Source organism: Ruegeria sp. CDSA021 (assembly GCF_059612325.1).
The window spans coordinates 1-54,064 of record NZ_JBXWQJ010000006.1 but is presented as its reverse complement, the minus strand read 5'-3'; the positions used below and the strand labels follow the sequence as shown (position 1 = coordinate 54,064).

Genomic DNA, 54,064 nt, shown 5'->3' with positions numbered 1-54,064 from the left:
GACCGACGTTTCTGGCCATACCGAGGGAGCAAATATGAAGCAGGAAGTTTTTCTGCCGGAAGATTACCGTCCGGCCGAAGATGAACCTTTCATGAATGATCGTCAGCTTGAGTATTTTCGCCGCAAGCTGCTGGATTGGAAGACAGAGCTATTGGCAGGCAGCCGCGACACGATCGAAGGGCTGCAGGACAACACTCGTAACATTCCGGACGTCGCAGACCGCGCCAGCGAAGAAACAGACCGCGCGCTTGAACTGCGTACCCGGGATCGTCAGCGCAAACTGGTCGCCAAGATCGACTCGGCCCTGCGCCGTATCGAAGAAGGCGAATACGGATACTGCGAAAAGACTGGTGACCCGATTTCGCTGAAACGTCTGGATGCGCGTCCGATTGCCACCATGACGCTTGAGGCACAGGAACGTCACGAGCGCCGGGAAAAGGTCCACCGCGACGATTGATCGCCGGGCTCAGGGTAAAAAACATAAGCGCCGGGGCCTGTGGTCCCGGCGTTTTTGCGTTAAGGCGGGGGCATGAATATCCAGGGTCTGAAATTCTGTGTCATTGGCGGCGGCATCGGTGGTCTGGCGGCCGCGCTTGCGTTGCGTGTCAGGGGCGCACAGGTCACAGTGCTCGAACAAGCCAGCGAACTGACCGAAGTCGGAGCGGGCCTGCAAATCAGCGCCAACGGCATGTCTGTGCTGCGGGCCCTTGGGGTTGCGGATGATAAACCTGCCTTTGGGCAGAAATCATTTGGTACTGTGCTGCGCGACTATCGCAAAGGACGGGTCATCAGTCGCGTACCCAGTCCCGCTGCAGGACCGACCTCTTACTACCATCGCGCCGACCTGCTTGACTTACTGCACAAAGCCGCGGTGCGCGCCGGGGTAGAGATATGCCTTGGGTCTCGCGTGACTGAAGTGCGGAAACACCCCGGAGAGGCCGAGATTGTTCTGGAAAGCGGCGAAAGGCTGCGCGCCGAATGTGCTATTGCAGCAGATGGCGGGCGCAGCGTGATCCGGCCGATCCTCAACGGGCCTGAAACTCCCGCCTTCACCCATCAAGTTGCATGGCGTGCCACGATCCCGTGGGGCCATCCCGACCAGACGCCGCGTGCCGCACTGACCATGGGGCCTGGGCGTCACGTGGTGACGTATCCTCTGCGCGATCAGAGCCTGATGAATGTCGTGGCGATCGAAGAACGGTCGGACTGGCGCGAGGAAGGATGGCGGCTGGAGGGACACCCAGAGGACTTGCGCACGCGCTTTGCCGATTTCGGTGGTGAGGTGGGTGATATTCTCGCGCAGGTCGAGCAGGTCAACATTTGGGCTTTGTTCCTGCGCCCGGTTGCCGAGAAATGGCAAAACGGCCGCCTCGCCCTGCTAGGGGATGCAGCACATCCTACGTTGCCGTTCATGGCGCAAGGGGCCTGTTTGGCGTTGGAGGATGCGTGGTGCCTTGCCCGCGCCTTCGAGGCGCAGTCGGGTGTCGTGAAGGCGTTGGCCGCTTATGAGAGCGTCCGGAAACCACGCGCGCAAAAAGTCGTCGCGACCGCAGGATCAAACGCGCGGAACTTTCACCTGAGCGGCCCAATGCGTCTGGCGGCTCAAGCTGCTTTGATGGCGCTTGGTCCAAGGTTGGCGCAGCGATACGATTGGATCTACAGCTACGATCCGACCGGGTAAGGAATTACAGGTCCAGATCAACCCAAACCGGCACATGGTCCGAGGGCTTTTCGTGCCCCCGAATCTCAAAATCGATCCGGCAATCACGCATCAAGTCCGCAGCCTGTGGTGTCAGCAGGAAATGGTCGATCCGAATGCCGTCATTCCGGTTCCATGCACCCGCCTGATAATCCCAGAATGAATAGTGCCCATGGCCTTGGGTTGTGGCCCGGAACGCTTCAGTAAACCCAAGGTTCAGAATCTTGCAAAACGCCGCGCGGCTTTCGGGCCGGAACAGGGCGTCCTCCCGCCAGGCTTCAGGACGTTTGGCATCTTCGGCCTGCGGAATGATATTGTAGTCGCCCGCCATCAGGGCCGGTTCTTCACTGTCCAGAAGATCACGCGCGCGCTGATACAGCCGTTCCATCCAGTCCAGTTTATAGTCGTATTTCGGGCCGGGTACCGGGTTGCCATTGGGCAGGTACAAACCGCAGATTCGAAGCGCCTTTTTGCCGATGACGGTCGCTTCGATCCAGCGCGCTTGTTCATCTTGATTATCCCCCGGCAGGCCGCGCGAGACGTCTTCCAAAGGCAGTTTCGACAGGATTGCTACGCCATTGAAACTCTTTTGCCCGTGGGTTTCCACGTTATACCCACGCTCTTCAAACATTTCGCGGGGGAAGTTCTCGTCGATGGATTTGATCTCTTGCAAGAGAACGACATCAGGTTGTGCGTCGTCTAGCCACCGCGGAAGGGCTTCGGCCCGCGCTTTGATTCCGTTGATATTGAACGTGGCGATTTTCATGCGCAATCCTCCGAAGCACTGTCGCACCTATCGCTCAGAACGAGCCCAACGGCAAGTCGGAGAGCGAGTATGCGAGGCTCTGCCTCGCGCTCCGGGATATTTTAAGCCAGATGAAGAAACGGATCTTTAACCAATTTTTCTCAAATTGAAGTGGCGGTACAGGCGGGGACTCCGATGGCCGCGCCAGGTGAAGCTCTCTGGTCGTTGGATCAGAGAGCGGATCCCTGCTTCATCTGGCTGAAAATATCCTGGGGGTGTGGGGGCAAGGCCCCCATCGCGCTCACATCGAAAAGGACGTGCCGCAACCGCAGGAAGAGGTGGCGTTGGGGTTGTCGATCACAAATCGCGCGCCAATCAGTTCTTGAGTGAAGTCGATAACTGCGTTTTCCAGAAAAGGCAGCGAGATCGCATCAACGATGACTTTCTGACCTTTGCCCTCAAGGACCAGGTCATCCTCTTTTGGGGCGTCCAGCGCGATTTCGTATTGAAAGCCTGAGCAACCGCCGCCTTCCACTGCAACACGCAGGGCTTGACCCTGGTCTGCGGCGCCGATCTCGGCCAGACGTTCAAAAGCGCGTTCAGTGACTGTCGGGGGCAGATTCATGCCGCTCTCCAAAGGTTTATTTCCTCAGCATCCTACAATATATGGAACCCAAGGACAGGCGACAAGGACTAGACCTTTGGTCAGAGCGAGTTTTGCCTCGGATCCGGCGCGCGCAAGAGGGCGGCTGGTACCTGAGGAGGAGAGCAGTTTCCGGTCATGTTTTCAGCGTGACCGGGACAGGATCATTCATGCCAGCGCCTTTCGGCGGCTCAAGCACAAGACGCAAGTGTTTGTCGAGCATGAAGGCGACAGCTATCGCACCCGTTTGACCCATTCCATAGAAGTGGCTCAGGTGGCGCGAACCATTGCCGGGGCGTTGGGCCTGAACCCGGAGTTGACGGAAGCCGTGGCGCTGGCTCATGACCTGGGACATACGCCTTTTGGCCACACCGGTGAGGACGCTTTGCATGCGTTGATGGAGCCCTTTGGCGGTTTTGATCACAACGCACAGGCCATTCGGATCGTCACAAAGTTAGAGCGCCACTACGCGGAATTTGATGGTTGTAACCTGACCTGGGAATGTCTGGAGGGTATCGCAAAGCACAATGGTCCGGTCAAAGGTGATCTGCCCTGGGCGCTGGCCGAGTGCAATCAGGGTTTCGATCTGGAATTGCACACCCATGCCAGCGCGGAAGCGCAGGTTGCAGCGCTGTCTGACGATATTGCCTACAACAACCACGATCTTCTGGACGGTCTGCGCGCAGGGTTGTTCGCAGATGATGATTTGCGAGACCTGCCAATCGTTGGGGCTTGTTATGCTGAGGTAGATTCGAAATACCCAGCGCTGGATGACTATCGCAGGCGTCACGAGGCGTTACGGCGGGTGTTCGGTGTGATGGTGTCAGACGTCATCAACACGTCCCGTGACTTGATCGAGAGCTCGGGGGCGCAGTCGGTCGAGGACATCCGCCATCTGGGTCATCCTGTTATTCAGTTCTCTGATGGGGTTTGTGTGCAGCTTCGCGAAATCCGGGCGTTTCTGTTTACCCGGATGTATCGTGCGCCCAGCGTGATGAAAGTTCGGGCGGAGGTCGCAAAGATAGTGGAGGACCTATTTCCGATCTATCTCAACGACCCCAGGCAAATGCCGGCACGCTGGCACGATGACATTGAAGCAGCCAGAGACGAGACGGCATTGGCACGTATTGTATCGGACTATATCGCAGGTATGACCGACCGCTTTGCCCTGCAGGATCATGAGCGGCTGACCGGCTGATCACTCAACAGCGATATAGGCAATGGCCCAGACTTGCTGACCTGCCTGTTTTGCGGATTGGTCGGCATCATCGGTGGGCGGGAACACGATCATCGTGGGGCCGTACCCGCCGATCCCCAACGGGGCGTCATCGGCGTGCGTGGCAACGATTGGTTTGTTTGTTGCGATGCTGTCCCACTCGATTTCGGCCTGATATCCATCCAGTGCCATGGGCAGGGCCTTTTTCCCTTCGGCTCCGGCCATGATCATGACCTCGGACAGGAGAGGACCTGAGAACGCATAGTCTCGTTGATTGCCCGGGGCGCCGTAGGGAATTTTGATCTCAAATTGCTCCAGCGCATCCAGCATGGCCGCATCAAATCCGGCTGCGCCGTCATGTGTGACCTCCAGATAGCCCAGCAAACCGCCGTCGTTCTCGCCTCGCGCAGGCAAGTTGGTTTCGCTGACAGCGCCGCCAAGCGTCAGCAGCACGTGGCCCTGTGGTTGAGGCATTTCAGCCAGAGCGGGCAGGGCGATCGTCAAAAGCAGGGCAAGAGGCAAGGTGCAGCGCATGCGGGTCTCCGAGTGTTGAATTCAGGCTGAGATTAGCGTGCTACACCTCGAAACCAAGCTTAAACATTAGGCGTCCATTGACCTTGCCGTGTTGCGTGGTAAACCGCCGGGCAAGCAAAAGGACATCCGAAATGAACCTGTTTTCCGAGATCCGCGGCCTTGTATTGGACGCGCTGGCACAGATGCAGTCCGAGGGCGCTCTGCCGGAAGGGCTGAGCTTTGACAACGTGGCGGTCGAACCTCCGCGAGATTCAGCGCATGGTGACATGGCGACCAACGCCGCGATGGTTTTGGCGAAACCGGCCAAGTTGAAGCCGCGTGATATTGCCGATGTGCTGGCTGGGAAACTGGCAGCCGATGACCGGATCACCGGCGCCGAGGTTGCCGGGCCGGGCTTTCTGAACCTGCGTCTCGCGCCGTCCGTCTGGCAGGGCGTGCTGGCTGCGGTGCTGCATAAGGGCGCCAACTATGGACGATCGACCATGGGGCAGGGGCAAAAGGTCAACGTCGAATATGTTTCAGCCAACCCGACTGGTCCACTGCATGTGGGCCATACACGGGGCGCGGTGTTCGGGGACGCTTTGGCCAGTTTGCTGGCCTATTCGGGTCACGATGTGACCCGCGAATACTATATCAACGATGGCGGCGCGCAGGTGGATGTGTTGGCGCGCTCCGCGTATGAGCGGTATCGCGAGGCCAACGGGCTAAGCCCCGAGATTGCCGAGGGTCTGTACCCGGGCGACTATCTGATCCCGATCGGTGAGGCGCTGAAAGAAAAATATGGCGACAGCCTGATCGATAAGCCGGAAAGCGAATGGCTGGAAGAGCTGCGCGAGTTTTCGACCGAAGCGATGATGGATTTGATCCGCGCTGACCTGAAGGCGCTGGGTGTCGAGATGGATGTGTTTTTCTCAGAGAAATCACTGTATGGCACAGGTCGGATCGAGGCGGCGTTGAAATCGCTGACCGACAAGGGCCTGATCTATGAGGGCGTGCTGGAACCGCCCAAGGGCAAGAAGCCCGAGGATTGGGAGCCGCGCGAGCAAACCTTGTTCAAATCGACCGAGCATGGCGATGACGTGGACCGTCCGGTCAAGAAATCGGATGGCAGCTGGACCTATTTCGCCCCCGATATCGCGTATCACTATGATAAGGTAAGCCGTGGCTTTGACGCGTTGATCGACGTGTTTGGGGCGGATCATGGCGGTTACGTCAAGCGGATGAAAGCGGCTGTTTCGGCTCTGTCCGATGGCAAAGTGCCGCTGGATATCAAGCTGACCCAGCTGGTGAAACTGTGGAAGAATGGTGAGCCATTCAAGATGTCCAAGCGGGCAGGGAACTTTGTCACTCTGCGTGATGTGGTCGATCAGGTTGGTCCGGACGTGACCCGGTTTGTCATGCTGACCCGCAAGAACGACGCGCCGTTGGACTTCGATTTCGACAAGGTGCTGGAACAGAGTCGCGAGAACCCCGTATTCTATGTGCAATATGCCCATGCCCGCGTCATGAGCGTTCTGCGCCGCGCCGCTGAGGCTGGAATTGCGGCTGATGACGCAGCGCTTGCCGGGGCCGATTTACGCAAGAACGATCACGCTTCGGAACTGACCGTCGCCAAGAAACTGGCCGAATGGCCACGTCTGGTGGAAATCGCCGCGCGCACCAACGAGCCGCACCGTGTTGCCTTCTATCTGTATGAACTTGCAGGGGATTTCCACGCGCTGTGGAACAAGGGCAATGAAGAAACCCAGTTGCGTTTCATTCAGGATGGCGATGTTGCCACAAGCCAGTCAAAAATCGCACTGGCCCGGGCCGTTTCTGTTGTGATTTCAGCGGGCTTGGGTATTCTTGGCGTTACCCCGGCGCAGGAGATGCGGTAACAAATATCGCCCGAACCGCCGGTACGAGGTAGGCAAGAAATGACCCGCGCGCCTTAATTTCAGGCGCTAAACGGGCAGTGAGGCGGACATGGCGAGTTACGATTACTCGGGGCACCAAAGCCCCGAGCAGATTCATTACCCGAATCAGGCGCATCCTGAGGATGCGTATGAGTATCCCGAGGATATGCAAAACTATGACGCGCCGCGCGGCACGTTTGGACTGGGCCAGATGGTTAACGTTCTTGGGGCTGTTGCATCCTTGGCGTTGGTCGCTGGTGTCGGCTTTTGGGGGTATCAACTGGTCATGCGGGATGTAAGTGGCGTGCCCGTTGTGCGCGCAGCCGAAGGGCCGATGCGCGTGCAGCCGGAAAACCCGGGCGGCACTCCCGCAGATCACCAGGGGCTGGCCGTGAATGCCGTTGCGGCCGAAGGCACCGCCGCCGCCCCGGCGGATCGTCTGATCCTTGCGCCGCGCCCGGTATCGCTGACTGCAGAAGACTTGCCCGGTGGTGATCTGAAGCCAACCCCGGCGCTGCATGTGGTGGAACAGCCGATCTCAACCCAGGAAGCCGCGCGACTCCGCCAGAATGCAGTAGACGCGCTGGTGGCGGAACTGGCAGGTGAGGCGGCCAAAACCCAACAAGAGTTTGAAGAGGGTGTGCAGGTTGCATCGCTGTCCACGCCCGAGGAAGAACCGGCAATCGATCCTGCCGATTTTGCCGCGGCCTTGCCGGACCCGGCTATTGCCGAATTGCCGGGGGTCCGCAGGTCGTTGCGCCCGGCTAAACGCCCGGCACGCAGTCAAGTTTCGCCCAGCGAAGCGTCTGAGGGCGCCATCAACGCCGCCGTCAAGGCTGCGGTTGGCTTGGATGCCGATCCCGATACGCTGACCAAAGGCACACGCCTTGCGCAGCTTGGGGCCTATGACAGTACTCAGGTGGCCCAGGCCGAATGGGATCGTCTGAGTGGTCGGTTCGGTGAATATATGGATGGAAAGCAACGCGTTATTCAGAAAACTTCAAGCGGCGGCCGAACCTTCTATCGTCTGCGCGTTCTGGGTTTCGAAGACCTGAGTGACTCGCGCCAGTTCTGTGCTGCGCTGGTCGCTCAAGGGGCCGATTGCATCCCGGTAGCCGTGCGGTGAAATTTGGCGCCACGATCACCGACGCCGAAGGCCTGCGCCTGACGCAGGAGGAAAGAGACCTGTTTCGCCAGATGAACCCGTTTGGGTTCATCCTGTTTGCCCGCAACATCGAAAGCGCCGATCAGGTGCGTGCCTTGTGCGATGATTTCCGCGAGGCGGTTGGTCGTAATTGCCCCATCACCATTGATCAGGAAGGCGGGCGCGTGCAGCGCCTGCGCGCACCTCTGGCCCGCGAATGGCTGCCACCGTTGGATCACGTGACGCGTTCAGGCGATCAGGCCGAGCGGGCCATGTATCTACGCTATCGCCTGATTGCTGACGAACTGTTCAGCTTGGGTATCGACAGCAACTGCGCCCCCATGGTTGATGTGGCGCGGTCGGATACGCACGCTTTTCTGAAGAACCGCTGCTATGCTTCTGATCCTGATAAGATTTCCCAGATCGGTAAGGCCGTGGCAGAAGGGCACTTGGACGGGGGCGTTCTGCCAGTAATCAAACATTTGCCCGGTCATGGTCGTGCTACGCTGGACAGCCACTATGACCTGCCGCATGTTGATCTGCCGATGGACACGTTGGACATCAGCGATTTCGCACCCTTCCGCGCCCTGAACGATTTGCCGATGGGGATGACCGCGCATCTGGTATACGATCAGATCGACCCGCAACCAGCTACGATTTCTAAGACCATGATGGGTGTGATCCGTGAAAAGATCGGGTTCAACGGGCTGATCATGACCGACGATATCGGGATGAAAGCGCTGAGCGGTACGCCGGCCGATGTGTCACGTCAGGCCATTCAGGCAGGCTGCGACGTTGTTCTGCATTGCAACGGCAGTTTTACGGACCGTGCCGAAGTGATGGAATCCGCCGGAGAGATGACGGATCAGGCACAAGCCCGCGCAGAACAGGCGCTGGCGATGCGCAAACCTCCTCAGGAACTTGACATCCCTGCCGCCGAGGCTGAACTATCTGCCCTAATGGGCGGGCAGGTATATGAACGATAACCTTTTCAACGAAGACCCTGTCTCGGTCGCGGATCGTCTTGCGGCCGAAGCGCTGATTGTTGATGTCGACGGGTTCGAAGGTCCGCTGGATGTTCTGCTGACCCTGTCGCGTACGCAGAAGGTTGATCTGAGGAAAATCTCGGTTCTGGCACTTGCGCAGCAGTACTTGACCTTTGTCGAAAAGGCGCGGGCGCTGAGGATCGAACTGGCCGCCGACTATCTGGTCATGGCGGCCTGGCTGGCCTTCTTGAAATCTCGTTTGCTGCTGCCACCTGATCCCGATGACGAAGGGCCGTCGGGCGAGGAACTGGCAGCGCATCTTGCGTTTCAGTTGGAGCGCCTTCAGGCCATGCGCGACGCTGCCGCGCGTTTGATGGCGCGCGATCAGTTGGGTCGCGATTTCTTTAGGCGCGGGCAGGGCGAAGATATCACCCGCATCCGAACCGTAACCTATTCCGCCACGCTGCTGGATCTGATGCAGGGTTATGCCCGTATCCGCACCCGTGATGAGTTCCGCCCCTTTGTGATGGATCGCGATGCTGTATTCACAATGGAGCAGGCGCTGGAACGGATGCGTCCGTTGATCGGGTTTGCCGGGACGTGGACCGATATGGAGACCTATCTGCCTGACGGCTGGGATGCCGACCCAGTACGCCGCAGGTCAGCAACAGCGGCGACCTTTGCGGCCTCGTTGGAGCTGGTGAAAGAAGGACATATGGAGATGAAGCAGAGCGAGACATTTGCTCCGATCCATCTGCGCAAGAGGACCGAAACACGTGACTGACGCCCCTGAAGAAACCGGCACACTGTTCGAAGCACCTCCGCTGGCGGAACAAGAGCGTATGGTCGAGGCCGTGTTGTTCGCCAGCTCTGAGCCGGTGACAATCGCGGATCTGGAAGCCCGAATGCCCCATGGCAGCGATGCGGCGCAAGCAGTTGAATTGCTTCAAAAACGCTATGAAGGACGCGGCGTGCGTGTGGTGCGTGTCGGTGATGCCTGGGCCATCCGCACGGCCCCTGATTTGGGTTTTCTGATGCAGAAGGAAACGGTCGAGACCCGCAAGCTCAGCCGCGCCGCGATCGAAACGCTGGCCATCGTCGCTTATCATCAGCCCTGCACGCGGGCCGAGATCGAGGAAATCCGGGGCGTGTCGGTTTCACGCGGAACCATCGACCAGTTGCTCGAGATGGAGTGGATCAAACTGGGCCGCCGCCGCATGACCCCGGGCCGTCCAGTGACCTTTGTGGTTACGCCCGAATTCTTGGACCACTTTGGTCTGGAAAATGCGCGTGACTTGCCGGGGCTGAAAGAGTTAAGGGCCGCGGGGCTTCTGGAGAACCGGCCTCCACCGGGTGCTATTCCGTTGGGTGAAGGGCCCGAGGATGAGGTCGACGAAGACCAGACCGAGCTGTTCGAGGAAGAGTGATCGCGCAGCCCTTTTATTGCCGCACAAACCGCATATCTTTGAGCGAGAAGACACGGAGTTGAGCGATGAATGCAAACCGGATCATCGATATGATTGTGCGTCAGGTCATGCGCCGTTTGGTCAATAAGGGTGTGAACAAGGGCATCGACATGGCCAGCCGAAAGGGCGACAGATCGGGCACGTCGAAAGGGCCCAGGCAAGTCAGCGCGCCACGCCATGCGCAGAGCCTGAGGCAAGCACAGCGTGTGACCCGGCAAATGCGCCGGTTCATGAAGTTTTAAGGTTTAGCTTACAGCTTTGAAGTGCTTCGACAGTTTCAAACCCTGACCCTGATAGTTCGAGGCGATGCCTGCGCCGTATAGCTGCGTGGGCATTTCGGTCATTTTCTCGTAGACCAGACGCCCGACAACCTGCCCATGCTCCAGCACGAACGGTGCTTCGTGGCAGCGTACCTCAAGCACACCTCGGGATCCGGCCCCACCGGCAGCGGCATGGCCAAAACCGGGGTCAAAGAACCCGGCATAGTGCACTCGGAATTCACCAACCATCGCCAGATAGGGTGCCATTTCAGCGGCGTACATTGGTGGAATGTGCACCGCCTCACGGCTGACAAGGATATAGAACGCGCCGGGGTCCAGGATGATGCAGCCATCCTTGGTGCGCACTTCTTCCCAATAGTCCTGCGGGTCGTATTCGCCGATACGATCCAGATCGATCACGCCGGTGTGTGGCTTGGCACGGTAGCCAACCAGATCGGTATCGGGAAGTTGCAGATCAACGGAAAAGCCCAAACCGTCCTGAATGACGGCAGGACCATCCACCAGTGGCGACTCGACGTGCAAAGCCGTCAACTCGGCATCCGAGAGCACGGCCTGACCCTGACGGAAACGGATCTGGTTCAAGCGCATCCCGGGCCGCACCAAAACCGAGAAGGAACGCGGGCAGATTTCCGCATAGAGCGGTCCCGTATATCCCGCAGGCACCCGGTCAAATTCGGAGCCGCCATCGGTGATGGTCCGGGTCAAAAGGTCCAGCCGCCCGGTCGAGCTTTTGGCATTTGCCACGGCACTGACATCCTCGGGCAGGGCGAGCGATTCCATCAGGGGCACCAGATAGACGCAGCCTTTTTCCAGAACAGCACCAGCCGAAATATCGATGCGGTGCATCTCGAACTCGGTCAAACGATCGGCGACGGTTCGCCCTTCGCCTGCAAGAAACGAAGCACGGACTCGGTAAGCGACTGTTCCCAGACGTAAATCAAGGCTAGCGGGTTGAATCTGTGCAGACAGAACGTCCGGGCTGGCGGTGATTTCGCTGCGCGCGATCATCGCCTCAATCTGTTGGTTCGGGCAAACACCTGTCATCTCGATCCCCTCTGGTGCCAGAGCGGGATCTGGCCTGTGTGCCATAAACGTCGGTGTGATTTGGTCGGGCTAGCAGGACTCGAACCTGCGACCTTCCGTCCCCCAGACGGACGCGCTACCAGGCTGCGCCATAGCCCGACGTTGGGGTGTTCATAAAGATTTTCCCGGCAGGGGCAAGAGGAAAACACTGCCTTTTTTTCCTAACTCGCCGCCTGTGTTTCCACACGGTCCAGCCAGTAACGCAGGTCTTTTGCGATCGGCGCGATGCGGCGCAGCAGGTCGTCGTCAAACTCGGCCCGGTTCCACGCCAGGGATGCGATTCCCCCGATCAAAGGGGCGGTATCAAGTTCAGGTTCCGAATCTGGCTTCTGAATGGCAGATGGGGCTGAGTCGATCCGAGCTTCTTCTTTCACCGATGGTGCAGAGGGCTCACCCAAATCCATATGGATCTGTTCAGTGGCGGCCGCGGGTTTCGGTTCAAATGGCACCACGGTGTCTTCAACAGGTAATGCCGGGTCAGGGGAGTGTTCGTCCAAAGACGGGGACAGCGATACGACATGTGCCACGCCTTGCTCGCGCAGGATGCGCTGAACGCCTTTGATGGTGATTCCGTCTTCGTGGAGCAGTTTTTTGATCCCCCCCAAAAGCCGCATGTCATTGGGGCGATAATACCGGCGTCCACCCGCGCGTTTGACCGGTTTCACCTGCGTGAACCGGCTTTCCCAGAAACGCAGAACATGGGCTTGAACACCAAGCCAATCCGCAACTTCGCTGATAGTGCGAAACGCGTCGGGAGACTTGCTCATATCTGCGAGACCTCGGGGTTACTTGCGATTCCCGGCAGCGACGCGATCCTTCATCAGATGCGACGGGCGGAACGTCAGCACGCGGCGCGGCTGAATCGGGACTTCTTCACCGGTTTTGGGGTTGCGACCAACGCGGGCGGTCTTGTCGCGTACACTGAAGGTGCCGAAGGACGAGATTTTGACCTGCTCACCACGAACCAGAGCGTCAGACATGTGGTTCAAGACGCTTTCCACCAGCTGCGCGCTTTCGTTTCGTGACAGTCCAACTTCACGAAAGACGGCTTCGCTCAGATCCATTCGAGTCAGTGTTTTGTCGCCCATGCCATTTCCCCTTGTTGATATCAGAGCATATGGCTATGGCAAATTCGCTGTCAATATCAATGAATTGCAAGAGGCTGTGTAAGCCGGTTTGCGCCGGTTACCAGCGCAGAACCACCGCGCCCCATGCCAGCCCACCACCAATGGCTTCGGTTACGATCAGGTCACCTTGCTTGATCTGGCCGCGCTGTTTGCCGACTGACAGCGCCAAAGGAATTGACGCAGCCGAGGTGTTACCGTGATCCTGAACCGTGACCACAACATTTTCCATCGGCAGGCCCATTTTCTTGGCGGTGCCCTGAATGATCCGGATATTGGCCTGATGCGGAACGATCCAGTCCACATCCGCATTGCTGAGGCCCGCACGATCCAAAGCCGTTTCCGCAGTTTTCGTAAGTTTTTCAACGGCATGGCGGAATACCTGGTTGCCTTGCATACGTAGGTGCCCGGTGGATTGGGTTGATACGCCCCCATCCACATAAAGAAGATCCTTGTAACGGCCGTCCGAATTCAGGTCGGTTGCCAGAATGCCGCGATCTGCGGCGGTGCCTTCGCCCTCTTGCGCTTCGAGCACCAAAGCTCCCGCGCCGTCGCCGAAGAGGACACAGGTGGATCGATCGGTCCAGTCCATGATCCGAGAGAACGTCTCGGCGCCGATCACCAGCACACGCTTGGCCTGACCGGAAACAATCAGCGCATTTGCGTTGGAAAGTGCAAAAACGAATCCTGCGCAAACCGCCTGTATGTCAAAGGCGAAGCCATTGGTCATGCCAAGCTGCGCCTGAACCATGGTCGCAGCAGACGGAAAGGTCAGATCAGCGGTTGAAGTCGCAACAATGATGGCGTCAATATCGTCCGCGCTCAAGCTGGCGTCTTCCAAAGCGGCCTCTGCCGCCTTTGTCGCCAGATCCGAGGTGGTCTCATCCTCGGCGGCAAAGTGGCGGCGCTCAATGCCCGAGCGGGTGCGGATCCATTCGTCGGTTGTGTCCAGCGTTCTCTCAAACTCGGAATTGGGAACGATGCGTTCCGGCAAATAATGCCCGACACCTACTACAACTGAACGGCCTGCCATTTTGGGGTACTGCCTTTTTTTGGTTATTTATCGGTCTGCGGCGCTGATTGCGCGGCATCTTGTGCAAGCTGGGCCGTGGATGCAACCCGCGCGGCTAATTTTTCAGAAAAGCCCGATTGCGCCAGAGTAAAGGCCAGCTTGATCGCCGCCGATACGCCAGTCGCATCTGCGCCGCCATGGGATTTCACAACGGTGCCGTTCAGACCCAGAAACACACCGCCGTTCACGCGCCGCGGGTCGATACGCTTTTTCAAGCGATTCAGCGAGGTGATCGCAAGGATCGATGCCAATCGGGACAACGGAGAATACTTGAAGGCCTGGCGCAACAGATCACCGATCAGGCTGGCCGTCCCTTCGCCGGTTTTGATTGCAACATTTCCGGTAAACCCATCCGTGACAATGACATCTGCCCTGTCACCGGGAATGTCGCTGCCTTCGACAAAGCCCACAAATTCGAAATTCGCCTGGTCCGCGAATTTCGCGATCATCGCGTGGGCTTCTTTCAGTTCGGCGCGCCCTTTGTGTTCTTCGGTGCCGACATTCAGCAAGCCGATCCGGGGCCGTTTCAATGCCATGCCGTTGCGCGCGTATGAGGCACCCATCAGGGCATATTGCAGCAAATCCTTGGAGTCGGCACGGACATCTGCGCCCACGTCAAGCATCACATTGAAGCCTTGTGGGTTGCGTGAAGGCCACAGAATCGCAATGGCCGGGCGGTTCACACCCGGCAGTTTGCGCAAGCGCATCATCGACAACGCCATCAGCGCGCCCGTATTGCCGCAGGACACCGCCCCATGTGCTTCGCCTTGGCGTACAGCCTCAAGCGTGGACCACATCGAGGTTTGCTTGCCGTTGCGCACAACCTGGCTGGGCTTGTCCTCCATCGTGACCACATCGGGGCAATCACGAAAAACGACGCGTCCTTCCAGGACACGCCGTTTGGCGACAAGCTTACGTAAAACCTGTTCGGGCCCGTGCAACAAAAATCCGATATCCGGGTTCTTGTCGGCTGATTTTGCCAGACCTGCAACAACCACTGCGGGACCTGCGTCCCCGCCCATAGCGTCGACCGAGATGGTGATCCGTCCGGCGTGCGTGGGCTGTTCAGTCATGCCTCGGTCTGCGCTCAATCAGGCTTAGGCTGCGTCTTCGTCCAGATCGATTTCGTCGGCTTGTGCGACGACTTCACGATCATCATAGTGGCCGCAGGATGCGCAAACGTGGTGCGGGCGCTTCAGCTCGCCACAGTTCGGGCATTCGTTCGGGTTTGCAGCAACCAGAGCGTCGTGTGCGCGGCGGTTGTTGCGACGCGACTTGGAAACTTTGTTCTGTTGGACGGCCATGGTCTCAACCTTTGTCTACTGTGGGTCAGCAGATTCGCCGCCGACCGGGTTTCATACTTCGTTTTATCGTGGTTTGACGCGCGTTTAGGGGACCAGCCCCGCAATGTCCAACCCAAATTTCCGATGAGCGCGCGAAAATACTGCGATTCTCGACATGTTCAAGCGATTTTTCTGACCGCCTGCTATGACAGGAAATCAGACTGCTGTCACTCGTCTTTTTTCAGCACATCGCGCAATCCTGCCAATCCTGCAAAGGGCTTGGCATCTTCGTCGGTCATGGGTTTTTTGCCGGGTTCTGTATAGTCTACCTGACCCAGTTCGACGCCGTCCTTGCGCGGATATTGGGGCAGAGCCAGCGACAGCGCCTCGACCATCACCAAAGCCGGGTCAATCTCGGGGCCCAACTGTTCGGATTCGTCCTCTTCGGGAATTTCGAACTCTGGCTCGTCAGGGTCGGTCCAGTCCGCCAGAAACGTCCGTTGTACGGGAATGTCGATTCGTGTGGTTACGGGATCAAGCGTCACGACACAGGGCTGAATAACGGTTGCACCCAGTTTACCGTTCAGAACCCAGTCACGTTTGCCTTGGGCGCGGACCTCTCCGACAAAGCTGAGCTTGCGCAGACTCAGCAGGCCTAGATCCTGCCGAATCTCGTCAAGAGCCGCAGCAGCAGGGCGCAGATCGAAGGGCGTGGGGGCATTCTGGGGCAGGTCGGCCACACGAAGTGATGTAAGGTTGCTCATTTGTGAGCCTTTCTATGTGTTGAACCGTGGCAGCGGTTTCTGTAATCGGATAGAAGCCGCAAGAGGCCAAGGCAAGAGGGTGCGCATGTTGAAGGTAGTGAACCGGTTGAAACCAGCGACGAAATCGCTTGTGTTTGTTGCCTGTCTGGCTGCGATTGGCGCCTGTACGCCGATCTTCAAGAATCACGGCTATGTACCGCCGGCCGAAGATCTGGCCGAAATCAAAGTGGGCGTCGACACGCGCGACAGTGTGGAAGAGGCCATCGGCGCGCCGGGTGCGTCAGGTGTCGTGCGGGATTCCGGTTTCTATTACGTGCGCTCGCGGGTGCGCCATTACGGCCCGAAACGGCCCGAAGTTGTATCGCGCGAACTGGTGGCCATCAGCTTTGACCAGCGTGGTGTCGTCAGCAACATCGAGCGCTTTGGACTGGAAGACGGTCTGGTCATTCCCCTGGAACGCCGCGTGACCGATTCCAACGTCCAGGACAAAGGCTTCCTGCGTCAGCTGCTTGGCAATATCGGCAACTTCAACCCGGCCAATATCCCGGGCGTGAACAACTAATCCGGTCTGCCACCTTGTGAGAGTCACAAGACAGTCACATGTCTTGTGTTAACGAGGCCTTGACGGCAACAATGGGTTTGCAACCGTGGAGGATGCGACCGTGGCGACTGCAGTTTTGCTCAGCAAAGGGCGCTATCGCGCGCGACTTGCACAGTCGGCAGAGGATATCGAGGCTGCACAACGGTTGCGGACGTTGGCCTTCGGCACGCGGCAACTGGACCGCGACGATTTCGACGCACGATGCAGCCATATTCTGGTCGAAGATACGCGTTCAGCGGGCCAACTGGTCTGTTGTTTCCGGATGCTGACCATGGATCATGGTGGCGAAATCGGGCGCAGCTATTCGGCCCAGTTCTACGACCTGAGCTCGCTGGAGGATTTCAGTGGCCGCATGGTCGAGATGGGACGGTTTTGCATTCATCCTGATCACAGCGATCCCGACATCCTGCGCGTGGCGTGGGGTGCCATGACAGCCTATGTAGATCAGAACGGTGTTGAGATGCTGTTTGGATGCTCGTCCTTTGCCGGTACCGAGACTGAGCAGTATCTAGACGCGTTTGCAATGCTCAAGCATCGTCATCTGGCACCGAAACGATGGCTGCCACGAGTAAAAGCCCCGAATGTTTTTCGCTTTGCTGCGCGTCTGCGGCGCAAGCCAGATGCCAAAAAGGCAATGTTGCGGATGCCACCTTTGTTGCGCACCTATCTGATGATGGGCGGTTGGGTCAGTGATCATGCGGTTGTAGATCGTCACATGAACACACTTCATGTGTTCACCGTGCTGGAAATCGGAGCGATTCCCCCGGCGCGCAAACGTCTGTTGCGGGCGGTGGTCGGGTAGATTGAGTATTTCCGAAAAGGTGAAGCAGAGGCGTTGACGCATTGTGTCAGCCGGTTTAGCTGGCGGTCATGGCGAGAATTCCTTTATTGCAGATGTCCGGCATTTCCCTGACTTTCGGGGGCGATCCGGTGTTTTCCGAACTTGATCTGGTAGTCCAACCTGGTGACCGCGTGGCGCTGGTCGGGCGCAACGGGTCGGGTAAGTCTACCTTGATGAAGGTGATGGCCGGATTGGTTGAGGCCGATCGGGGGGAGATTGTCATCCCGCCCGGAAAATCCGTGGGATATATGGAGCAGGACCCAACGATGGAAGGGTTTGCGACACTGGGTGACTATGCCTCCAGCGGGTTGGAGCCAGGCGAGCTCTACAAGGTTGAACGCGCAGGTGAAGGGTTAAAGTTTGACCCGTCCCGCCCCGTTGAGACGGCATCGGGTGGCGAGCGGCGGCGGGCGGCGCTGGCCAAGCTGATGGCCGAGGCACCGGATCTGATGTTGTTGGACGAGCCCACAAACCACTTGGATATCGAAGCCATTGCGTGGCTGGAGCGCGAGGTTGGGTCAACCCGTGCGGCTTTTGTACTGATCTCGCACGACCGTGCGTTTTTGCGCGCGTTGACGCGGGCGACACTCTGGATTGATCGGGGCGCTGTTCGACGGCATGAGCAAGGTTTTGAAGCGTTTGAGACCTGGCGGGACAAGGTGTGGGAAGAGGAAGACCAGCAACGCCACAAGCTGAACCGCCTGATCAAGTCCGAAGCGAAATGGGCGGTTGAGGGCATCAGCGCCCGACGCAAGCGCAACCAAGGCCGGGTGCGGGCCTTGCAGTCCCTGCGAGCCGAAAAAGCAGCGCAGATCAAACGGCAGGGCTCGGCTGCCATGACGTTGGAATCGGGGCCAAAGTCGGGCCGTAAGGTGATCGAGGCCAGGGGCTTGGCCAAAGGGTTTGGCGACAAGCAGATTGTTCGGAGTTTTGACCTGCTGGTGCAGCGCGGCGATCGCGTGGCATTTGTCGGGCCCAACGGGGTGGGTAAGACCACGCTGCTGAAAATGTTGCTGGGTCAGGTTGAACCGGATGAGGGCTCGGTGTCGTTGGGCACGAATCTTGAGATCGCGGTTTTCGACCAGACACGCGCGCAGTTGGATCCTGAGATGTCCCTTTGGGACAGCCTTACCGGCGACCCCGAGATGCGGGTGTCAGGAAAGGCCGATCAGGTGATGGTTGGCGGGCAACCCAAACATGTGGTGGGGTATCTCAAGGAATTCCTGTTTGACGAAGGTCAGGCAAGAGCGGCCGTTAAGTCCTTGTCAGGTGGGGAAAAAGCAAGGTTGTTGCTGGCCAAGCTGATGGCGAAATCCTCGAACCTTCTGGTATTGGACGAACCAACCAACGATCTGGATGTTGAGACGCTGGATCTGTTGCAGGAGCTTTTGGACGATTACGACGGAACGGTTCTGTTGGTCAGTCACGATCGGGATTTTCTAGACCGGGTGGCAACGACCACGATTGCGATGGAAGGGAATGGTCGCGCAACGGTCTATGCCGGAGGGTGGTCGGACTATATCGCGCAACGTGGCGATGTCGCTGGGAAAAAAGAAGAAAAAGCAAAAGCTTCAAAGCCAAAGGTCAAGCAAGAGGCGAAGCCGAAATCGGGTTTGTCTTTTTCGGAAAAGCACAGGTTGGAGAAGCTGCCTGCCGAAATCGCGCGCCTTGAGGCCGAGATCGCCAAGCTGGAAGAGCTGATGTCCGACCCAGAGTTGTTCACCCGCGAGCCGGTCAAGTTTCAGAAAGCCACCGACGCGCTGGTCGAACGTCAGGAAAAGCTGTCGGCGGCCGAGGAAGAGTGGCTGGTGCTGGAAGAAAAAGCCGAAGGCGCCTGAGCGCCATCGGCGGAGCGAACCGAGTTTAGTCGATTTTCGTCATCTCGCTCAGCGTGAATTCTGCAACCGCGCCGTCTGTCGCCTGCATATAAGCGGCAAGATGGGGTGCATTCATGTGGGTTTGCCACAGTTCCCACGTTTCCCAGTTTTCGTAAAAGACAAAAAAACCGGGAGTCGAGGTATCCACATGCAAGTCGTACTGGATGCAACCTTCTTCAGCACGGGTGATGGGGATGAGCTTTTCAAGCTCGGTGCGGACAAGCTCTTCTTTGCCTGGATTGGCGGTGATTTGCGCGAGAATGGTCAGGGCCATGATGTCTCCTTACTGGGCTCGGTTGCGATGAACCGAGATATGTGTGACACCATCAAATCACGCAAGTACGCACTATTTGTGCGGGTAGGTACCATTTGTATACTGTCTGAGGCAGGAGGTCGGTGTGGATCGATTTGAAAGATACGACTGCAGCGGAGGTTGCCCGGTCGAAGCCGGGCTGGAGCAGATATCGGGCAAGTGGAAGGGCTTGGTGATCTATCATCTTCTTGGTGGCACGATGCGCTTTAACGCGTTAACCCGCGCATTGGGCACGGTGACCCAGCGCAGCCTGACCAAGCAGCTACGCGAGCTTGAGGCAGATAGAATCGTGCATCGCCAAGTTTATGCAGAGGTGCCGCCCAGAGTGGAGTACAGCCTGACCGAAAAAGGGCAGGCGCTGCGCCCGGTGATCGAGGCGCTGGCGGATTGGGGGCAGAATAAGGTTATGGGTGGGGCTGGATAGGCCGGGCAGGGTTTCCGGCAACGGTTTCGCCGGGCTGGACATCCTTTGTCACGACACTCCCGGCGCCAATCGTGGCATTGTCGCCGACAGTGATGCCGGGTAGCAGAATCGCGCCTCCGCCCACCCAGACATGCCTGCCAATTGTGACCGGCAAGCCGATTTCCAGTCCTTTTGCCCGATCCGCCGGGTCTTTGGCGTGGTGGGCGCAGTAGATCTGGACATTGGGGCCGAACATCGTGTCGTCTCCGATCCGTATTGGGGCCGTGTCCAGCACGACACAACCGGCGTTGAAATAGACCCGGTTGCCCAGATGGATGTTCATCCCATAAGCACAATGGAACGGAGCTTCGAGGAAGCACGCCTCGCCGACATGGCCCAGCAGTGTATGCAACTCGGGCGCCATCACTCCGCGCGTGTCGGGTGGGCAGGTGTTGTGCGCGTGAACTGCGCGCCTTGCCTGCGCACGCAGAGCATCCAGTTCCGAATCCAGACAGCAATACCACTGTCCGGACTGCATCTTCTCAAGTTCCGACATGGCGAAGGTTTAGCGCATCCGCAATGCACCGTCGATGCGGATAACTTCTCCGTTCAGATAACCCATCTCGACGATGAAGCCGGCCAATCGTCCGTATTCCTTCGGATCGCCCAAGCGAGCAGGGCTCGGGACGTCAGCGGCCAGCTGTTGCTGTACCTCTTCGGGCAGACCGGCCAGCATCGGGGTCATGAAGATGCCCGGCGCGATGGTCATGACCCGAATGCCGGTCGAGGCCAGATCACGGGCCATCGGCAGCGTCATGCCAACAACACCACCTTTCGAAGCGGCATAAGCCGCCTGACCCTTTTGCCCGTCATATGCAGCGATGGAGGCGGTGTTGATGATCACACCACGTGCACCGTCTGCTTCGGGGTCATTCTTTGCCATCTCGGCAGAGGCCAGGCGCGAAACGTTGAAGGTACCGACGAGGTTGATATCAATTGTGCGCTGGAAGGCGTCCAGAGGGTGGGGGCCATCCTTGCCAACCGTCTTGATGCCATAAGCGATGCCCGCGCAATTCACGGTTGCGGTGATCTTGCCCATCTTGTCCATGCCCAAGCGCACGGCAGCTGCCACCGAATCCTCATCAGTGACATCGGTCTGCGCAAAATGCCCGCCGATTTCACCGGCAACCTGAACGCCGCGATCTGCGTCCCGGTCCAGAATGGTGACCTGCGCACCTTGGGCGGCAAAATGACGGGCCGTGGCTTCGCCCAGACCGGACGCGCCGCCGGTGACAAGGGCGGCTGTGGTGGACAGGTGCATGGTGAACTCCTCCCAGAGATATGAACGATTGTTCAATAACTGGTTCGCGGGTGCGGTGTCCACAGTTTTGACGAAATGGATGGCCCGGTGGCCCGCGTCGCCAAACCCGAACCAAAAAACGTTCCTGAAGACAAGTTAATCCAGTCCTCACGAAAACGCGCCTGTTTGTGAGTGAAGACTTCAAGGCCGTCATGTGTTTTTTCACCAGGAGGTCCTGATATGGTTATGAGTAAGAAACAAACGCTGGGCGCTGTACTTGTCGCGCCTGTTTTTGGATTGGTGATGATTGGCAGTGCATCTGCTGCACCGGAAACCTGCACGGGGAAAACGGCCCGCAGCCTGGCCAATGCCGGGGATTACGCGGGGTTGTGTGATTGCGTTCAGGTGACCCCAAGTTTTCTGGAGAGGCTTCAGAAACGTTCGGATTTGGAGACAACGTTGGAAGTGACCGGGGCACAGTGCCCGGGTCTCGCCGCGCTACTGACGGATTTGCCGACGGCAAGCCTGTCGGGTTCAAATGAAAACCGTGGAGAAAGCCGAGGGTCTGAGCCGCAAGGCGAGGCGTTTGCAGAGGCGGCAAGTCCGGGGTCGCCGGGCGGCGGCCAACCCGGTGGTGGCGGTGAACCCGGCGGTGGCGGCGAACCCGGTGGTGGCGGTGAACCCGGCGGTGGCGGTGAACCCGGTGGTGGTGGTGAACCCGGTGGCGGCGGTGAACCCGGCGATGGTGGTGAACCCGGTGATGGCGACGGAAAAGGTGGCAAAGGCGGCGGTAAAGGCGAAGGTAAAGGGAAAGGCGGCAAAGGCGGCGACGGAAAAGATAAAAATGGCGACGGCAGAGGTGAAGGCAAAGGTAAAGGCGGTAAGGGTGGCAGCAAAGGTAACAACGGCAGTGGGAATGGCGGAGAAGGCAGCAGCCCGGGCCGTGGTAACAACGCCAACAACGACGAAGGCGACAATGACCGAAACGGTCGTGGCGGCGGTCGAAGTGGCGGAAAAGGCCTTAGGTAATCATCCCGTCTTATGAAGCAGTACGGCCACCCGATCGGGTGGCCGTTATCCTGTTCGGTCTCTTCAGATTGAGATCGTATCAGCCGAGTTGAACCAGTGCGTGGCGCTTTTTGCCTGCGCTTAGCTTGATCGGCGATGACAGGGCGCCTGCGTCGATCATCAGCCCGGCATCGGTCAGCGGTGCGTCATCCAGCTTGGCGCCGTTCTCGGCGATCAGGCGCTTGGCTTCTTTACCGGATTTAGCCAGGCCGGATTTGACGATCAGTTGCACGACAGAGATCGGCAGGTCCGCGGCGTTGAGGGTAAGTGTCGGAAGGTCGTCGCCTACGCCACCTTTTTCGAACACTTCGCGCGCGGTGGCTTCGGCATTGGCCGCAGCTTGTGCACCGTGCAGCAGTGTCGTGACCTCATTGGCCAGACGAATCTTGGCCTCGTTGATCTCGGACCCGGCAAGCGCGCCCAGACGATCGCACTCATCCACCGGCAATTCAGTGTAAAGCTTCAGGAACCGGCCCACATCCGCGTCGGTGGTATTGCGCCAGAACTGCCAGAACTCATAAGGCGAGCGCATCTCGGCGTTCAGCCAGACCGCACCGTCCTGCGACTTGCCCATTTTCTTGCCGTCGCTGGTGGTCAGCAGGGGTGAGGTGAGGCCATAAATCTCGTGATCCAACACGCGGCGAGTCAGGTCAATCCCGTTGACGATATTGCCCCATTGGTCTGATCCACCCATCTGCAGAACACAGCCGTAACGGCGGTTCAGTTCCAGGAAGTCATAGGCCTGAAGGATCATGTAGTTGAATTCGAGAAATGACAGCGATTGCTCACGGTCCAACCTAGATTTCACCGATTCAAACGACAGCATCCGGTTGACCGAGAAATGTCGCCCGATGTCGCGCAGGAAATCGAGGTAGTTCAGGTCATCCAGCCATTCGGCATTGTTCAGCATCAGCGCCTTGTTCTTGGCGTCTGTGTCATAGTCGATATAGGCTGCGAACACCTTTTTGATGCCCGCTATGTTTTCGTCGATCTGTTCGGGGCCCAGCAAGGGGCGCTCGTCCGCGCGGAACGAGGGATCACCGACTTTGGTCGTGCCGCCACCCATCAGCGTGATCGGCTGGTGACCGGTCTTCTGGAACCAACGCAGCATCATGATCTGGATCAGGCTGCCCACATGCAACGACTGTGCCGTTGCATCAAAGCCGATATAGGCCGGTTTGCACCCACTGATCAGCGCTTCGTCAAGGCCCTGATAATCGGTGCAGTCGGCGAGAAAGCCGCGCTCGATCATCGTGGCGATGAAATCCGATTTGGGGTGGTAGGTCATATCGTGCCCTTTGGGTTAATGTTGCGGGGCACTGTATAGGCGGCAGCGCCTAGGAGGAAAAGCCACCTTTTTTCCTTGGAGCCGGGTGTCGATCCGGCCACGCGGTTCGCGAAAAATAAGAGGCGCCGTATCAGAACGCTTGCGTTTTTGTGCAAACAAAAGGCAGTTTGACCAGGCTGCAACCCAGAGGTGAACCCAAGGACCCGGATGTGGCGAAGAAGACAGCCAGTTCAGGAGGCAGGCGTGGGCCAGACCATCAGCAAACACGGGGTGATCCGGGCACTGGGCGCAATGTCGGGCACCTCGATGGACGGCGTGGACGCCGCGATCGTCGAGACCGACGGGCACCGGATCATGGGGTTTGGGCAAAGCGGCTATCGTGCCTACTCGGACGCTGAACGCGACGTGCTGCGGGCGGCAATGGGACAGTGGCACGGGCCTGAAGTCGATGCGGCTGCCGAGATGGTCACATTCGCCCATGCCGAGGCGTTGTCTGAATTCGAAGAAGTCGACGTGATCGGTTTTCACGGTCAGACCCTGGCGCATGAGCCGCACGGGCGTGGAACTTTGCAGGTGGGCGATGGTCTGGGGTTGGCGCAGGCGTTGGGTCGCCCGGTGGTTTGGGACTTCCGCAGTGATGATGTGGCGATGGGGGGCGAGGGTGCGCCGCTGGTACCGTTCTTTCATTTTGCCTGTGCCAAGTGGTTCGGCGCGGATCGGCCCCTGTGTTTCCTGAATCTGGGTGGGGTTGGCAACCTGACGTATGTTGATCCGTCCTTTGACGGCCCCGAAGTGCCGGGTGCCTTGCTGGCCTTTGATACCGGACCCGCCAATGCGCCCGTTGACGATCTGATGCAAGCCCGGTTGGGGCTGCCCATGGATCGGGACGGGGCGCTTGCGCGCGAAGGCACCGTCGAAATGGGGGCGCTGGAACTGTTTCTGGCCGAACCGTTTTTTGCCCGAATGCCACCGAAGTCATTGGACCGAAATGATTTTGCGGAAATGATAGGTCTTGTACGGGAGTTGAGTGATGCGGACGCCGTGGCGACCCTGACCGGGATGTGTGCCGCGGGCGTTGTGCAGGGGATGGAGCACTGCCCGAAACCTCCGTCTTGTGTGCTGGTCACCGGGGGCGGGCGTCATAATCCGGTTTTGATGGAGATGCTGCGCGTGTCGTTGGACTGCCCGGTCGAACCGGTCGAGGCGGTGGGGTTGGATGGCGACATGCTTGAGGCGCAGGCCTTTGCCTATCTGGCGGTGCGCGTGGCGCGCGGCCTGCCGACCTCTTGCCCCGGAACGACCGGCGTACAGGCGCTGGTTGGGGGCGGGGTTGTCAGTTCAGTTTCAATGGACGCTGTAGGCTAACGCCAGCTGGAAAACAGTTCAAAATAACAACTTGTTGTGCGACGGTGGCCCCGGACCCATGAATTGAGGGCAAGGCATTATGGCGACAAAAGCAGAGCTTGAAACGGAGTTAGAGCAATTACGGGAGCGAAACGCGACGTTGGAGGCGCGGGTCGAACAAGACCCGGCCCCCAAGGAAAAGCCCGAACGTACCAAGTCATCCGATGAAATCCGGAAACTGTTGGAAGAGCACGGGATCGACCTGAGCCAAGCGCAGTCACTGGGAGAGGATGTGGTCGAGGAATTCGGTCGCTTGCAGAAGGACTATCCGATCACAGCGCTGCTGATTGCGTTTTCGCTTGGCTATGTTGTCGGGCGCGCAGGGTTAGGAGGAGCCTCATGAGCAGATTAAGCAGAAATCTGGTAGCGATCTACCGAACAGAACGTCTGATCGCACGCCGCCGTTTGGCCGTGGTTCAGCAGCAGACGATACTGATGGGGATTGCAGGCATCGCCGCTTTTTCGGCCCTGGTGCTTTTGAATGTCTCGCTGTTCTTTGCCCTTCAGAACACGATGTCACCAGCTTCGGCCGCGGCTTGGCTGGCCCTTGGAAATCTGGTGGTTGCCGGGGTGCTGGTTCTGATCGCGCGGCGGAGCAGCATTGAAGATGAGGTCGCACCAGCAGTTGAAGTCCGCGACATGGCGATCGCGGACATCGAAGACGAGCTCGAAGAGATGGCGACAGAAGCGCGGGAGGTCGTGCAGGCCGTCAAGAGCATTGGGTCGAATCCTGTGGGGTCTCTGACGACGGTATTGGTGCCCCTGATCAGCATGTTGATCAAAAGCCGCAGTGGGGATTAGGGGGCTCTGCCCCCGTCGCGCAAGCGCGACTCCCCCGGGATATTTTTCGCCAGATGAAGAGCGGATTCTAAAAGCTCGGGAGGCTGTTGAACGCGAGGCAAAACAGGCCAAGCTCGGATACAATCCGCAGGTCTAACGGCAAACGGGCGCACCTTTGCGCTGGGCTGTGTCAAAGTGGAAATGCCCGGCGTGATAGCGATCTGCATCCGGGCCGAGCACGGTGCTGAAGACCCCACAAGCCCCGGTGTGCAACTGACGCAGAACCGCGCTTTGGGTGCTGTCATTCCATCCGTCCTGAACGGTGATCTGGGTGCCATCCTGAAGAACAAAGGTCGAGATATCGATGGCCCGACCGCGTGCGTGTTGCGATAGGCGCGCTCGCGGCTGGTTGTTCTGGGTTTTGCAGGCATAATGCCCAACAACCCGCATCCCCTTGAGCCCGCCACCCAAATCGGCAAAGGCGGGTTTGGCGGTGTTTTCGATCCATGTTTTCAGCGTAACCGCCGTCTGACAGTCCATCAGTGAAAACTGACTGAGCGCAACATCCGAAATCCGGTAGACCCTAACCGGGTTCGCGATGCCGCAGCCCCGGGCTTTGCTTGTCAGGGCTTTGCGTGCTTCCCCCAATATGGTCCAGTCGCCACATACGGCGCCGCGTTCGCGCATCCGGTCGCGCCCCTGTTCCAGTTGCTGGGTTGCGCAAGGGGGAAGATCTTCGGGAGTCTGCGCTGCGGGGGCGGCGTCGGTTGTTGTACCTGGCAGTGACACTTCGAGCGCTTCACCAGAATCGGCGCAGTCAGGACTGGCATTTGCATTCCCTGCATTAAGGCAGAGAAACAGAATTGTCAGACAGACCTGCTTCATACTCACTCGATACTCCGTCACACGCGGTTACGGGTACAGGATGGGCAACGTAGGGCCGTCTGTAAACTCAACTTTTCAGAGACTTTTGATGGTTGGGCTATTCCCGTGGGATGTCAAAGTCCGGTGCGGCCAGTTCAAATCCTTCGAAATCAAAGCCGGGGGAAACCGTGCAGCTGACCAGAGTGTATTCTCCTGTACTGTGTGCAGCCTGCCAATGGCCTTCAGGAACGATCAGCTGAGGCGCACCTTTTGACAGGTCAGGAGTCAGCAGATGATCGGCAGCAGGCCCTGCATCCGTCGCGCTCAGCGACAGGACCAGCGGTGCACCGGCGTGGTAGAGCCAAATTTCGGTCGCATCGACCCGATGCCAGTGGCTGCTTTCGCCCGCCTGCAACAGGAAATAGATGCAGGTTCCTGTGGGGCGGCCTGCGTTGTTGGCGCGCCAGGTTTCGGCATACCACCCCCCTTCGGGATGACGTTGGAGGTTCAGGTGGTCGATTATGTCTTGTGCGGTCATGAGTGCCCTCTTGGTTCGGCGCGATTATGCACGGGCACGCAAGATCCGCTATGGTATTCGTGAGCCTGAGGAATATGTATTGCAACATGACCCTGACGATCCCGTTTGATAACACCTATGCCCGTTTGCCAAATGTGTTTTTTGCGCGGCAGACACCCGTTCCTGTGCGTGCGCCGCAGATGATAGCGTTTAACGATGATTTGGCGAAGTTGCTGCAAATTGCCCCCGGCGATGTGCAGGACATGGCCGAGGCTTTTGCGGGCAATCGTCTGCCTGAGGGTGCCGAACCCATCGCGCAGCTGTATTCGGGGCACCAATTTGGACAGTACAACCCCCAGCTGGGAGATGGGCGCGCGGTGTTGCTGGGCGAGACTGTGGGCATCGATGGGGTGCGCCGGGATATACAGTTGAAAGGCTCGGGCCCTACGCCGTTTTCGCGCCGCGGCGATGGCCGGGCGTGGCTGGGTCCGGTTCTGCGTGAATATGTGGTATCCGAGGCGATGCACGCGCTGGGTATCCCGACCACGCGTGCTCTGGCGGCTGTGGAAACGGGCGAGACGGTGTTTCGCGAAGGTCCGATGCCGGGTGCGGTGTTGACGCGTGTGGCCAGCAGCCATCTGCGGGTAGGCACGTTTCAGGTCTTTGCCGCACGGGGGCAGTTGGACAGCTTGCGCCGACTGACGGAATACGCCATCGCGCGTCACTATCCCGAGGCTGAGGGGCCTATGGGACTGTTGCGGGCCGTGCGGGATGCGCAGGCCCGGTTGATCGCGCAGTGGATGAGCGTAGGATTCATTCACGGGGTGATGAACACTGACAATTGCTCGATCGCGGGCGAGACGATTGATTACGGTCCTTGCGCGTTCATGGACACGTATCACCCCAACACGGTCTATAGTTCAATTGATCGCATGGGGCGCTATGCTTATTCCAGCCAGCCCGATATCGCAGTGTGGAATTTGGCGCAGTTGGCGACGGCCTTGATCCAACAGATGGACGACAAAGAGGCCGCTGTCGAAGAAGCGACCGAGATTGTCCACGCCATGCCGGAGTTGTTGCAAGACAATTGGTTGACTCGTTTCCGGGCCAAGCTTGGATTGACGCGCGCTGAGGTCGGCGATCTTGAATTGATCACCGACCTTCTGAAACGCATGGCCGAAGGGCAGGCGGATTTCACCAACACGTTTCGGGCGCTGGGTAGTGATTCTGTTCGGGATCAGTTCCTGGACCCTGCGACCTGTGATAGTTGGGCCGAAGGCTGGCGCGGACGGATTGCCCGTGAATCGGACCCGCAGGAGGTGATGGCCGCCGCAAACCCGGCGTTTATTCCGCGCAACCACCGTGTCGAACAGATGATTCAGGCGGCGGTGCAGGGGGACTATGCGCCGTTCCATCGACTGAATGCCGTCTTCGCTCGGCCCTATGTTGATCAGGATGGTGCCGCAGACCTAAAACGGCCACCGGCCAAGAACGAAGTGGTGCACGCAACCTTTTGTGGGACGTAACCCACAGGGTGGCGTTACTTTCGAACAATCTCCAACACTGCGGCGCTGACGATCAGCGTGGCGCCCAGAAACTCGCGCAGACCAAAGGGTTCTCCGGACAGCACGGCGGCAGAGGCGATGCCGACGACCACTTCGCTCATAAGCAACAGGCCAACCCGTGACGGGGAAAGCTTCGTCGCAGGCCAGATCGTCATGTAGACCATGGGCAGGATGTAGAATACCGACAGAAGAACCAGCAGAAGAACCCGGATCGTCTCATTTGGTGCGATGGAGGGTAGGGCCTGCTCAGGTAGTACAAGGAGGCTGAGCAAGGACAGAATCAGCGCGCCGAAAACAAAGGCAAAGACCTGCCCTGAAATCGAGATACGGCTGGCACGGTACAGGCCCAGCGTGCCCAAGGCCCAGCACATACCTGAGGCTAGCGCCAGCCAGTCGCCTATGTTCTGAGGCCAGGGCACAAAACCCGAACCACCCAGAACAACGAACAGCCCTCCCAACCCGCAGAAAAGACCTGCCAAGCGCATAAGGCTGAGACGCTCACCCAGAAACATAACGCCCAACAGCGTTCCCCAAATCGGGGTGAGGTAGAATAGCAGGATCGACCGCACAACCTCGGTATAAACAAGGCTGATGGAATATAAGCTGAACGCGGCCCCCGTGAACATGCCGCTGAGCATCAGGTTACGCCATTCCCGAACAAGTGTGTGTCGGTCGGTCCCTATCAAGGGGGCCAGAGCCATCAGGGCCGCACAATACATGGCAATCCCAGGCCAGGGGCCGGTCAATCCTTGATCGAGAAAGAACCGAACCGGGATCCAATAGAGTCCCCATAGCGCGCCGCCCATGACCAGAACCAGGCTGGCGCGGGTGCTGTTGTTCGGCTGTGTCTGATGCAGTTCCATTCAGCCCCTTGTGTCGCAGCGGTGTGGCCGTTCCACCGCAACCGGATAGAGCAGGGGGTCCAAAGGAACAATCCTTTGGTGATCGGTTGCACGTCGTTTGCCATTAAATCGTGCAATATGCGTTGTTTCCGTGCGAGGTTTTCGTTCGGTAACAGAACTGAGGGGTTGCGCACCGCGCCAGACGTGGCACTTTGGGCGCCAGCCCATTGGTCAAGTCCTTATGAAACCATCTTCAACCCTACGTATCGCCAGCTACAACATTCAAAAATGCCTCGGGCTGGATCTTCGGCGTCAACCGCAGCGTATACTGCAGGTCATTGAACACATGCAGGCCGACGTCGTTGTGTTGCAAGAGGCGGACAAACGCCTGCCGCCCCGCCCGGCGGCCCTTCCGCATTTCATGCTGGACGAAGCCGGTTGGCAGATCGTCGATCTGGGCGGGGCCGGAAGCCTTGGGTGGCACGGTAATGCGGTCATCTGGCGCGGGGATGGTATTTCAGTCCGGCAGACAGGCCATCATGAGTTGCCGGGGCTGGAGCCTCGCGGGGCGGTCCGGGTCGAGTTCGATACCCAAATCGGGCCACTGCGGGTGATGGGGATGCATCTGGGGCTGTTGCCTGCATCCCGACGGCAGCAGATTTCGCATATCCGGCGCTGTGATGATGATCTGCACGAGATGCCAACCGTCTGGGCCGGAGATTTCAACGAATGGTCGCGGCAGCCGGTTCTGGACCATCTGGCCCCCGAGATGCGCTTTCTACCGCCCCGGCCCAGCTTTCCCGCAGCTCAACCGCTTGGCGCGCTGGACCGGATCGCGCTGGGCGCGGGGGTAAAGGCCACCGCGCATGGGGTTCACAACGCGCGCCCGGCGCATATCGCATCGGATCACCTGCCTGTGTGGGCCGATCTGACACGTGCCGCGTAAGATCAGCGGAAAAGCAGAAATCGCTGTAGCGCAAACTGCGCAGACATACTAAGACAGATACCCGAGCAAGTCTGAGGGGCATCATGTCGGATACGATTATTGGGCGTTGTGAGGCCAAAGGCCTGCGCATGACCGGTCAAAGAAGGATCATCGCGCAGGTGCTAGAGCAAAGCGACGACCATCCGGATGTCGAAGAACTCTATTCACGTGCCTCTGCTGTCGACAAAGGCATCTCGATCGCGACGGTCTACCGGACAGTCAAGCTGTTCGAAGAAGCCGGGATTCTGGAACGTCTGGAATTTGGCGATGGCCGCGCACGGTATGAGGATGCCGAGCGTGATCACCATGACCACCTGATCGATATGCAATCGGGTGAGGTTATCGAATTCGTCGACCCCGAGATCGAAGCCCTTCAGGAAAAAATCGCGGCAAAGCTGGGGTATAAGCTGAAAGGCCATCGGCTGGAGCTGTATGGCGTACCGCTGGAACAGGACTGATCCATCACAAAACGCGATTGTTCCCCTCACGTTAATTCATAAGCAGTGACGGGAATTACCTTGCCAGATGACGTTGGTTGAGGTTGTTGTGCGAACAGGCACCCGAAGTGCCCTTTTCCTGTGGACGCGCAAATGAACAACATAAACGGCATTCTGCTGCTCATCGGGTCGATGGCGGCCTTTGCACTTGAGGACATGTTCATCAAGGTTCTGTCGGTTTCTGTACCGACAGGACAGATCATGGTGTTCCTCGGTCTGGTGTGTGCGCTTGTCTTTGCGTGCCTGTCGGTGGTCACGCGCAAACGCATCTTTGATCCGGTGGCGTGGAGCCTGCTGCCGATGGTGCGGGCGATAACCGAAGGGATCGGGGCGGTGACCTTTGTTACGGCGCTGTCCCTGATCGACCTGTCCACGGTCGCCGCTGTGTTTCAGGCCATGCCGCTTGCTGTCACCATGGGGGCGGCCCTGTTTTTGGGCGAACAAGTTGGCTGGCGGCGCTGGAGCGCTATTGGCGTTGGTTTTATCGGCGTTTTGATGATTATCCGCCCCGGTTTGGACGGGTTTCAGCCAGAGTCCCTGTTTGTGGTTTTGACCGTTATTGCGATTGCCGCGCGCGATCTGATCACGCGCAAGCTGGATGTGCGGGTGGCCTCGACGGTTGTGGCAATGCAAGCTTACGTCGCGGTGGCGTTGGCCGGGGGGCTGTTGATGGCAGTTTCCGGCGAGTCTTTTGTACCGCTTCAGGACGGGCAATCCCTGCCGTATCTGGGGGCCATAGGGTTTGGTGTGATTGGATATTACGGCATTGTCACCGCGATGCGGGTCGGCGAAGCCTCGGCCCTGATGCCGTTCCGGTATACACGTCTGGTGTTTTCGATCCTCGCTGGGATGCTGATGTTTGGTGAGCGGCCAGATGCGCTTACAATGGCAGGTGCAACCCTTATCATCGGGTCCGGTCTTTACACCTTTGTCCGCGAAAGGCGCCTGGCCCGCGAACTGTCCCTGGCCTGACCCTGTTGGCGCAAACAGTAAGCTGTTAGCCCTAAAGGTCCGGAAATATGCGTGTTAGCGATAACGGAGGCGGTTTACTTTTGGGTGGTTGCTGCTATGACGCGTGCAACCGACTGCAGCCATAGGAACGGGCCTCATGAGCACCATTATCGACATCCACGCACGCGAAATTCTGGACAGCCGGGGCAACCCGACGGTCGAAGTCGACGTGATTCTGGAAGACGGCACTATGGGCCGCGCGGCGGTTCCGTCGGGCGCATCCACAGGCGCGCATGAGGCCGTTGAAAAGCGTGACGGCGACAAGGCGCGTTACATGGGCAAGGGCGTTCTGGAAGCCGTTGCAGCCGTGAACGGCGAGATCGCCGAAGAACTGGTTGGCTTTGACGCGACCGAACAGGTGGCCATCGATCAGGCGATGATCGAGCTGGACGGAACCGAGAACAAGGGCCGTCTGGGTGCAAATGCCATTCTGGGTGTTTCGCTGGCGACGGCCAAGGCGGCGGCGGATTTCACCACGCAGCCGCTGTATCGCTATGTCGGCGGCACCTCGGCCCGCGTTCTGCCGGTTCCGATGATGAACATCATCAACGGGGGCGAGCATGCCGACAATCCGATCGACATTCAGGAATTCATGATCATGCCGACCTCGGCCGCGAATATCCGCGAGGCCGTGCGCATGGGGTCCGAAGTGTTCCATACACTCAAGAAGGAACTGTCGGCAGCCGGTTTGGCCACTGGTGTAGGGGATGAGGGTGGTTTCGCCCCCAACATCGCCAGCACGCGTGAAGCGCTGGATTTCATCCTGAAGTCCATCGAAAAGGCAGGGTACAAACCGGGTGAGGAAATCCACCTGGCGCTGGATTGCGCGGCGACCGAATATTTCAAAGACGGCAAGTACGTTTTGGCGGGTGAGGGCACGACCCTGACCTCGGAAGAAAACGCTGCCTATCTGGCAGCGCTGGTCAATGACTATCCGATTATCTCGATCGAGGACGGCATGTCCGAAGATGACTGGGACGGTTGGAAAGCCCTGACCGACGCCATCGGGGACAAGGTGCAGCTGGTGGGGGACGACCTGTTTGTGACCAACCCCGCGCGTCTGGCCGAAGGGATCGAACGCGGCTGTGCCAACTCGATGCTGGTCAAGGTAAACCAGATTGGTTCGCTGACGGAAACCCTGCGTGCCGTCGACATGGCGCACCGCGCGCGTTACACCAACGTAATGTCCCACCGCTCGGGCGAAACCGAAGATGCCACCATCGCCGATCTGGCTGTGGCGACGAATTGTGGCCAGATCAAAACCGGATCGCTGGCGCGGTCGGACCGCTTGGCCAAATACAACCAGCTGATCCGTATCGAGGAATCGCTGGGCGAGGTCGCGGAATATGCGGGCGCGTCGATCCTTCGCAAATAAAGCATCTGGTGCTAGGCTGACACTCGGACATGATCCGGGGGCCACATCTTGCTAAACATCATCGAACCAGAAACGCCGGACCAGCTGAACGCGGTTCGGCGTTTGTGTTGGGATTACAGGGATTTCCTGCTGACCCTGGATGAGCAATCTGTTCAGATCGTTCAGACCTTTTATCCAAGGGAAAAATACGCCCGTTTGATGGACGCCATCGAGGTGGATCACGCGCCACCAAGCGGTGGGATCAAGTTGGCTGTTGTGGGTGACGAACCGATTGGTTGCGGCATGTTTCACACAATCGCTCCGGGCGTGGCCGAGATAAAGCGGGTGTTTGTGACGGATGCAGCAAGAGGCACTGGCGCGGGCCGTGCAATTATGCTGTCGCTGATCGAAACCTGCAGGGATCTTGGCTTTGACCATATCCGAATGGATACCGGAAAACCGCTGGAAGCTGCGACTCGGTTATACCTGTCTTTGGGGTTTCAACTGCGTGATGCATACTCTGAGATTCCAGAAATCGCACGGGACCACCTGCTTTTTTTTGAGATGTTTCTTACTAAATTCAATAAATCAAAAAATACTGATAATTGAATTTAATCAATGATTTATTGTCCCTAATCACTTTGACTGGACCACAAATTTCGTACTTTAAGTAAATTATGTGTGAACTTGTTACTAACAGGGCTCACACTGAATGCCGTAGTCTCATTTCATCGCAGAAAGGGGACTACGATGTCTGTATCAAAATTCCTTCTGATAATCACCGCAGCGTCCATTACAGTTCTGTCCGCATGTGCGGGCCCGGGCACCTATCCACTTACAGGGGAGGAAGTATCGACGAATGATCCGGTTCAGGACATGAACCCGGCCAATATTTTCCGGGGCGAGTCGCGTTAAAGCACCTTGCTCATCAGCATGTGCTTGTCTCGGGGCCTGAACCCGGTACGCAGGTACAATTTCTGAGCGGCCTCATTGGTGCGGTCGACTTCCAGGTGAAGTGCCGTCAATCCAGCTCCAGCCAGAGCTTTGGGCAGATCCAGCAAAACCTCGGTCGCGATGCCGCGGCCGCGAACGGCGGGACGGATATAGATTTCGTCCACGAAGCCGTCCATGCCACCAAATTCGACGGACCAGCCGAAGGTCAGGATGATATAGCCCAACGGCGCTCGTCCCGGTCCGATCAGATAGACGCAGCCGTGGGGGATGCCTTCCAGCAAAGGGACCAGCGCGTTTCTGGTCTTATCTGCATCCTGTTCGATCCGTGCTTCGACATGAAACGCAGTAACCAGCGCCATCAGGCGGTCAAGATCTTCGGGGCGCGCGAGGCGCAGGGCGGCGCTCATAGTCGGGCCAGCCTTTCTGTCAGTAGGGCAAAGAAACCGTCCGCGTCGAGATCGCCGATAAACAGCGCGTTAGGTGCGCGGTTGGTGACGCCCCACCAATCGGCTACGGTCATGCCCATGGTCAGTTCCGACAGGGTCTCAACCTCGACATTCACGTGACGGCCCGAGAACAACTCAGGCTGGATCAGGTAAGCGGTCACGCAGGGGTCATGCAGAGGGGCACCAGCGCTGCCGTATTTTTCCTTGTCGAAGCGTTCAAAGAAGTCGGTCATTTCCGCCACTGCGATGCCGACACTGTTTCCCAACGCACGGAACGCATCGTTGCGGGGTTTGGTAACAAGCGCCTTGTGTGTGACATCCAGCGGCATGACCACGATGGGCCTGCCGGATCTGAAAACGATATCAGCAGCTTCGGGGTCGACGTGGATGTTGAATTCGGCTGTGGGGGTGATGTTGCCCACTTCGAAATAAGCACCACCCATCAATACGATTTCCTGCACCCGATCGACGATGTCAGGGGCCTTGCGGAACGCCATTGCGATATTGGTCAGCGGTCCCAACGGGCAAAGGGTCACGGTGCCCGGAGCCTGGGCGCGCAGGGTTTGAATGATAAAGTCCACCGCGTGCCCGTCAGCCAGCGGCATCTGCGGGTCGGGCAGGTCCGGTCCGTCCAGCCCGGTCTTTCCATGCACATGTTCCGCTGTGACCAGACTGCGGATCAGCGGGCGGTCGCAGCCCGCATAGACCGGAATATCGGTCCGGCCTGCCAGTTCGCAGACGATGCGCGCGTTCTTGGCGGTCAGTGACAGCGGCACATTCCCGGCGACGGCCGTGATGCCCAGAACCTCGATCTCATCCGGGCTGGCCAGGGCCAAAAGGATGGCGACGGCGTCGTCCTGTCCGGGATCGGTGTCAATAATGATTTTGCGGGGCATGGTCTTCTCCGGGCGGCGTAAGGGTGGGACACTCGCAAGTGTCGCGCAACTTGTCTAGCCGATTTACAGATCGGCCGCGGCATCCACCGGCGGGAGTTTGCCGTTGGCGCGATGCTCCTCGGTTTTAACCTCATCCCAGAGCGCATCCATCTCAGCAAGATCGCTTTGCGCAGGGGTCTTGCCCCGCTCGGCCAGCCGGGCCTCGACCTGTTCAAAGCGGCGGGTGAACTTGGCATTGGTGCGGCGCAGGGCGGCTTCGGGCTCGATGCCCAGATGGCGACCCAGATTGACCATCACAAACAGCAGATCACCGAATTCGTCCTCAAGCGCGTCGGCGTCCATCTTGTCCCGCGCTTCCTCCAGTTCTGCCGCTTCTTCGGTGATCTTGGCCAGCACATGACTGGCATCGGGCCAGTCAAAGCCCACGCGGGCGGCTCGTTTTTGCAGTTTGTGCGCGCGCAGCAGGGCAGGAAGGTTCGCCGCGACACCGTCCAGCGCGCCTTTCTGTTCCTTGCCTGCGCGCTCGGCGGCCTTGATCGCTTCCCAGTCTCTGGTCTGCTGATCGGCTGATTTATCGCGGGATTCGTCGCCAAATACGTGGGGATGACGGCTGACCATCTTGTCCGACATGGTACGGACCACGTCCTGAAAGGTGAAATGCCCTGCTTCTTCTGCCATTTGCGCGTGAAAGACGGATTGGAACAGCAGGTCGCCCAGTTCCCCCTTCAACTCATCATAGGCCTTGCGTTCGATCGCATCGGCGACCTCATACGCCTCTTCGATGGTGTAGGGGGCTATGGTGGCGAAATCCTGTTCGACATCCCAAGGGCAGCCGGTTTGCGGGTCGCGCAGGCGGCGCATGATTTCCAGCAGGCGCTCGATCCCGGCGTCGCTGTCATGGATCAGAGGATTTTCGGCCATTGCGAACCCTTTCGTTCCGGTGTCAGATGCATCCATTCCGCAGTCAGGATCAGGAGTCCACCCCAGATGCCCGTCGTCAACCGAATTGCCGATTTTTCAGCCGATATGGCCAAGTGGCGCCAGCACTTGCACACGATCCCTGAACTGGAGTTCGAGTGCTATGAGACAGCCGCATTCGTTGCCGAGCGTCTGCGCGAATTCGGGGTGGATGAGCTGCATGAAGGTATCGCCAAGACCGGAATGATTGCGATCATCAACGGGCAGGGGGATGGGCCGACCATCGGCCTGCGTGCCGACATGGATGCCTTGCCGATATCGGAAGAAACGGGTGTCGATTATGCCTCGACAAATCCGGGCAAGATGCACGCGTGCGGTCATGACGGTCACACCACGATGCTGCTGGGTGCGGCGCGCTATCTGGCCGAAACGCGAAACTTCGCGGGTCGCGTGGCGCTGATCTTTCAGCCTGCCGAGGAAGAAGGTGGCGGCGCAGGCGTGATGGTTGAAGAGGGGATCATGGACCGGTTCGACATTTCTCAGGTCTATGGAATACACAACGATCCTGGAAATCCGGAAGGCGCCTTCTATACCACGCCGGGCCCGATCATGGCGGCGGTGGATTCGTTCGAGATTCATATACAGGGTGTCGGGGGGCACGGGGCGATGCCCCATCAGACCAAAGATCCCGTTATGGCAGCCTGCGGCATTGCACAGGCGATCCAGACAATTGTCAGCCGAAACCACTATGCCGTGGATGATCTGGTCGTCTCGGTCACACAGATCCACGCGGGAACGGTTAACAACGTGATCCCGGACACTGCTTATTTGAACGGCACTGTGCGCACCTTTGACCCATCTGTTCAGAAGATGGTGATGGAGCGGATGGCGCAGATCGTTCAGGGGCAGGCGACGTCATACGGGGTAGAGGCGCGGCTGGATTATCAGGTAGGTTATCCGGCCACGATCAATGATGTTGAAAAAACCGCTTTTGCCGCCGATGTCGCGCGCGAAGTGTCCGGACCCGACCGCGTGGTCGACACTATGGGGCGCGACATGGGGGCCGAGGATTTTTCATACATGCTGCAGGCGCGACCAGGGGCGTATCTGTTCCTGGGGCAGGGCGAAGGCGCAGGGCTGCATCATCCGAAATACAATTTCAACGACGATATCGCGCCGGTGGGGGCCTCGTTCTTCGCGCGGATCGTGGAAAAGGCGCAGCCGTTGGGCTGATGGGGTAGAGAAATGGCACTGGAAGACGCGAAAAATCAAGTGGATGAGGCGTTCACCAACCCGGACCTGAAGGGGTTGTCTTATGAGAACACTTTTGGTGGGGCGACCTCGTTCCTGCGGCGGCTATACACCAAAGACCTAAGCGGCGTGGATATTGCGGTGACGGGTGTGCCCTTTGATCAGGCTGTCACCAACCGCCCCGGCACCCGACTTGGCCCGCGCGCGATCCGCGAAGCCAGCGCGCTGCAATCGCCTGACGCGCCCTATGGATGGCCTTATGATCCGCTGAGCGAACTGGCGATCGTGGATTACGGCGATATGGCCTATGACTATGCCAATATCCCGGCCTTTCCCGATACGTTGACCGATCATATCCGTACTATTTTGGCGGCCGATGTGGCCTCGGTCACTCTGGGCGGCGACCACTATATCAGCTTCCCGATCCTGAAGGCCTATGCGGAAAAATACGGGCCCATGTCACTGCTGCAATTTGATGCGCATACAGACACTTGGGCCGATGATGACATGTCCCGTGTCGATCACGGAACGATGTTCTACAAGGCGGTGAAATCGGGGATTGTGGACCCGAAACGCTCTGTCCAGGTCGGCATTCGCACCCACAATGAGGACACGCTGGGCGTCAACATCATCGACGCGCGCGAGGTCTGTGAAACCGGCCCCGCCGCAGTTGCAAAGAAGATCAAGAGTATTCTGGGCGACAACCCCGTTTACCTGAGCTTTGACATCGACGGGCTGGACCCGGCTTTTGCGCCCGGCACAGGCACGCCGGTCTGGGGCGGGCTGAGTTCGATTCAGGCGCAGATTATCCTGCGCGACATTGCTGGGATCAATATCAAAGGCGGAGACGTGGTCGAGGTCTCTCCGCCCTTCGACACTTCGGGCGCGACGGCGATTGCCGGGGCCCATGTCGCGACACAGATCATCTGTTTGCTGGGATGGGATAAGCTGGCAAAGACAAAAGAGTAAACCGATTGGGGCACACGTTAACTTCTGGTTAGCCATACCTCCGGTATGTGCTGGAAGACGTGATTTAAAAGGATGGGGCGGCACGCGCATGACTGAATTCAATCAACCGATCAGCGGCAATGATCTGGCGCGATTTTCGGGGCCGAACACATTTATGCGCCTCCCGCAGGCCGCGTCATTGGCGGGGCTGGACGTGGCGGTACTTGGGATTCCGATGGATATCGGCACCTCGTGGCGCTCGGGCACACGGTTTGGCCCGAAACAGATCCGCAGTGAAAGCGCGATGATCCGACCTTATAACATGGCCACGTCAGCAGCCCCGTTCGATAGTTTGCAGATCGCCGATATTGGGGATCTTGCGATCAACACCTTCTCGCTGACCGACAGTCTGAGGATCATCAAGGAAAGCTACGATGCGATTCTGGCAAAGAATGTGATTCCGGTGGCAATGGGGGGTGATCATTCGATCACCTTGCCGATCCTGCGGGCCATTGCGGCAAAGCACGGGCCGGTGGCCCTGGTGCATGTGGATGCCCATGCGGATGTGAATGACGAGATGTTTGGTGAAAGGGAAACCCACGGCACCGTCTTTCGCCGTGCATACGAAGAGGGGCTGATCGTTCCCGACAAGACCTTTCAGATCGGCATTCGCGGCTCGGGTTATGCGGCCTCGGATTTTACCGAGGCCAAGGATTGGGGATTCCGCCAGTTCCCGGTCTGGGAATTGTGGCAGCAGAACCTGACCCAGATCGGGTCGCAGATCCGCAAGACGATCGGCGAGCATCCGGTCTATATCACTTACGATATCGACAGCCTGGATCCGGCATTTGCACCGGGCACCGGCACGCCAGAGATTGCCGGGCTAACGACACCACAAGCGCTGCAACTGATCCAAGCGTTGCAGGGTGTGAATGTGGTGGGCTGTGACCTGGTCGAGGTCTCGCCGCCCTATGATCCTTCGGGCAACACGGCGCTGACGGCGGCGAACCTGATCTATGAGATGCTGTGCATCCTGCCGGGGGTGACGTCGCGGTAATCCGGTTCGGAGCAACTTGTCCCGGCGTTTGATCCGCATAGTGTTTCTCCAAGAGGATAATGCGGGATGAAAAAGATGGTTCTTTGGGCAGTGTTCGCGCTTGTGATCGGGCTGGGTGTATATATCCGGCTCGCCCCGTCGGACCCCGCCCAATGGAACGTTGCGCCCGTCGCACCCGTGGATCAGGACCTGCCGGGAGGCGTGGTGCGGGTTGTCGAAACCGGTCCGGACGGATTGCATCGGCTTGACCAGATCATACGTGCCACGCCGCGCACTTCGATTCTGGCCGGGTCTGTGGACGCGGGCATGATCACCTATATCACTCGCACAAAGTGGATCGGCTTTCCCGACTACACCACGGTTCAACAGGACGGAAACACCCTGCGTATCAACAGTCGTCTGCGGTTCGGTCGCAAGGATTTCGGGGTCAACAAAGCTCGGGTTGATGGGTGGTTGGAGCAGATGTGACCGTTCCTCTGAGGTTTAAGACGCCTCGTCCTGAACGGCGTCACCAACAGGTTTACTCTGCAACCCCGATGACAGGCACCCTTCCTGAACTTCGCGCCACATGGGCACGTTCAGGGACATCTGACATTGCGCGGTGAACATGCGGCCATCGACCTGCAGGCAAATCATTTCGCCCAGTTCGATGCGCGACCCGGATGTGTCGGTGCAATAGCAATCGCGGGTCTTGCCGTCTGGGCCGATGTAATCGGCGAAAACCGGCGTGGATGTCAGCAGCATAACAAGCAAAATCCGTTTCATGACGGCAAGCTTAGCATGACGTTGCCCTTGACCAAAGCCCCCGGATGATAGACACCGCCGGGATGATCCCCGAAGAACGTCTTGAACAGATCACCCAGCGTTTTCAATACCTCGAAGCAGCCATGGCCGATGGCGCGTCGGGGGGCGATATTGCGACGCTGGCCAAGGAATATTCCGACCTCAAACCGGTGGTTGATCAGATCATGGCCTGGCGTCAGCTGGTCGCTGATCTGGCCGAGGCCGAGGCGATGCTGGCCGACCCGGACATGAAAGAGCTGGCCGAGGAAGAAATTCCTCAGTTACAGGCCGGCATTCCTGTGGCGGCACACGCGCTGCAACTGGCCTTGTTGCCAAAAGACGCGGCAGATGCGCGTCCGGCGATGTTGGAAATCCGCCCCGGAACCGGAGGGGATGAGGCCGCTTTGTTCGCAGGCGATCTGCTACGCATGTATCAGCGCTATGCCGAGGCGCGGGGTTGGAAGATTGAAATCATCGAGGAACAGGCATCGGATCTGGGCGGGATCAAAGAGGTCGTGGCCCATATCAAGGGCGATAATGTCTTCGCCCGGATGAAATACGAATCCGGCGTGCATCGGGTTCAGCGCGTACCGGAGACCGAAAGCGGTGGGCGGATTCATACTTCGGCTGCGACTGTGGCGGTTCTGCCCGAGGCCGAGGATGTGGACATCCAGATCGACGCAAATGACATTCGCATCGACACCATGCGCAGCTCGGGTGCGGGTGGGCAGCACGTGAACACCACCGACTCGGCGGTGCGGATTACGCACCTTCCCACTGGGTTGGTGGTCACGAGTTCCGAGAAATCCCAGCATCGCAACCGCGAGATCGCCATGCAGGTGCTGAAGACGCGGCTCTATGATCTGGAGCGGCAACGGATCGACAGCGAACGCTCGGCGGACCGGGCCAGTCAGGTGGGCTCGGGCGACCGCTCGGAACGTATTCGCACTTACAATTTCCCGCAGGGGCGCATGACCGATCACCGGATCAACCTGACACTTTATAAGCTGGATCAGGTGATGCAGGGCGATCTGGACGAGGTTATCGACGCGCTGACCGCTGACGATCAGGCGCGACTATTGGCCGAGATGGCGCAATGACGGGTCTGCAAACAGCGGCACAGGCCATGGTAGCGGCAACGGCACGTCTGCGGGCGGCTGGCGTGGACGATCCGGCACGGGATGCGCGCGTGCTTCTGGCCCATGCGGCGCGCATAGAGGCCAGTCGGGTGACGCTGATCGCGCCAGAAGAGTTGCAGCCCGAGATTGCCGAGCGCTATGACCAGTTGATCTCTCTACGCGCTATTCGGGTGCCAGTGTCACATTTGCTGGGCGAACGCGAGTTCTATGGGCGCAGATTTCGGGTAAGCCGAGATGTGCTGGACCCACGCCCCGAAACCGAAACCCTAATCGAAGCAGCCCTGAGCGCACCGTTTGATCACGTTCTGGACCTTGGCGTGGGTTCGGGTTGCATCCTGATCACGTTGTTGGCCGAACGCACCAGCGCCTCGGGTCTCGGGGTCGACGTGAGCGAGGCGGCTTGCCTGCAAGCCAGTGCCAATGCAGTTGAGCATAAGGTACAGGGGCGGGTTGAAATTGTACGCTCGGATTGGTTCGAGAACATTGATGGTCAATTCGATCTTATTGTTTCCAATCCACCCTATATCTCAGTGGATGAGATCGCAGAGCTGTCACCAGAGGTGAAAGAGCACGAACCGCGTATGGCTCTGACCGATGAAGGCGACGGGTTGGGGGCTTATCGGCGGATCGCCGCGTCGGCTCCTGACTTTCTGATGCCAGGCGGGCGGATTTTTGTGGAAATAGGCCCTACGCAGGCAAAAAAGGTTGGCGCTTTGTTCGACGCGGCAGGGCTTGTAGATGTCTGTGTGATCCCCGATCTGGACGGGCGCGACCGCGTGGTTGGCGCAAAAATGCCGGGTTGATCGGCAGGATTGCGACCAAAAAGCGCTGCCCCGACTAAAAAAGCTGGTGAAAACCCGAGATTCCTCTTGTCTGCGCGCTCAGGACATGTTTACTCAGGATTAGTCGGCGAGGTTGACGCTGTTGCAGCGCACCCCTGACGCCAAGCCCAAAATAGTCGAGATCCCGTCACGGCAAACGCCTCAGAGCAGTGCAAGACACGGGTGGTTCGACAGCGAATTGATAAGGCTGACGTAAAGAAAGATGAGATCTTCCAAATCCCGCTCGCGGGCCAAGAATAACCGCAATCGTCCTTCCGGCGGCAACGTCGTAAACCGTGTTTTTGACAGCTCGGGCCCCGAGGGCAAGGTGCGTGGCACGCCGCAGCAGATCATTGACAAATACAACCAGCTGGCCCGTGACGCGCAACTGTCCAATGACCGTGTGGCCGCCGAAAACTTTCAGCAGCACGCCGAGCATTACCTGCGTATGCTGAGTGAAGCGCAGCGCGAAATGGACGCCCGCCGGGAAGAGCAGGAGCGGCAGAACCGCGAACGCCAGGCAGAACGTGATCGCGAACGCGCTGAACGTCAGGAACGCGAAGCCGCCCGTCAGGCCGATCCGGCCGAGGTTCCACAGCCGGATGTGATGGATTTCGCACCCCCCGAGGCTGCGCCGGAAAGCGGCTTGGTTGAAACACCAGAAAGCAAAGGGGTCGAGACCCCGGCGCCTGAGAAAAAAGAAAAACCTGCGCGCAAACCACGGGCGCGTAAGCCCAAACCTGCGCCAGCTGCGGAAGATGCGCCCAAAACCGATGGGGACGCGCCGGAAGCGGCTGAATAAGCTAAGAAGCAGTTCGAACAAAAGCCCCGGTAGATCCGGGGCTTTTGTGTTTTCAGGTCTTTTGAACTTCGCGTGCCAATGCGCAGAATGCCTCAAGCGGGACCTGCTCGGCGCGTTCCGTGGGCTGGATACCGGCTGCCAGCAGGCGGTCTTCGATATCCGGGGCGACGCTTTTCAATGAGGCACGCAGCATCTTGCGGCGTTGATTGAAAGCGGCAGCGACGACCCGTGACAAGGTGGCTGCGTCAGCAGGATATCGGGGTTCGGGCAGGGCGGTCAGGTGAACCACGGCGCTTGAAACCTTGGGTGGTGGGGTGAAAGCTCCGGGCGGCAATGACATGGCGATGCGCGCCTCGGCCCGCCATTGGGCAAGGATGGCGAGACGGCCGAATGCTTTGCTGCCGGGTTGGGCGACGATGCGTTCGGCCACTTCGCGTTGGAACATCAGCGTCAGGCTTTGCCAGAAGGGCGGCCATTGAGGTGGGGTCAGCCAACGGACCAGCAGTTCGGTGCCCACGTTATAGGGCAGGTTGGCCGCGATGCGGACCGGCGGTGTCAGGTGGTCAAGCGGATTGATTTCCAGCGCGTCGCCGTTGATGACCTCAAGCCGCCCGGGATAGGCGGCGGAGATGTCGTTCAAGGCAGCGATGCAGCGTGTGTCCTTTTCCACCGCCACGACTTTGCGCGCGCCTTCGGACAACAGCCCACGGGTCAGGCCGCCGGGGCCAGGACCGATTTCAAGCACATCACATTCTGTGAGATCCCCGGCCTGACGGGCGATCTTGGCGGTCAGGTTGAGGTCCAGCAGGAAATTCTGACCCAGTGACTTGCGCGCCGAGAGCTGATGGGTTGCGATAACCTCGCGCAGAGGGGGGAGTGTGTCGATTGCGCTCATGATCCGATTACCGTGGCGCAGGCTGCAGGGGCAGCGCCAGAGATTTTTTGCCTCCGGCGGGGATATTTTCAGCCAGGTGAAGGATCAAGAGCTTTGTGCCATGCGTTGGGCGAGTTTCAGGGCCTCGATCAGGCTGGTGGGCGCGGCGATGCCTTTTCCCGCGATATCCAGTGCGGTGCCGTGATCCGGCGAGGTGCGAATGAAGGGCAGGCCGAGGGTCACGTTCACACCCCGGTCGAAGTCCAGCGTTTTGATCGGAATCAGCGCCTGATCGTGATACATCGCGATGGCCGCGTCATAGCGGGCGCGTGCGGCGGCATGGAACAGAGTGTCCGCTGGGTGAGGGCCCGTAAGGGTTGCACCATCCGAGTTCAGTTCAGCGATAAGCGAGGCAATCCAATCGCCTTCCTCGGCGCCCATTTTACCCCCTTCGCCCGCATGGGGGTTAAGACCCGCAATGGCGATACGCGGGGTGTCGATGCCGAACTGGTCGCGCAGGCCGCGCGCAGTGATCTCGATCGTGTCACGCAGAAGGTCCGGGGTCAGGGCCGCCGGAACTTGCGACAAGGCAATATGTATTGTGGCAGGCACGACGCGCAACTGGTCGCTTGCCAGCATCATGACAACCCGGCGGGTGCCAGAGAGGGCGGCGAGAAACTCGGTATGGCCGGGATAGCCGAACCCAGCGCCATCCATCAGGGCCTTTTTGTGGATGGGAGCCGTGCACAGTGCTGCGGCATCACCGGATTTTACCAGCTCGACACCCGTTTCGATAGCATCGATCACCGAGGGCGCATTGGCAGGGTCGGGCTGGCCGGGCACGTTGGGGGCCGGGAAATCCAGTTGCAGGACGGGCAGCGCCTTCTCACAGAGGGTAATAGCCTGCGACGGGTGTTCAATCTGCGCGACAGGCGTGTCGGCAGGCAGGTGGCTGGCGTCACCGATATAGAAGAAAGGGCAAGTGTCACGCAGTTCGGCCCAGGCTTTGGCGGCGATTTCCGGGCCGATCCCGGCCGGTTCACCACAGCTAAGCGCAATCGGGCGGGTCATTCCTGAATGATCACGGCATCAGCCCGCAGTTGTTCTACCAGGCTTTCGGCAAACGCTTGAAGGCGCTGCTGTGCCAAAGCATTGGCCACATCCGCGCGTGAGGTGTTTTCACCCAGATTGCGCGTACGGTTGCACAACATCAGGAACATCAGCGTCTGGCCGTTGTTGCGAGTCAGGTTTGTCGACACCTCGTTACGGTCCAGCTTGGCCAATTCGACCGCTACGTCGCGCGGGACTTCGGACGGGGCAGCGTCGATGCGTTCCAGTACCTCGGGGGGCTGATCCTTGGCGATACCATAAAGGTCATCGCAGGTGTCGATCTCTTCCTTGAGACGTGCGGCCTGTGACAAGGCATCAGAACTGCGCCCGCCGGAAATATAGTAGATCGCGTAGTCCAGTTTTGAGATTGGCGCCGCAGAGGTCGCAACCTCGCGCAATCCGCGCATCTGAAACAGGGCAACGGCGTTGGGAAGCGTGATGGGTTGGGTAATTTGGCTGGTCTTCAGGCCCAGAATGACCGGTTGAAGGGCCGGAGGCAGGTCGGTGATGTTCAGCCAATCCAGGCGCCCACCTTGGTCGCGTGTGGCCGCAGCGGAATACTGTGCCGCAGCGGCTGAAAACGCATCCTGACCTTCCAGGTTCGAGATTTCCTGAGCCAGAAGTTCCGTCTGTGCAAGGGTTTGCTGGTTTACCGGAATGATGATCTCGGACAACAGCACCTGCAAACCACCACCGCCGGACTGTCCCAGGGCGCGGTCGATCTCGTCTTCGGTCGGGCGCGCCTGCGACAGGTAGCGAGAGCTGATGTAATCGCGCCAGGCCAGCTGATCCGCCACATAATCGCGAACGGTTTCCTTATCCACACCAGCGTCGCCCAAGAGCGACAGGAATTGCTCCGAAGACAACTGCCCACGCGCCGCAAATTCGTCGATGCCCAACTGAACGGCTTCGGAGGTTGCTTCGACCCCGGCTTCGCGCATCACCTGCTGGCGCAGTTTTGCGTCGATCAAGGCGTCCCGGACATCTGCTTCGCTGCCACCGGGCAGGCCCAGAACATTCAGGAATTGCAGACGCTGTTCCAGCTCGTACCAGGTGACAATGTCCTGATTGACGCGGATCGCCGGGGAAAACAGGCTTTGTGCCCCGGCCTGCGAACCGGCAACAGCAAATACTGCGGCGGCCAGTACCGGCGCGACCGGTTTTAGCCAACCGGAACGAAGAAACCTGGAGAAACCTGATATCAACTGCATGTTCTCTTGTATGTCTTGCCACCGCCTTCGACGGAGTATCCTGTCAGAGACAGGGTAAAGCCGAATTCTGTCGAAGGCTCAATAGTGGATGTTGAAGTAAAGCGTCGACTTACGGACATGTTAACCTGAACACATTCGTTCCGGTACGTCACGCCCAGCCCCAGACGGATGGGTTCTGACTGGCCCAGATCATAGCGGGCTTCGGCATTTGTCAGCCAGTTCCGGTCCACCTGATACCGGCCCAGAAGCCAGATTTCCGAGATCTCGTCGACGATGTTTTCCGCCGGGTCCGGTTCCTGCCAGACATAGCTTCCCGAGAGCCCGGCGACCTCGTTCGCCCAGGCGCCGCGAAGTTCCGCTTTGACAAAGCTGAAATCGCTGTCGATCAGGCCACGCCCGCCCAACGACCAACCGTTGGCGGTTCTGATCTGCCCAGCCACCAGCAGATCCGACGTGGTACCTTGAAGCCCTGAGGTCAGCGTAAAGTTCGGATCGGCGTCGGCCCTGAACACCTGACCCACGGTGGCAAGAGCCTGCCAACCGCCCGCGCCATAACGGGCCCAGTTCAGCCCGATCACCCCGGTCGTCCCGTTTTCGCGCTGGTCTTCGGCCGGAAAACGGGACAGGGCCAGCAGGTTGCCCTGATCGAATTCCTGAAAGGTGCTTTCGTCATTTGGTACGTTGGTGTCGGACACATGCGTCCATCCGATCTGGGCGATCGGTTCCAGGAACTGAACCGCCCCAGATTGTTCGCGTCGGGTCATGGGATAGCGCAGTGTCAGTGCGGCCCTCGGGGTCGATCGGGTGATCTGCGAGGGGAAATTGCTGTCGTGCCGCACGTTGAACGTATCGACCGACGCCCCCAGTGTTGCATCCGCCCGCAGGCCCGAGGCAAAGGTCCAGCTGCGCAACCATTCAGCGTCGAACGTGGCGCGGGCAATATCTCGGCCTATGACATCGGCGTCGCTGGTCCGTTCATGGGCGTGGCTGACAAAGGCCAGTCGAACTTCGCCGCCCACCGTATTGGGAAAGAACCTTTTTTCGTAGTTCAGGTCAAATACGCGCGAGGGGATTTCATTCTGGTTTTCGCTGTCGCGCAGCGTCTTGTAGTGGATCAGGCTTGTCTTGAAGGCTGTATCACGTTTGATCCTCTCCAACGCGACTTCGCTGCGCAGACGGTCCAGATCCGGCAGACCATAGTCTACCAGATAGGCATCGTCCGAGGTGGTCTGAAGGTTGAACGTCAGTCGGAAGTCATTTTTGAGGTTGAACCAACCGTTGGCGAAAACGTAGCCACGATCCTGATCTGGCTGAACGTCATCGCGCGTATACGCGCCTTCTACCTGAATGCGACCGTTCACAAAGGCTTGACGATATCTATACCCCAACGTCGTCGTCTTGGACGAAAGGTAAGGCGTCAGCGTCAGGTCCTTGTGGTCCCCAAGCTTAAAGAAATACGGAACCTGCACCCCGGTCCCCAACTGCGAGGTGCTTCGGATCGAGGGCACCAGAAAGCCGGTCGCGCGGTCCAGGGTCGGATCGGGCAGGCGCAGATAAGGAAAGTAGAAAACCGGGTAGTCCCGTACGCGAAGCTGCGCGCCTTCGAAGTACAGCTGTCGTTCCAGTTTGTCATGGATGACGCGGCGGGCCCGAATCTGCCAAAGCGGCGGTTTGCCATTGGCACAGACATGGCACGACGTGGCCGAAACTTTGCTGAACTGCGTATAACGGCCCGCTGCCCGCTTTGCCTGAACCGAGGCGATCTGCACCTGCTGTTCAAAGACCATCCGCGCGCCGATCAGTAAACCGTTCTGAATGCCACTGTCGAGCTGTCCTGAATCCGCCAGCAGGGTGGTCTGACCGCCCTGGTCGATACGGATCGGGCCATCCAGCGTCAGCTCACCGGTTTCACGATCATAGATGATGCGTTGCGCAGAAAGCTTGATATCACCTTGAAAAGCCTCGACATTGCCTTCGGCCACCAGTTTGCGTTCTGGTGTGATGAATACCTTGTCGGCTACCAGCAGGGCGGGTTCTTTTTGCTCTTGCGCGCCTTGCTGCTGGGCCGGCGTAGACTGGGCCACAAGGATCGCTGGGACAGACAAGGCCAGCGCGCTGCTCAGCAAAAGGGGAACGATACGCCGCATCAGCCGTCCTCCGCATGAAGCAGCAGGCCGAGAGCGAGCAAAATGGCGGCAAAGGGCGGTGCCCAGGCAGCGATATAGGTGGGCAATTGTCCGTTTTCCCCAAGGATTTGCGCAAAGTTGCGGACGAAATATATGGAAAAGCCAAGCAGAACTGCCGTCAGAACAGCTATCCCGGTGCCACCGAAGCGGACGTGGCGCATGGTGAAGGCGGCCCCGATCAGCACCATCGAGACCAGAAAGAAAGGCCGGGCCAGCTGTACCTGAAGCCAGACCTCATATTGTTTGGTTGAAAAACCTGCCTCGCGCAGGTCCGCGATCAGTTGGGGCAGGTCATAGACTGAAACGGAATCCTGCTGCCCCAGCGTGTCCAGAATGCGCTGACGAGTCAGCGAAGTGGGCAGTTCCAGGCGTTCATGTTCGACCGCAGAGGCTTCGGGATTCTGCCCGTCCTGCATAGGCCAGATTTTGGCGTTGGACAGGATCCACCTGCCATCCTCCAGCTCGGCCCGGTCAGCGATGATTTGCTGGGTTGGTTTGCCGTCGCGGGCAAAGGTAATGACGGTCACATCGTCCAGTCCCAGCGTGTCGCCATTTGAAGTACCGCGCGCGTGGATCACGGCCTGACCGTTTTCTGCAGACTGGCGCAGCCACAGCCCCTCGCTGCTGATCGACAAGGCTGAACTGCCGTTGTTCTTGTAGGAATCGGACAACCGCTGGAACTCTTCCGAAGTGGCGGCGGCGATTGGGTTCAGCAGGGCGACGGCCAGCGTACCTATGGCCAGCGCCAGCAGCACAGGCGCGACCAGTGCGCGGATGCCCGAGCGGCCAATGGCGCGGGTCACCACCAGTTCCGAGGTACGCGCAAGCCCGACAAACAGCGCAATGGTGGACAGGATGACCAACAGCGGAAGCATTTCGCTGATCGCGGCGGGTGTGTTCAGAAGCGTCAGGTGCAGCAATTGCCCAAACGACAGGTCGTAATCATCAAACCGGCGAATCTGTTCGATCAGATCGATGAGAATCATCAGGGTCAGAAAGATGCCGCCAATGACCAGAAAACTCTGCATGAACCGGCGGGCGAAATAGCGGTCGAGGATCACGGGCACGCCCCCGCTGGGCTTGCAGTACGGGCGATCAGGCCGATAGCGCGTACGCAGAATGTCATGCGCAACGGCGTATGCCTGCCCTTTCGTGCCACGTCTTTCTCCCCCGAGCCTGCCGGTTATTTTTGCGGGACCTTAATGCAATTGATGGGCGGGGAAAACTGCTATCTGGTCAAGTCGTGCAGCGCGGGCTAGGTCTTGGGGAACAGAATTTGAGGAGTTTGCAATGAGCAGTCTGGTACCGATCCGCTTTCAGGAGTTTGACTTGGATGCGATGGCGCAGGCCGAAGGGCAGGTGGCCATCATCATTCCATCTGATGGTAAGATGAACCCTGCGGCCCGTCGGGCCAACCGCCTGACGAAAGGTGCGGTAGCACGGCTGGTCGAAAGTGAGTCATTTGAGAAAGTAAAAACGGGCGACGTGATCTCGCTGGCATGGCCTTCCGGGATGGCGGCCGAGGCGCTGTACATTCTGGTGCTGCCGCGCCGTCCCGAGGCGGACGAGGCGCGCAAGGCCGGGGCGGCGCTGGCCAAGCGTGCGGACGGCAAGGACGTGCTTGTGATGGCCGGTAATCAAGCGCGCACCGAAGAGCTGGCTTTGGGCATCGCGTTGCGCAGTTATGACTTTGACGTGCACAAAAGCAAGGAAAGCGAAGGCACCGGAACCGTCACGATCAGCCATTTGAAACCTGACGAGGCTGAGGCGGAATTTGCGCCGCTTTATGCAATCGCGGATGGTGTGCGGATGACCCGCGATCTGACCAACGAGCCCGCAAATGTCTTGACCACCACAGACTTCGCCGATCGTCTGGTCGAGATGCAGGAGTTGGGTCTTGAGGTTGAAGTTCTGGACGAGGACAAACTGGCCGAGTTGGGGATGCGTACATTGCTGTGTGTCGGGCAGGGCTCGGACAGCCCCTCCAAGGTGGTCGTCATGCAATGGAAAGGCGGAGAGAACGGCGATGCGCCGCTGGCTTTGGTCGGAAAAGGTGTGGTTTTTGACACCGGGGGCATCTCGCTGAAACCTGCGGGCGGCATGGAAGAGATGACCATGGATATGGGCGGCGCAGGTGTCGTCGCCGGTACCATGCGCGCGCTGGCCAAGCGCAAAGCCAAGGCCAATGTCGTAGGTCTGGTTGGGTTGGTCGAGAACATGCCATCCGGCAATGCCACGCGCCCCGGCGATGTGGTCAAGTCGATGAAGGGCGACACGGTCGAGATCATCAACACCGATGCCGAGGGTCGTTTGGTTCTGTGTGACGTGATGTGGTACGCGCAGGAACGGTTCAAGCCCGTGGGCATGATCGATCTGGCGACCCTGACCGGTGCAATCATCATCGGGCTGGGGCATGAGAATGCGGGCGTGTTTTCGAACAACGATACGTTCTGTGATGCTTTCCTGAAATCGGCCAAGGCCGAGGATGAAGGCGCGTGGCGGATGCCGTTGGGCGATGCTTATGACAAGATGCTGAAATCGCGCATCGCGGATATGAAGAACGTGGGTGGTCGGCCTGCGGGTTCGATTACCGCCGCGCAGTTTCTTCAACGGTTCGTCAAAGAAGAGACCCCCTGGATTCACCTGGACATCGCGGGTGTGGCTTCGGTGTCGTCCGAGACATCTTATGCGCCCAAAGGCGCCACCGGCTGGGGCGTGCGCGCGCTGAGCCGGTTTGTGCAGGACAATTTCGAGTAAGCAGATGGGCGCTGTCTATTTCTACCACCTGACCCGCCAACCGCTGGAGCACACCTTGCCGGTGCTGCTGGACAAGGCACGGCTGGCCGGGTGGAAGATCGCCGTGCGGGGCACTGACCCTGCGCGGTTGGACTGGCTGGATGAGAGACTGTGGCTGGGGTCCGAAGACGGGTTCCTGCCGCATGGCCGCGACGGTGGCCCCCATGACGCTGACCAGCCCATACTGTTGACCACTGGCTCTGACGCTGCCAATGGCGCGACTTGTGTGATGATCGTGGATGGCGCGCTGGTTGAGGCGGAGGAAGTCGCCACGCTGGAGCGGGTGTGCATTCTGTTCGATGGCAATGACGACATGGCCGTTCAGCACGCGCGCGGGCAGTGGAAAGCGCTGACCGCTGCAAGATGTGCGGCACAATACTGGTCGGAAGTATCCGGGCGGTGGGAAAAGAAGGCCGAAGCCTGACGGGCAACGCCATTTTCAGGAGAGTTGATGATGCAGATGAAGCCCTTGGGCCGTACCGGAATTATGGTGAGCGACCTGTGCCTTGGGACAATGACCTTCGGCACTCAGACATCCCAGGCGGATGCGCACAGACAGATGGACATGGCTTTGGAAGCCGGGATCAACTTTGTGGATGCAGCCGAGATGTATCCGGTGAACCCGGTCTCGAAAGAAACGATCGGGCGCACCGAAGAAATTCTGGGCAACTGGAACGCGGCCAATGCAGCGCGGCGGGGGGACTACATTCTGGCGACCAAGCATTCCGGCGAGGGGTTGTCCTATGTGCGTGATGGTGCGCCGATAACAGGCAAGACGATCCCCGAAGCGATTGAAGGGTCGCTGAAGCGGTTGCAGACCGAGTGCATCGATCTCTATCAGTTCCATTGGCCGAACCGCGGCAGCTACATGTTCCGTCAGAACTGGGACTTTGCTCCATCCGGGCACAATACAGACGACGTTCTGGAGAATATGCAGGACTGTCTGGAGGCGCTGCAGGCACAGGTCGACAAAGGCAACATTCGAGCGTTTGGTTTGTCCAACGAAAGCGCCTGGGGCACGGCGCAATGGGTGCGTTTGGCCGAAAAGGCGGGAGCGCCGCGCGTGGCGTCGGTTCAGAACGAATATTCGCTGCTCTGCCGTCTGTTTGACACGGACATGGCCGAACTGTGTGTGCATGAAGATGTCGGCCTTATGGCGTTCTCGCCTTTGGGCACAGGGCTGCTGACAGGCAAGTATCAGCGTGGGGCGGTGCCCGACGGCTCGCGTATGTCGCTTTCGCCTGAATTGGGTGGGCGCAAGTCTGATCGGGTGTTTGATGCGGTCGCAGCCTATCTGGAAGTGGCCGCGCGACATGGATTGGATCCGACGCATATGGCCTTGGCCTGGTGTCGCACGCGGCCATTCATGATGTCGTCCATTTTTGGTGCGACCACGGTTGAGCAACTTGAACACGTTTTGGCCGACGCGGATTTGACGTTGTCAAAGGAAGTGCTGGCTGAGCTGGATGCAGCCCACAAGGCGCATCCGATGCCGTACTGAGGGAAGGGGGCGCTGCCAAGCCGTTGATCGCACTTTTTTCTCGGCAACACCTCGCCTTGTCAGTTTTGGTCAAAAACTTTGGCGCTCTCGTACATTACTCAGCATTAAGGCAAAAAATGCGCTATCAAGCGGTTGCTATTCAGGACATTTAAACGGCCCTGACCGCCCCTTGCCCTCATTTGCTTTTGCTGCGTTTGCAAACCTTTGCAACAGAGCACTTCCGCTATGCGCTCGGTGCAAACGTTCGTGCAAATATCGTGAACGACAGCGATGCGGGCATACTGACTTACACGCGCAAAGGGTCAGGCCTTCATTGTCCAACTCAATACCAGATCTCATTTAATGACCCGCTTAGCAAATAAATGCCTCCTGGCAACGCCACTCACCGCGCCGCCAGGAGGTAACCAGACATATCTGGCAGATGCGAGAGCAACAGAGGTAATTCAAACTTGCCACGCATTCGAATACTTGAATCAAAATTACAACAATTCAAGGTTTTTTGCGCGCGAAAAAATATAAATTATCGCGTGCTGGATGTGTAAAAAGTATTTGAGCTTACATCCTGTCTTTTAAGACAGGGTCGCGTCGATCAAGTAGTCGGTTACGAATTTGGACAATAGTGGCGTCACTCAGTGTCAATACCAGCCTGGTTGCCCCCGTGCCTAACCGCACTTCCCAGATAGTCTGGGCAGTCCCATGACCAGACTATGGCCCGCGTTGTCCATCATCCCAGAAAAAGGCAGCGCGGGCACTTATTTCGTCACCTTATATTGCCCCGTTTTTAACAAGCAACTGCTTCGGGATCTTGCCGGTCATCTGACGCAAATTGCCAGGAATTTAGCATTGACTGGCCGTTTTTGTTGAACCCGCGGCGAAGGTCCGCTTTAGACACTGCGAGCACCCCGATTAGCTGAGGCAACAACTAC

60 protein-coding genes and 1 tRNA gene are annotated in these 54,064 nt (G+C 58.7%); 34 read left to right on the top strand and 27 right to left on the bottom strand.

Annotated features, from left to right (window positions below; all coding sequences use genetic code 11):
• Nucleotides 1-34 precede the first annotated feature (34 nt).
• On the top strand, nt 35-457 hold the full coding sequence (dksA, locus tag AC2FLD_RS09770; RefSeq protein WP_050602554.1) for an RNA polymerase-binding protein DksA: 423 nt from the start codon (nt 35-37) through the stop codon (nt 455-457).
• Between the two features lie 72 nt (nt 458-529).
• The gene (locus AC2FLD_RS09765; protein ID WP_496668978.1) at nt 530-1,681 is read left to right on the top strand and encodes an FAD-dependent monooxygenase; all 1,152 of its coding nucleotides are present in this window, start codon (nt 530-532) and stop codon (nt 1,679-1,681) included.
• Between the two features lie 4 nt (nt 1,682-1,685).
• Here the strand turns inward: AC2FLD_RS09765 and xth are convergent, their stop codons facing one another.
• Nucleotides 1,686-2,465, bottom strand: a complete 780-nt coding sequence (xth, locus tag AC2FLD_RS09760; RefSeq protein WP_496668977.1) for an exodeoxyribonuclease III — start codon at nt 2,463-2,465, stop codon at nt 1,686-1,688.
• 280 nt (nt 2,466-2,745) lie between these two features.
• Nucleotides 2,746-3,069: a HesB/IscA family protein gene (locus tag AC2FLD_RS09755; protein WP_496668975.1), complete on the bottom strand. Its 324-nt coding sequence runs from the start codon at nt 3,067-3,069 to the stop codon at nt 2,746-2,748.
• A gap of 76 nt (nt 3,070-3,145) precedes the next feature.
• Here AC2FLD_RS09755 and AC2FLD_RS09750 point away from each other — a divergent pair, with 76 nt between their 5' ends.
• Nucleotides 3,146-4,285, top strand: coding sequence for a deoxyguanosinetriphosphate triphosphohydrolase (locus AC2FLD_RS09750; protein ID WP_496668973.1), 1,140 nt, complete (start codon nt 3,146-3,148; stop codon nt 4,283-4,285).
• Here the strand turns inward: AC2FLD_RS09750 and AC2FLD_RS09745 are convergent, their stop codons facing one another.
• Entirely contained in the window at nt 4,286-4,837 is a 552-nt protein-coding gene (locus tag AC2FLD_RS09745) for a putative pterin-binding protein (RefSeq protein ID WP_496668971.1), read from the bottom strand.
• Nucleotides 4,838-4,968: 131 nt separating this feature from the next.
• On the opposite strand from AC2FLD_RS09745, the gene argS reads away from it, so the two are divergent.
• The 6 genes from argS to AC2FLD_RS09715 all read left to right on the top strand — a co-directional run bounded on the left by argS (nt 4,969) and on the right by AC2FLD_RS09715 (nt 10,570).
• Nucleotides 4,969-6,714, top strand: a complete 1,746-nt coding sequence (argS, locus tag AC2FLD_RS09740) for an arginine--tRNA ligase (protein ID WP_496668969.1) — start codon at nt 4,969-4,971, stop codon at nt 6,712-6,714.
• Between the two features lie 88 nt (nt 6,715-6,802).
• Nucleotides 6,803-7,858, top strand: a complete 1,056-nt coding sequence (locus AC2FLD_RS09735) for an SPOR domain-containing protein (protein ID WP_496668968.1) — start codon at nt 6,803-6,805, stop codon at nt 7,856-7,858.
• Entirely contained in the window at nt 7,855-8,862 is a 1,008-nt protein-coding gene (gene nagZ / locus AC2FLD_RS09730; protein ID WP_496668966.1) for a beta-N-acetylhexosaminidase, read from the top strand. The genes AC2FLD_RS09735 and nagZ overlap by 4 nt, the downstream gene beginning before the upstream one ends.
• Nucleotides 8,852-9,646, top strand: coding sequence for a segregation and condensation protein A (locus AC2FLD_RS09725; RefSeq protein WP_496668964.1), 795 nt, complete (start codon nt 8,852-8,854; stop codon nt 9,644-9,646). The genes nagZ and AC2FLD_RS09725 overlap by 11 nt, the downstream gene beginning before the upstream one ends.
• Entirely contained in the window at nt 9,639-10,289 is a 651-nt protein-coding gene (scpB, locus tag AC2FLD_RS09720; protein ID WP_496668963.1) for an SMC-Scp complex subunit ScpB, read from the top strand. Before AC2FLD_RS09725 ends, scpB begins: the two co-directional genes overlap by 8 nt.
• Before the next feature lie 65 nt (nt 10,290-10,354).
• A complete protein-coding gene (locus tag AC2FLD_RS09715; protein WP_496668961.1) occupies nt 10,355-10,570 on the top strand; it encodes a hypothetical protein in 216 nt (71 codons plus the stop codon).
• A 3-nt stretch (nt 10,571-10,573) separates the two neighbouring features.
• Here AC2FLD_RS09715 and AC2FLD_RS09710 read toward each other — a convergent pair whose 3' ends face one another.
• From AC2FLD_RS09710 to AC2FLD_RS09675, 8 genes are all read right to left on the bottom strand, one after another.
• Nucleotides 10,574-11,653 (bottom strand): 2'-deoxycytidine 5'-triphosphate deaminase, encoded by a 1,080-nt coding sequence (locus tag AC2FLD_RS09710; protein WP_496669304.1) that lies wholly within the window; start codon nt 11,651-11,653, stop codon nt 10,574-10,576.
• Between the two features lie 61 nt (nt 11,654-11,714).
• A tRNA-Pro gene (locus tag AC2FLD_RS09705) sits at nt 11,715-11,791 on the bottom strand.
• Nucleotides 11,792-11,853: 62 nt separating this feature from the next.
• Nucleotides 11,854-12,459: a MerR family transcriptional regulator gene (locus AC2FLD_RS09700; RefSeq protein WP_496668959.1), complete on the bottom strand. Its 606-nt coding sequence runs from the start codon at nt 12,457-12,459 to the stop codon at nt 11,854-11,856.
• Between the two features lie 18 nt (nt 12,460-12,477).
• Nucleotides 12,478-12,780, bottom strand: coding sequence for an integration host factor subunit alpha (gene ihfA / locus AC2FLD_RS09695; protein WP_152458234.1), 303 nt, complete (start codon nt 12,778-12,780; stop codon nt 12,478-12,480).
• Nucleotides 12,781-12,877: 97 nt separating this feature from the next.
• Nucleotides 12,878-13,849: a beta-ketoacyl-ACP synthase III gene (locus AC2FLD_RS09690; RefSeq protein WP_496668958.1), complete on the bottom strand. Its 972-nt coding sequence runs from the start codon at nt 13,847-13,849 to the stop codon at nt 12,878-12,880.
• Between the two features lie 23 nt (nt 13,850-13,872).
• On the bottom strand, nt 13,873-14,961 hold the full coding sequence (gene plsX, locus AC2FLD_RS09685) for a phosphate acyltransferase PlsX (RefSeq protein ID WP_496668956.1): 1,089 nt from the start codon (nt 14,959-14,961) through the stop codon (nt 13,873-13,875).
• Nucleotides 14,962-14,985: 24 nt separating this feature from the next.
• Nucleotides 14,986-15,192: a 50S ribosomal protein L32 gene (gene rpmF, locus AC2FLD_RS09680; protein ID WP_008756996.1), complete on the bottom strand. Its 207-nt coding sequence runs from the start codon at nt 15,190-15,192 to the stop codon at nt 14,986-14,988.
• 206 nt (nt 15,193-15,398) lie between these two features.
• Complete coding sequence (locus AC2FLD_RS09675) at nt 15,399-15,935, bottom strand: YceD family protein (RefSeq protein WP_496668955.1); 537 nt, start codon at nt 15,933-15,935, stop codon at nt 15,399-15,401.
• Between the two features lie 85 nt (nt 15,936-16,020).
• Here AC2FLD_RS09675 and AC2FLD_RS09670 point away from each other — a divergent pair, with 85 nt between their 5' ends.
• The 3 genes from AC2FLD_RS09670 to AC2FLD_RS09660 all read left to right on the top strand — a co-directional run bounded on the left by AC2FLD_RS09670 (nt 16,021) and on the right by AC2FLD_RS09660 (nt 19,215).
• Nucleotides 16,021-16,497, top strand: a complete 477-nt coding sequence (locus tag AC2FLD_RS09670; protein ID WP_496668953.1) for an outer membrane protein assembly factor BamE — start codon at nt 16,021-16,023, stop codon at nt 16,495-16,497.
• Nucleotides 16,498-16,597: 100 nt separating this feature from the next.
• Entirely contained in the window at nt 16,598-17,338 is a 741-nt protein-coding gene (locus AC2FLD_RS09665; RefSeq protein ID WP_496668951.1) for a GNAT family N-acetyltransferase, read from the top strand.
• A 68-nt stretch (nt 17,339-17,406) separates the two neighbouring features.
• Nucleotides 17,407-19,215 (top strand): ABC-F family ATP-binding cassette domain-containing protein, encoded by a 1,809-nt coding sequence (locus AC2FLD_RS09660; protein WP_496668949.1) that lies wholly within the window; start codon nt 17,407-17,409, stop codon nt 19,213-19,215.
• Nucleotides 19,216-19,240: 25 nt separating this feature from the next.
• On the opposite strand, the gene AC2FLD_RS09655 is transcribed toward AC2FLD_RS09660, so the two are convergent.
• Nucleotides 19,241-19,528, bottom strand: coding sequence for a putative quinol monooxygenase (locus tag AC2FLD_RS09655; protein WP_496668947.1), 288 nt, complete (start codon nt 19,526-19,528; stop codon nt 19,241-19,243).
• Between the two features lie 124 nt (nt 19,529-19,652).
• Between AC2FLD_RS09655 and AC2FLD_RS09650 the strand changes: the two genes are divergently transcribed.
• Complete coding sequence (locus AC2FLD_RS09650; protein WP_496668945.1) at nt 19,653-19,991, top strand: winged helix-turn-helix transcriptional regulator; 339 nt, start codon at nt 19,653-19,655, stop codon at nt 19,989-19,991.
• Here the strand turns inward: AC2FLD_RS09650 and AC2FLD_RS09645 are convergent.
• A complete protein-coding gene (locus AC2FLD_RS09645; RefSeq protein WP_496668943.1) occupies nt 19,972-20,508 on the bottom strand; it encodes a sugar O-acetyltransferase in 537 nt (178 codons plus the stop codon). The genes AC2FLD_RS09650 and AC2FLD_RS09645 overlap by 20 nt on opposite strands.
• Nucleotides 20,509-20,535: 27 nt before the next feature.
• A complete protein-coding gene (locus tag AC2FLD_RS09640; RefSeq protein WP_496668941.1) occupies nt 20,536-21,291 on the bottom strand; it encodes a 3-hydroxyacyl-CoA dehydrogenase in 756 nt (251 codons plus the stop codon).
• A 225-nt stretch (nt 21,292-21,516) separates the two neighbouring features.
• Between AC2FLD_RS09640 and AC2FLD_RS09635 the strand changes: the two genes are divergently transcribed.
• On the top strand, nt 21,517-22,299 hold the full coding sequence (locus AC2FLD_RS09635) for a hypothetical protein (protein WP_496668939.1): 783 nt from the start codon (nt 21,517-21,519) through the stop codon (nt 22,297-22,299).
• Between the two features lie 79 nt (nt 22,300-22,378).
• Here the strand turns inward: AC2FLD_RS09635 and tyrS are convergent, their stop codons facing one another.
• Complete coding sequence (tyrS, locus tag AC2FLD_RS09630) at nt 22,379-23,626, bottom strand: tyrosine--tRNA ligase (RefSeq protein WP_496668937.1); 1,248 nt, start codon at nt 23,624-23,626, stop codon at nt 22,379-22,381.
• A gap of 291 nt (nt 23,627-23,917) precedes the next feature.
• Here tyrS and AC2FLD_RS09625 point away from each other — a divergent pair, with 291 nt between their 5' ends.
• The 3 genes from AC2FLD_RS09625 to AC2FLD_RS09615 all read left to right on the top strand — a co-directional run bounded on the left by AC2FLD_RS09625 (nt 23,918) and on the right by AC2FLD_RS09615 (nt 25,831).
• Entirely contained in the window at nt 23,918-24,991 is a 1,074-nt protein-coding gene (locus AC2FLD_RS09625; RefSeq protein WP_496669303.1) for an anhydro-N-acetylmuramic acid kinase, read from the top strand.
• A gap of 79 nt (nt 24,992-25,070) precedes the next feature.
• Nucleotides 25,071-25,373, top strand: coding sequence for a hypothetical protein (locus tag AC2FLD_RS09620; protein ID WP_050602218.1), 303 nt, complete (start codon nt 25,071-25,073; stop codon nt 25,371-25,373).
• Nucleotides 25,370-25,831 (top strand): phage holin family protein, encoded by a 462-nt coding sequence (locus AC2FLD_RS09615; protein ID WP_050602219.1) that lies wholly within the window; start codon nt 25,370-25,372, stop codon nt 25,829-25,831. Before AC2FLD_RS09620 ends, AC2FLD_RS09615 begins: the two co-directional genes overlap by 4 nt.
• A 132-nt stretch (nt 25,832-25,963) precedes the next feature.
• Here the strand turns inward: AC2FLD_RS09615 and AC2FLD_RS09610 are convergent, their stop codons facing one another.
• Together AC2FLD_RS09610 and AC2FLD_RS09605 are read right to left on the bottom strand one after the other, a co-directional pair.
• Nucleotides 25,964-26,695, bottom strand: coding sequence for an extensin-like domain-containing protein (locus tag AC2FLD_RS09610; protein ID WP_496669301.1), 732 nt, complete (start codon nt 26,693-26,695; stop codon nt 25,964-25,966).
• Nucleotides 26,696-26,792: 97 nt separating this feature from the next.
• On the bottom strand, nt 26,793-27,212 hold the full coding sequence (locus AC2FLD_RS09605; protein ID WP_496668935.1) for a cupin domain-containing protein: 420 nt from the start codon (nt 27,210-27,212) through the stop codon (nt 26,793-26,795).
• An 86-nt stretch (nt 27,213-27,298) separates the two neighbouring features.
• Here AC2FLD_RS09605 and AC2FLD_RS09600 point away from each other — a divergent pair, with 86 nt between their 5' ends.
• On the top strand, nt 27,299-28,717 hold the full coding sequence (locus AC2FLD_RS09600; RefSeq protein WP_496668933.1) for a protein adenylyltransferase SelO: 1,419 nt from the start codon (nt 27,299-27,301) through the stop codon (nt 28,715-28,717).
• Nucleotides 28,718-28,731: 14 nt separating this feature from the next.
• On the opposite strand, the gene AC2FLD_RS09595 is transcribed toward AC2FLD_RS09600, so the two are convergent.
• The gene (locus AC2FLD_RS09595; RefSeq protein ID WP_496668931.1) at nt 28,732-29,619 is read right to left on the bottom strand and encodes a DMT family transporter; all 888 of its coding nucleotides are present in this window, start codon (nt 29,617-29,619) and stop codon (nt 28,732-28,734) included.
• Between the two features lie 220 nt (nt 29,620-29,839).
• Between AC2FLD_RS09595 and AC2FLD_RS09590 the strand changes: the two genes are divergently transcribed.
• The 6 genes from AC2FLD_RS09590 (at nt 29,840) to AC2FLD_RS09565 (ending at nt 34,360) form a co-directional block, all read left to right on the top strand.
• On the top strand, nt 29,840-30,544 hold the full coding sequence (locus AC2FLD_RS09590) for an endonuclease/exonuclease/phosphatase family protein (RefSeq protein WP_050602223.1): 705 nt from the start codon (nt 29,840-29,842) through the stop codon (nt 30,542-30,544).
• 83 nt (nt 30,545-30,627) lie between these two features.
• Nucleotides 30,628-31,041, top strand: a complete 414-nt coding sequence (locus tag AC2FLD_RS09585; RefSeq protein WP_496668929.1) for a Fur family transcriptional regulator — start codon at nt 30,628-30,630, stop codon at nt 31,039-31,041.
• A gap of 132 nt (nt 31,042-31,173) precedes the next feature.
• Entirely contained in the window at nt 31,174-32,052 is an 879-nt protein-coding gene (locus tag AC2FLD_RS09580) for a DMT family transporter (protein ID WP_496668927.1), read from the top strand.
• Nucleotides 32,053-32,188: 136 nt separating this feature from the next.
• Nucleotides 32,189-33,466, top strand: coding sequence for a phosphopyruvate hydratase (gene eno, locus AC2FLD_RS09575; RefSeq protein ID WP_050602226.1), 1,278 nt, complete (start codon nt 32,189-32,191; stop codon nt 33,464-33,466).
• 48 nt (nt 33,467-33,514) lie between these two features.
• Nucleotides 33,515-34,054 (top strand): GNAT family N-acetyltransferase, encoded by a 540-nt coding sequence (locus AC2FLD_RS09570; protein WP_496668925.1) that lies wholly within the window; start codon nt 33,515-33,517, stop codon nt 34,052-34,054.
• A gap of 141 nt (nt 34,055-34,195) precedes the next feature.
• Complete coding sequence (locus AC2FLD_RS09565) at nt 34,196-34,360, top strand: hypothetical protein (RefSeq protein ID WP_496668923.1); 165 nt, start codon at nt 34,196-34,198, stop codon at nt 34,358-34,360.
• On the opposite strand, the gene AC2FLD_RS09560 is transcribed toward AC2FLD_RS09565, so the two are convergent.
• The 3 genes from AC2FLD_RS09560 to mazG all read right to left on the bottom strand — a co-directional run bounded on the left by AC2FLD_RS09560 (nt 34,357) and on the right by mazG (nt 36,662).
• The gene (locus tag AC2FLD_RS09560) at nt 34,357-34,806 is read right to left on the bottom strand and encodes a GNAT family N-acetyltransferase (protein WP_496668922.1); all 450 of its coding nucleotides are present in this window, start codon (nt 34,804-34,806) and stop codon (nt 34,357-34,359) included. The two genes, AC2FLD_RS09565 and AC2FLD_RS09560, sit on opposite strands and share 4 nt — an antisense overlap.
• A complete protein-coding gene (locus AC2FLD_RS09555) occupies nt 34,803-35,741 on the bottom strand; it encodes a nucleoside hydrolase (RefSeq protein ID WP_496668920.1) in 939 nt (312 codons plus the stop codon). The genes AC2FLD_RS09560 and AC2FLD_RS09555 overlap by 4 nt, the downstream gene beginning before the upstream one ends.
• Nucleotides 35,742-35,804: 63 nt before the next feature.
• Nucleotides 35,805-36,662, bottom strand: coding sequence for a nucleoside triphosphate pyrophosphohydrolase (gene mazG, locus AC2FLD_RS09550; RefSeq protein WP_496668918.1), 858 nt, complete (start codon nt 36,660-36,662; stop codon nt 35,805-35,807).
• A 66-nt stretch (nt 36,663-36,728) separates the two neighbouring features.
• Here mazG and AC2FLD_RS09545 point away from each other — a divergent pair, with 66 nt between their 5' ends.
• The 4 genes from AC2FLD_RS09545 (at nt 36,729) to AC2FLD_RS09530 (ending at nt 40,383) form a co-directional block, all read left to right on the top strand.
• Nucleotides 36,729-37,892: a M20 aminoacylase family protein gene (locus AC2FLD_RS09545; protein WP_496668916.1), complete on the top strand. Its 1,164-nt coding sequence runs from the start codon at nt 36,729-36,731 to the stop codon at nt 37,890-37,892.
• A 12-nt stretch (nt 37,893-37,904) separates the two neighbouring features.
• Nucleotides 37,905-38,879, top strand: a complete 975-nt coding sequence (gene speB, locus AC2FLD_RS09540; protein WP_496668914.1) for an agmatinase — start codon at nt 37,905-37,907, stop codon at nt 38,877-38,879.
• An 88-nt stretch (nt 38,880-38,967) separates the two neighbouring features.
• Entirely contained in the window at nt 38,968-39,915 is a 948-nt protein-coding gene (gene speB, locus AC2FLD_RS09535) for an agmatinase (protein WP_496668912.1), read from the top strand.
• Nucleotides 39,916-39,981: 66 nt separating this feature from the next.
• Complete coding sequence (locus tag AC2FLD_RS09530) at nt 39,982-40,383, top strand: DUF1499 domain-containing protein (protein WP_496668910.1); 402 nt, start codon at nt 39,982-39,984, stop codon at nt 40,381-40,383.
• 15 nt (nt 40,384-40,398) lie between these two features.
• Here the strand turns inward: AC2FLD_RS09530 and AC2FLD_RS09525 are convergent, their stop codons facing one another.
• Nucleotides 40,399-40,680 (bottom strand): hypothetical protein, encoded by a 282-nt coding sequence (locus AC2FLD_RS09525; RefSeq protein WP_050602234.1) that lies wholly within the window; start codon nt 40,678-40,680, stop codon nt 40,399-40,401.
• Nucleotides 40,681-40,742: 62 nt separating this feature from the next.
• On the opposite strand from AC2FLD_RS09525, the gene prfA reads away from it, so the two are divergent.
• The 3 genes from prfA to AC2FLD_RS09510 all read left to right on the top strand — a co-directional run bounded on the left by prfA (nt 40,743) and on the right by AC2FLD_RS09510 (nt 43,460).
• Nucleotides 40,743-41,798 carry a peptide chain release factor 1 gene (prfA, locus tag AC2FLD_RS09520; protein WP_496669299.1) on the top strand — a complete coding sequence of 352 codons (1,056 nt, stop codon included), beginning with the start codon at nt 40,743-40,745 and terminating at the stop codon, nt 41,796-41,798.
• Nucleotides 41,795-42,640 carry a peptide chain release factor N(5)-glutamine methyltransferase gene (prmC, locus tag AC2FLD_RS09515; protein WP_496668908.1) on the top strand — a complete coding sequence of 282 codons (846 nt, stop codon included), beginning with the start codon at nt 41,795-41,797 and terminating at the stop codon, nt 42,638-42,640. Before prfA ends, prmC begins: the two co-directional genes overlap by 4 nt.
• 241 nt (nt 42,641-42,881) lie before the next feature.
• Entirely contained in the window at nt 42,882-43,460 is a 579-nt protein-coding gene (locus AC2FLD_RS09510) for a DUF4167 domain-containing protein (RefSeq protein WP_050602236.1), read from the top strand.
• Nucleotides 43,461-43,512: 52 nt separating this feature from the next.
• Here AC2FLD_RS09510 and rsmA read toward each other — a convergent pair whose 3' ends face one another.
• From rsmA to lptG, 5 genes are all read right to left on the bottom strand, one after another.
• Nucleotides 43,513-44,355, bottom strand: coding sequence for a 16S rRNA (adenine(1518)-N(6)/adenine(1519)-N(6))-dimethyltransferase RsmA (gene rsmA, locus AC2FLD_RS09505; protein ID WP_496668906.1), 843 nt, complete (start codon nt 44,353-44,355; stop codon nt 43,513-43,515).
• An 84-nt stretch (nt 44,356-44,439) separates the two neighbouring features.
• Nucleotides 44,440-45,405 carry a 4-hydroxythreonine-4-phosphate dehydrogenase PdxA gene (pdxA, locus tag AC2FLD_RS09500; RefSeq protein ID WP_496668904.1) on the bottom strand — a complete coding sequence of 322 codons (966 nt, stop codon included), beginning with the start codon at nt 45,403-45,405 and terminating at the stop codon, nt 44,440-44,442.
• Nucleotides 45,402-46,655, bottom strand: a complete 1,254-nt coding sequence (locus tag AC2FLD_RS09495; protein WP_496668902.1) for a peptidylprolyl isomerase — start codon at nt 46,653-46,655, stop codon at nt 45,402-45,404. Before AC2FLD_RS09495 ends, pdxA begins: the two co-directional genes overlap by 4 nt.
• A complete protein-coding gene (locus AC2FLD_RS09490) occupies nt 46,646-48,802 on the bottom strand; it encodes an LPS-assembly protein LptD (RefSeq protein WP_496668900.1) in 2,157 nt (718 codons plus the stop codon). Before AC2FLD_RS09490 ends, AC2FLD_RS09495 begins: the two co-directional genes overlap by 10 nt.
• On the bottom strand, nt 48,802-49,902 hold the full coding sequence (gene lptG / locus AC2FLD_RS09485) for an LPS export ABC transporter permease LptG (RefSeq protein WP_496668898.1): 1,101 nt from the start codon (nt 49,900-49,902) through the stop codon (nt 48,802-48,804). The genes AC2FLD_RS09490 and lptG overlap by 1 nt, the downstream gene beginning before the upstream one ends.
• A 229-nt stretch (nt 49,903-50,131) precedes the next feature.
• Here lptG and AC2FLD_RS09480 point away from each other — a divergent pair, with 229 nt between their 5' ends.
• From AC2FLD_RS09480 to AC2FLD_RS09470, 3 genes are read left to right on the top strand one after another with little or no spacing between them, the layout of a single operon-like run.
• On the top strand, nt 50,132-51,598 hold the full coding sequence (locus tag AC2FLD_RS09480) for a leucyl aminopeptidase (protein WP_496668895.1): 1,467 nt from the start codon (nt 50,132-50,134) through the stop codon (nt 51,596-51,598).
• A gap of 4 nt (nt 51,599-51,602) precedes the next feature.
• The gene (locus AC2FLD_RS09475) at nt 51,603-52,061 is read left to right on the top strand and encodes a DNA polymerase III subunit chi (protein ID WP_496668893.1); all 459 of its coding nucleotides are present in this window, start codon (nt 51,603-51,605) and stop codon (nt 52,059-52,061) included.
• A gap of 30 nt (nt 52,062-52,091) precedes the next feature.
• Nucleotides 52,092-53,138 carry an aldo/keto reductase gene (locus tag AC2FLD_RS09470; RefSeq protein ID WP_496669297.1) on the top strand — a complete coding sequence of 349 codons (1,047 nt, stop codon included), beginning with the start codon at nt 52,092-52,094 and terminating at the stop codon, nt 53,136-53,138.
• Nucleotides 53,139-54,064 lie beyond the last annotated feature (926 nt).

Excerpts from the sequence above, each read along its gene's own strand:
- AC2FLD_RS09635 (WP_496668939.1), top strand. The coding sequence starts at position 21,517 with ATGAGTAAGAAACAAACGCTGGGCGCTGTACTTGTCGCGCCTGTTTTT.
- AC2FLD_RS09470 (WP_496669297.1), top strand. The coding sequence starts at position 52,092 with ATGCAGATGAAGCCCTTGGGCCGTACCGGAATTATGGTGAGCGACCTG.
- AC2FLD_RS09670 (WP_496668953.1), top strand. The coding sequence starts at position 16,021 with ATGTTGAAGGTAGTGAACCGGTTGAAACCAGCGACGAAATCGCTTGTG.
- AC2FLD_RS09585 (WP_496668929.1), top strand. The coding sequence starts at position 30,628 with ATGTCGGATACGATTATTGGGCGTTGTGAGGCCAAAGGCCTGCGCATG.
- AC2FLD_RS09600 (WP_496668933.1), top strand. The coding sequence starts at position 27,299 with ATGACCCTGACGATCCCGTTTGATAACACCTATGCCCGTTTGCCAAAT.
- AC2FLD_RS09475 (WP_496668893.1), top strand. The coding sequence starts at position 51,603 with ATGGGCGCTGTCTATTTCTACCACCTGACCCGCCAACCGCTGGAGCAC.
- AC2FLD_RS09745 (WP_496668971.1), bottom strand. The coding sequence starts at position 4,837 with ATGCGCTGCACCTTGCCTCTTGCCCTGCTTTTGACGATCGCCCTGCCC.
- AC2FLD_RS09660 (WP_496668949.1), top strand. The coding sequence starts at position 17,407 with ATGGCGAGAATTCCTTTATTGCAGATGTCCGGCATTTCCCTGACTTTC.
- AC2FLD_RS09545 (WP_496668916.1), top strand. The coding sequence starts at position 36,729 with ATGCCCGTCGTCAACCGAATTGCCGATTTTTCAGCCGATATGGCCAAG.
- AC2FLD_RS09715 (WP_496668961.1), top strand. The coding sequence starts at position 10,355 with ATGAATGCAAACCGGATCATCGATATGATTGTGCGTCAGGTCATGCGC.
- speB (WP_496668914.1), top strand. The coding sequence starts at position 37,905 with ATGGCACTGGAAGACGCGAAAAATCAAGTGGATGAGGCGTTCACCAAC.
- ihfA (WP_152458234.1), bottom strand. The coding sequence starts at position 12,780 with ATGGGCGACAAAACACTGACTCGAATGGATCTGAGCGAAGCCGTCTTT.
- argS (WP_496668969.1), top strand. The coding sequence starts at position 4,969 with ATGAACCTGTTTTCCGAGATCCGCGGCCTTGTATTGGACGCGCTGGCA.
- AC2FLD_RS09495 (WP_496668902.1), bottom strand. The coding sequence starts at position 46,655 with ATGCAGTTGATATCAGGTTTCTCCAGGTTTCTTCGTTCCGGTTGGCTA.
- AC2FLD_RS09690 (WP_496668958.1), bottom strand. The coding sequence starts at position 13,849 with ATGGCAGGCCGTTCAGTTGTAGTAGGTGTCGGGCATTATTTGCCGGAA.
- AC2FLD_RS09710 (WP_496669304.1), bottom strand. The coding sequence starts at position 11,653 with ATGACAGGTGTTTGCCCGAACCAACAGATTGAGGCGATGATCGCGCGC.
- AC2FLD_RS09640 (WP_496668941.1), bottom strand. The coding sequence starts at position 21,291 with ATGCACCTGTCCACCACAGCCGCCCTTGTCACCGGCGGCGCGTCCGGT.
- mazG (WP_496668918.1), bottom strand. The coding sequence starts at position 36,662 with ATGGCCGAAAATCCTCTGATCCATGACAGCGACGCCGGGATCGAGCGC.
- AC2FLD_RS09620 (WP_050602218.1), top strand. The coding sequence starts at position 25,071 with ATGGCGACAAAAGCAGAGCTTGAAACGGAGTTAGAGCAATTACGGGAG.
- AC2FLD_RS09590 (WP_050602223.1), top strand. The coding sequence starts at position 29,840 with ATGAAACCATCTTCAACCCTACGTATCGCCAGCTACAACATTCAAAAA.
- AC2FLD_RS09510 (WP_050602236.1), top strand. The coding sequence starts at position 42,882 with ATGAGATCTTCCAAATCCCGCTCGCGGGCCAAGAATAACCGCAATCGT.
- plsX (WP_496668956.1), bottom strand. The coding sequence starts at position 14,961 with ATGACTGAACAGCCCACGCACGCCGGACGGATCACCATCTCGGTCGAC.
- rpmF (WP_008756996.1), bottom strand. The coding sequence starts at position 15,192 with ATGGCCGTCCAACAGAACAAAGTTTCCAAGTCGCGTCGCAACAACCGC.
- AC2FLD_RS09530 (WP_496668910.1), top strand. The coding sequence starts at position 39,982 with ATGAAAAAGATGGTTCTTTGGGCAGTGTTCGCGCTTGTGATCGGGCTG.
- AC2FLD_RS09580 (WP_496668927.1), top strand. The coding sequence starts at position 31,174 with ATGAACAACATAAACGGCATTCTGCTGCTCATCGGGTCGATGGCGGCC.
- AC2FLD_RS09700 (WP_496668959.1), bottom strand. The coding sequence starts at position 12,459 with ATGAGCAAGTCTCCCGACGCGTTTCGCACTATCAGCGAAGTTGCGGAT.
- AC2FLD_RS09655 (WP_496668947.1), bottom strand. The coding sequence starts at position 19,528 with ATGGCCCTGACCATTCTCGCGCAAATCACCGCCAATCCAGGCAAAGAA.
- AC2FLD_RS09560 (WP_496668922.1), bottom strand. The coding sequence starts at position 34,806 with ATGAGCGCCGCCCTGCGCCTCGCGCGCCCCGAAGATCTTGACCGCCTG.
- tyrS (WP_496668937.1), bottom strand. The coding sequence starts at position 23,626 with ATGACCTACCACCCCAAATCGGATTTCATCGCCACGATGATCGAGCGC.
- AC2FLD_RS09755 (WP_496668975.1), bottom strand. The coding sequence starts at position 3,069 with ATGAATCTGCCCCCGACAGTCACTGAACGCGCTTTTGAACGTCTGGCC.
- AC2FLD_RS09490 (WP_496668900.1), bottom strand. The coding sequence starts at position 48,802 with ATGCGGCGTATCGTTCCCCTTTTGCTGAGCAGCGCGCTGGCCTTGTCT.
- prmC (WP_496668908.1), top strand. The coding sequence starts at position 41,795 with ATGACGGGTCTGCAAACAGCGGCACAGGCCATGGTAGCGGCAACGGCA.
- AC2FLD_RS09735 (WP_496668968.1), top strand. The coding sequence starts at position 6,803 with ATGGCGAGTTACGATTACTCGGGGCACCAAAGCCCCGAGCAGATTCAT.
- AC2FLD_RS09725 (WP_496668964.1), top strand. The coding sequence starts at position 8,852 with ATGAACGATAACCTTTTCAACGAAGACCCTGTCTCGGTCGCGGATCGT.
- AC2FLD_RS09525 (WP_050602234.1), bottom strand. The coding sequence starts at position 40,680 with ATGAAACGGATTTTGCTTGTTATGCTGCTGACATCCACGCCGGTTTTC.
- prfA (WP_496669299.1), top strand. The coding sequence starts at position 40,743 with ATGATCCCCGAAGAACGTCTTGAACAGATCACCCAGCGTTTTCAATAC.
- AC2FLD_RS09565 (WP_496668923.1), top strand. The coding sequence starts at position 34,196 with ATGTCTGTATCAAAATTCCTTCTGATAATCACCGCAGCGTCCATTACA.
- dksA (WP_050602554.1), top strand. The coding sequence starts at position 35 with ATGAAGCAGGAAGTTTTTCTGCCGGAAGATTACCGTCCGGCCGAAGAT.
- AC2FLD_RS09480 (WP_496668895.1), top strand. The coding sequence starts at position 50,132 with ATGAGCAGTCTGGTACCGATCCGCTTTCAGGAGTTTGACTTGGATGCG.
- AC2FLD_RS09595 (WP_496668931.1), bottom strand. The coding sequence starts at position 29,619 with ATGGAACTGCATCAGACACAGCCGAACAACAGCACCCGCGCCAGCCTG.
- pdxA (WP_496668904.1), bottom strand. The coding sequence starts at position 45,405 with ATGACCCGCCCGATTGCGCTTAGCTGTGGTGAACCGGCCGGGATCGGC.
- eno (WP_050602226.1), top strand. The coding sequence starts at position 32,189 with ATGAGCACCATTATCGACATCCACGCACGCGAAATTCTGGACAGCCGG.
- AC2FLD_RS09605 (WP_496668935.1), bottom strand. The coding sequence starts at position 27,212 with ATGACCGCACAAGACATAATCGACCACCTGAACCTCCAACGTCATCCC.
- AC2FLD_RS09615 (WP_050602219.1), top strand. The coding sequence starts at position 25,370 with ATGAGCAGATTAAGCAGAAATCTGGTAGCGATCTACCGAACAGAACGT.
- xth (WP_496668977.1), bottom strand. The coding sequence starts at position 2,465 with ATGAAAATCGCCACGTTCAATATCAACGGAATCAAAGCGCGGGCCGAA.
- AC2FLD_RS09555 (WP_496668920.1), bottom strand. The coding sequence starts at position 35,741 with ATGCCCCGCAAAATCATTATTGACACCGATCCCGGACAGGACGACGCC.
- AC2FLD_RS09765 (WP_496668978.1), top strand. The coding sequence starts at position 530 with ATGAATATCCAGGGTCTGAAATTCTGTGTCATTGGCGGCGGCATCGGT.
- AC2FLD_RS09675 (WP_496668955.1), bottom strand. The coding sequence starts at position 15,935 with ATGAGCAACCTTACATCACTTCGTGTGGCCGACCTGCCCCAGAATGCC.
- rsmA (WP_496668906.1), bottom strand. The coding sequence starts at position 44,355 with ATGAGCGCAATCGACACACTCCCCCCTCTGCGCGAGGTTATCGCAACC.
- AC2FLD_RS09625 (WP_496669303.1), top strand. The coding sequence starts at position 23,918 with ATGTCGGGCACCTCGATGGACGGCGTGGACGCCGCGATCGTCGAGACC.
- speB (WP_496668912.1), top strand. The coding sequence starts at position 38,968 with ATGACTGAATTCAATCAACCGATCAGCGGCAATGATCTGGCGCGATTT.
- AC2FLD_RS09645 (WP_496668943.1), bottom strand. The coding sequence starts at position 20,508 with ATGCAGTCCGGACAGTGGTATTGCTGTCTGGATTCGGAACTGGATGCT.
- AC2FLD_RS09610 (WP_496669301.1), bottom strand. The coding sequence starts at position 26,695 with ATGAAGCAGGTCTGTCTGACAATTCTGTTTCTCTGCCTTAATGCAGGG.